Consider the following 57,671-nt stretch of genomic DNA (forward strand, 5'->3'; position numbering starts at 1 on the left):
CTTTTATGCTGGGGATCGATGCGACTCCAGAACAAGTAGATCAACTAAGGGATAAAATGGGATTGAATGAGCCACTGCATATACAACTTATCATCTGGCTTAAGCAGCTTGTTACGATGGATCTCGGAGATTCCATTTTTCTAAAACAACCCGTACTGCAAGTTATTTTAGAACATATGCCCACTACCATCCTTTTAACGATATTTTCTTTGATCGTCGCCATTATCATCGGTGTGGGTTCTGGCATCATATCTGCTGTATTCCGAAACAAACCTGTTGACCATATAGCCATGACCGGGGCGATGGTTGGCGTATCAATGCCTGAGTTTTGGTTCGGTCTGATGTTAATCCTTGTTTTTTCCGTAAAATTACAGTGGTTTCCTGTTGCCGGTTTTGTACCGCTGTCGGAAGGAGTATTCGCCTGCCTTCGATCTTTAACGCTCCCGGCTATGTCTCTCGGTTTGATTCAAGCAGCCTTTATTGCCAGAATTACCAGATCCAGCATGCTTGACGTCATCCATGAGGATTTCGTTCGAACTGCCAGAGCTAAAGGATTGTCACCCAGACTAATTGTTTTTAAACACGTTTTGCGGAACGCGTTAATTCCTATCATTACGGTTATTGGGATTACAACAGCGGTATTGATGGGCGGAGCCATAGCCATTGAGACGGTATTCACCTTGCCGGGAATCGGCAGAATGCTGATCAGTGCTGTATCGCGAAGGGATTACCCGCTTATACAAGGTATTGTTCTCTTCGTTTCTCTGATGTTCATCGTGATCAACCTTGTGGTTGATATTATTTATACATGGGTTGATCCCAGGATTAAATACCAGTAAGCAAGGAAGGAGTTACGCTAATGGAACAACCGCTGCTGCAAATAAAAAATTTAGATCTGGCGTTCTCGAAGTCCGATAGCAAGGTACAAGCCCTTTCCAATATTTCCTTCGACATATCGAAAGGGGAAATTGTGGGTCTGGTGGGCGAGTCAGGTTGCGGAAAAAGCATTACCTCCTTATCCATTATGGGACTATTGCCGGAAGAATCCGCACATATTACTAACGGTTTTATTAAATTTCAGGATTTGATTTTGACGGATTTGAACGAGAAGCAATTAAGAGCCATCCGTGGAAAAGAAATCTCTATGATATTTCAAGAGCCTATGACGTCGTTAAATCCGGTCTTCACAATAGGCGACCAATTGATTGAAGCAGTGAAAAAACATTTAAAAATGAGCAAAAAAGAAGCCATTGTACATGTTGAAAATATCCTGGAAAGGATTGGAATACCCCGTTCGCGTCGGATCATGAATGAATACCCCCATCAGCTTTCTGGTGGAATGCGGCAGCGAGTCATGATTGCAATGGCTTTGTCCTGCCGGCCGAAGCTGCTGATCGCCGATGAACCTACAACGGCACTGGACGTCACCATCCAAGCACAAATTCTCGATTTGTTAAAAAGCATGAATAAGGAATTAAATACGTCCATGCTGTTTATTACACATGATTTGGGAGTAGTGGCGGAAATATGCGACAGAGTGATTGTCATGTACGCAGGTCAAATTGTGGAAAGCGGACGGGTCGTTGATATCCTTAAAAATCCTAGGCATCCCTACACTATCGGCTTATTGAGGTCTATACCAAAGCTGAAAGAGACGAGAAGCAGATTGGACATCATTCCAGGAACAGTGCCGCAATTAGGAAAAATGCCTAAAGGATGCCGGTTTTCACCAAGATGCGGTTTAGCAACCCCCCAATGCAGCGAGGAACCTGACATGATCTCCGTCGGTTCGGGCCACTCTGTAAAATGCTGGTATGCAAACGAAACGGGGGAAGCGTTATGACTGGAACACCTTTACTCGAAGTTAAAGATTTGCAAAAGGTATTTACCGTAGGATCCATGATGAACAAAAAAAACGTACAGGCCATTCGCAATATCTCTTTTACCATTTATGAGGGAGAAACACTTGGATTGGTAGGAGAAAGCGGTTGTGGAAAATCGACGACCGGAAGAGCTGCGATTCGTCTAATAGAACCAACAAGCGGAACCGTGAAATTTATGGGGCAGGATATAACAAAGGTGAAAGAACAGCAGCTTAGAAAGATTCGCAGAGATATGCAAATGATTTTTCAGGATCCCTATGCTTCATTAAATCCGCGGATGACCATTGAAAAAATATTGATGGAACCGTATAAATTGCAAAATTTATATTCGTCCCAGGAACGGGAAGAACGAGTCATCTCGCTTATGCAGGAGGTTGGACTTCGGCCGGAGTATCGCAGGAGGTATCCACATGAGTTTTCCGGTGGTCAGCGACAGCGGATCGGGATAGCAAGGGCACTCGCCTTAAATCCTAAGCTTATTATTGCTGATGAACCTGTTTCTGCATTGGATGTATCCGTTCAAGCGCAGGTATTGAACCTCATGATGGATCTGCAGGATAAATACAAGCTATCCTATTTGTTTATATCCCATGATCTCAGTGTTGTTAAATATATTTGCCACCGCATTGGTGTGATGTATCTGGGCGAAATCGTGGAAATGGGCGGAAGGGATGATTTGTATAATAATCCGCTTCACCCCTACACACAATCTTTATTATCTTCCATTCCAACGGTCGATCAGGATGTGAGGCTTGAAAGAATTATTTTGAGTGGGGATGTTCCCAGTCCAGCTGCTCCACCAAGCGGTTGTTCGTTTCACCCACGTTGTCCAAGCTGCATGGAAATCTGTAAAACAGTTAAACCGGAAACTATACAAGTCGGACAACAAGTGGTTGCCTGCCATTTGTACCCTTAATAAGTGATATACACAGGAGGAATGAAAAAGTGAATGATCGATTACTCGTAACAGAATTAGAGACACCCGTCGTGCTTGTCGATCTTGGTGTGTTGGAGCGTAATCTCAAAGGTACAGCGGACCTGGCTCGTCAAGCTGGTGTGAAGCTACGTCCGCATTTTAAAACACATAAAAGTGTGTGGATCGCCAAAAAGCAGATCGAATATGGAGCCTACGGGATGACCGTCGCCAAATTGGGTGAAGCGGAGGTGCTGGCGGATGCGGGAATCCAAGATATCCTGGTCGCGTTCCCGCTTGTCGGGGAAGCCAAGCTTCGGCGGCTTGGCGCATTAATCGAACGGGGAGTCAAAGTGACTGTCAGCATCGATAATGTCACAGTGGCGCAGGGACTATCCAATTTGGGTGTATCCATGGGCATACTTATACCCATATATGTCGATGTGAATACAGGGTTAAACCGCTGCGGCTTGGAGCCTGGGGAAGAAACAGCTTCACTGGTTAAAGAGATCGTTGCCCTACCCGGTGTCGAAGTGCGGGGGCTGATGACCCATGGCGGCCACGCCTACGGGAAAAAGACGTTGGATGAGCTGCGCCAGGCAGCTGCAGACGAGGCAGAGGGCCTTGTTCAATCCAAGCTTTTACTTGAAAAATCGGGAATATCTATTACTGAAATCAGTGTCGGCTCCACTCCTACCTCCAAGTTTATCGGAGGACTGACCGGAGTTACGGAAATACGGCCGGGCGCTTACGTGTTCGGAGACATATCCCAGTTAGCAATTGGAGTCATCGAGATGAATGAGCTCGCAATGAGTATCATGGCAACCGTAGTCAGCATCCCTAGAAGCGGAACCGCGATCATAGATGCCGGTTCCAAAACTTTCAGCAGCGATGTGTGTTCGCATCGACCAGGTTATGGGTTCTTAAAAAGTAATCCGGATGTATATATCGAGCGTCTAAGTGAAGAACATGGCATTGTCAGGGTTCCGGAAGGTGTTACTTTATCAATTGGCGATCGACTTGAGTTTATACCGAATCACTGCTGCACGGTGTCCAATCTGCACAACAAGCTTCAGGGCGTACGCGACGATCAAGTAGATCATGAAATCATCGTCGATGCCCGCGGTAAAATCGTTTAATAACAATAGAGAGGAAGATTAATCATGTCAAAAGCTATTCATGTTCCAGAAGCTCCACAATTCTCTTTACCTTTTTCACACGCTGTACGCGCCGGAGATTTCGTTTATGTTTCGGGGCAAGTGGGGGTAGATCCAGTAACCTGCCAAATCGTCGGGCAGACGATAGAAGAACAGACACGCCAATGCTTGCGCAATCTTGAAATTATATTAGAAGCGGAAGGCCTTACCTTGGATCATGTCATTAAGTCCAATGCATTTGTAAGCCGCCCTGAGGACTTCCCCGGTTATAACAAAACGTATTCGGAAGTGTTTACAAAGCCTTACCCAGCGCGTACCACCGCTCCTGTCGCTATGGGTGCTTACCTTGTAGAAATCGATGTGATCGCTTACTCACAGGCGAAACGAACAATAGATTAACTTACGTGCTATGAAAGGGTGTATAAGATGAAAATCGCAGTGGCAGGTATTTTTCATGAAACGAATACATTTGCTCCCGGGTTAACGAACCTAGATGCTTTCCATTCCGAATGGGTGTATGGTAATGATGCCTTTCTTAATCGGTACTCCAAGACCCGAACCTCAATGGGCGGTGTAGTGGACGCCATGCATGAAGCGGGGGCGGAACTTTCATGCGGTTTATACACAGCAGCAACACCAAGCGGGATGGTGACAAGCGAAGCCGCGGCTGATTTGATTGCCGCAGCTGTCGAGTCGATTGACACATCGGCAGAGGGCGCGGTGGCCATCTTGCACGGAGCTATGGTAGCTCAGGGGATTCCGGACATGGAAGGGGAATTCCTGCGGCAAGCCCGGGTCAAATTGGGACCCTCCAAGCCGCTAGCCGTGTTGTTGGATCTCCATGCTAATATAAGCCAGGAGATGGTATTGCAAGCCGATATCATCATTGGATACGATACTTATCCACATATCGACGCCTATGAAAGAGCGGTTGAAGCCGTAATGCTGTTGGTTCGGACCATTCGTGGCGAAATCCGGCCGGTGCTTGCTTTGGCACAGCCGGGTATGCTGATCGTGCCTCAAGTGATGCTTACAGATGAAGAAGGGCCTATGAAGGAAATTATGAACCGTGCGTTTGCCATCGAACGCGAATCAAACGTGTTAAATGTTACAGTAGCAGGTGGATTTCCCTACAGTGATATACCCGATGCGGGTGTAGCCTTCGTTGTAATGACGAACAATGATCCGTCCTTAGCTGAGTGCTACGCTGAAGAGCTTAAGCAAATGGCCTGGGATTTCAGGGAACGATTGCAGTATGAGGGCTGCCCAGCGAAGGAAGCGGTTGCCAAAGCAATGGCAATGCCCGACGGTCCTGTAATTCTTGTAGAAGGATCAGATAATGTAGGTGCTGGAGCCCCTGCGGATGCAACGCATATTCTTATTCATCTGACCGATCCTCTGAAAAAAAGCTTAATCGTCATTCGGGATGAAGAAGCTGTTGCTATGGCGCAACGATTGGGTGTAGGTGAAGTTTTTGAAGGTGAGATCGGCGGCAAGAGTGATCATTTGCATGGCTCTCCGGTACGAGTAAAAGGAATAATAAGGACTTTGTTTGACGGCAAATATACGCATATCGGACCTTATATGACTGGAAATTGGGCCTATATGGGGAAAACTGCAGTGATCGAATCCGGTAGACTTACGGTGATTCTGACTGAAAATCGAACAGCTCCATGGGACATTGGACATGTAAGCTCCGTTGGCCTACGCCCGATAGATTTTCATATCATTGTTGTTAAGGCTGCGATTGCTTGGCGGACGGCATTTGGTCCGATTTGCCGTTCCATCATTTATGTAAACACTCCGGGCTGCTGCAGTTCTGATCTTACTCATTTTCATTATGAGCAGCTTAGGCGCCCTATTTATCCTTTGAACTAATCTAATTATTTATTTTATTCTAATCCAATCACAGACTAACCGATCGTTTGCTGCGATCTAATCATAAAACTTGATGAGGAGGCTGCACTTCATGTTAACGATTGAACATTCTAAGTCTAAATATGAGCAAGCAAAAAAACATCTTGCCGGAGGCGTAGCCAGCTCGCTTCGAGCTTCGATGAAACCAATGCCGTTATATGCTGAATCTGCCCAAGGAGCACGTCTCCGCGATGTTGACGGCAATGAATATATCGATTATTTATTAGGTTTTGGACCGTTGATACTAGGACATGCAAATGAGGAATTGACGAATTCGATTCTAGCTGCGATGCGTAAAGGCTACACGTATGGCCTGCAGCATGACGGGGAGATTGAGCTTGCCGACCTGTTAGTCGATATTCTACCTTGTGCCGACCGGGTTGCATTAAGCGGTTCCGGAACGGAAGCGGTGATGCTGGCACTGCGCCTTGCCCGGGCACATACGGGAAAACATAAAATTGTCCGTTTTACAGGGCATTACCATGGATGGTCGGATTCTATTTTTACCTCATTTCCAGGAGCAGGCCTAAGTGAATCCGTTACCAGCGAGGAAGCGTCCTCAGTCGTGCCACCTGGAACAATGGGGCAAAGTGTTAACAGCTTGAACGATATCATCCTTCTTCCGTGGAATGACCCCGATGTATTGGAATCTACTCTGCGATCCCATGCTTCGGAAATAGCTGCAGTCATCTCTGAGCCGGTGATGTGCAATTCGGGCTGCATCGTGCCAAAGCCAGGTTATTTGGAACTGATGCGCCAATTGACGGAAGAGCTGGGTATTGTGTTTATATTGGATGAAGTCATAACAGGGTTCCGACTCGCCCAGGGAGGCGCACACGAAAGATTCGGAATTAAGCCAGACCTTGTTACCATAGGTAAAGCCATGGGCGGAGGCATCGCCATCAGCGCTGTCGCAGGCAAGGCAGAACTCATGAAATATATTGACACCTCCGCTGTCAGCCATCTAGGAACATTGAACGGTAATGGGGTTGCTACAGCAGCAGCACTTGCAACCATTCGGGAGCTAGCCAAAAATAACGGATCTTCATATAGGCGTATGGAAGAATTGCTCGTATCGCTTTCTACAGGAATTCGTGTGCTTCTGCACAAACACAATATACCAGGAGTTGTCAATCAAATAGGTCCTGTATTTCATATGATGTTCATCAACGAGCATGAAGTGAACGATTTCGATACTTTCAATAAAAGAGACGCTGGAAAATATGCCAAATTCGCGGAATTGATGCTTAGCGAAGGTGTGTTGCTTCGCCCGAACGGATTATGGTATGTATCGACGGCTCACGAGCAAGCGGATATTGATGAAACTCTACTGGCTATCGATCGGGTTCTTGGGCAGCTTGATGAAGCCGTATATTGACACCGCTTATTGACAATACTCAGGAAACTGGGGAATATTCTGAATCGGCGAGGTAATTTCTTGAAAAAAGAGGAGAATTAAAGGAATTTATACATCTGGTGAAGAAGAAATTAGATAAGCCACCCTTTCTAAACCGGCACCCTCTATCTCACCTTCTCGTAGATCGCTATAAGGCCTTATTTAAAGACAAAGGATTTGCCGTATTTAGAGATTGGAGTGGATATATCCATGGAACACAAAAAACAAGAAAAAATTGATAACGAAAAGGATAAACAGGATCGTTACTCCATTCATTCTGTTGAGAAAGCGCTAGATGTCATTGAAGCACTCTCCATTCGCGATTCGCTAAGCCTAATAGAGCTTGTCGAGTTGGTGAAGCAGCCGAAGTCCTCCTTATACCGGATTATTCTAACATTGGAAAAAAGGGGATTCATCAACAGGAGTGACGAGGATGGAAAATACTGTCTCGGTTACAAACAGCTTGTCATTACGAAAAACCTGCTGGAGCGAAGCTCCTTGCGCGCAGCCGCACTAACGGAAATGAACAATCTGGTTCAAGCCTACGGGGATACTGTGAACCTTTGTGTGCTTTCGGAAGGTGAAATATTGTATATGGAGATTATAGAAGGAACCTACGCCCTGAGAATGACTGACAAGGTTGGCTCCAAGGCTCCGTTTCATGCAACCGCGACAGGCAAGATGATTGCGGCTCATCTCTCTGAGGAAGAAGTCATGCGCATGATAGCCAAACATGGACTACCTGCTTTTACGCCGTATACAATTCAGGATCCCTCACAATTATTAAGTGAATTGGCCCATATCAAGGAGTTGGGCTATGCTGTGGACCGGGAAGAAATCGTGCAAGGAGCACGCTGTATCGCCACTCCTGTATTCAATATGTTTGGACGGATTGAAGGGGCAGTCAGCCTTTCTGGTGCCCTACATCGTTTTCCGGATGAAAAGATACCGGGTATCGCGCACAACATAATGGCTGCTGCATGGAGTATTTCGCAAAAATTAGGGTATGTCCACAAAAGCGAGTTAGTCGAATAGTTGTGTTACCCTTATACGACAACAATGTATATACAACGATAAAAGGCTTCGCTGTCCAATCAGGACGGTGAAGCCTTTTGTTTCGTAAAACGATCTTTATCCACTTATCCCAGTAGTAGCCCCTCGACTAGCCAAGGGGCTATTTCTCGTTTTCAATTAGCTTTTAGTCTTCAAGCATGAGCCTCGCGTAAAGCTGGAAATTTTGTTATTCTTTACATGTAAGGAGGAAGATCATGGATAATATACGAATTTGGAAATTAATTATTGGGGTTGTAGCTGTGCCTGTGATCTTGATAGCTGGTTTTTATACTATGCTATTAAGTGCTTTCTCTGGGGGAGGTAAATTTTATACACCGCTTGTGATTGTCACTACGATTGCCTTAATCATTTTTATTGTGATGCGGCTGGGCAATTTCGTGAAGCCTAAGATCGTCTATCTCGTGTTCGGCTCGTTACTAAGCATCGGCTTATTGGTTGTAGGCGGATACGAAGCCAATAAAGCGTACGATAGAAGCTTCGCTACCTTAAATGATCAAGGCGTCGATTTAAAGACTTACGAGCCTTTTGCCGAGGCTACAAAGGCGGTCAAGCTAGCGGAGCCATCGACCTTACTTATAAAGGAGAATCCACCCAAGCTGGACGGGGCAACGGCGTTATATCCACTCTATGCAGCATTCGCGCAGGCTGTATATCCCCCCAACAGGGAGTATGACCTGTTCAATAGCCCAGTCATTTCCACTAATACAGCGAATGCTTATGAACGCCTGCTGCGTGGCGAGTCTGATATCATATTTGCTGCCCAGCCCTCGGAGCGGCAATTAAGCGAAGCGAAGAGGCTGGGAATGGAGCTGAAGCTCACACCGATAGGACGGGAGGCGTTTGTTTTTTTCGTGCAGGTGGGTAATCCAGTGACAGGCCTCTCTACGAAGCAAATACAAGGAATTTATTCCGGCGCCATTACGAATTGGCGAGAGCTTGGCGGAGGCAGCTCAGCAATCCGCGCTTTTCAACGTCCTGAGAACAGCGGCAGCCAGACGATGCTGCAACGGTTTATGATGGGCAATCCCTTGATGAAGCCGCCTACTCAGGATGTGGCGAGTGGAATGGGGGGGATGATTGCGAAAACAGCCGACTATCGCAACTATCCGAATGCTATCGGTTATTCCTTCCTATATTTTGCCACGGAAATGGTCAATAACGGTGAAATCCGTTTGCTGCAGGTTGATGGTATTGCGCCTGATCGCAACTCGGTGAAGAATGGGGCGTATCCGCTGGCGGCGGAGTTTTACGCTGTGACTACCGATTCCAGCCATCCCCAAGTACAGCCGTTTATCCAATGGATTTTATCCGAACAGGGTCAGTGGATTGTGGAGCAAACCGGTTATAGCGCTTTGGCGAAAGGCAGTTAACAGGCTATGATTCTAAGAAACCGCAGCGCAATGCGGTTTTTTTGTGTTTTTATAAAGTCTTTCCGCAAGCAGGACACAATAGGTTTGCCAGAGACACAGTAGGTTAAGTGAAGACATATTGCGCTTCTTCGGATGGAGAAGATAATTGAAGACAATAGACAGTACAATGGGGATGGATTATGATCCGAAGCATACCGAGCAAGTCATACCAAGCAAGTCCACCTAGGCAGAAGGGAGATTCAATATTGAACGCAAAAGAAACTTCTATAAAGCAAAGCAGCCCACCCGTGATCGTGTCCAGGCTGACTCGTACAATCAGGCAACTCGCGATGAATCGTTGGATGTACGCCATGATGGTTCCAGGAATTTTGTACTTTGTTATCTTTAAATATGTCCCGATGTGGGGCGTTGTCATTTCGTTTCAGGATTATCAGCCTTTTCTCGGGATCAGCGGTAGCCAGTGGGTGGGCATGAAGCATTTTGAAAGGCTCTTCTCGTCACCGGATTTTTGGCTACTGTTTAAAAATACGTTAATGCTTTTTATTTGGGATTTAACCTTTGCTTTTTCTATCCCGATTGTATTGGCGCTCATGTTGAACGAATTAAGGAGCCAGTTTTTCAAAAGAGCCGTACAAACGATGATATATATCCCGCATTTTATGTCATGGGTCATTGTCGTTTCATTGACGTACATTATGCTCACAACCGAAGGCGGCATCGTGAATGACCTGCTTGTGAAATGGGGTGGGGAGCCGGTCAATTTCATGCTGAGCCAAGGTTGGTTTCGCCCTTTGTACACGGTCCAAACGATTTGGAAAGAAGCAGGCTGGGGCACAATTATTTATTTGGCAGCGCTCTCAGGCGTCGATCAGCAGCTGTATGAAGCGGCGCGGATGGACGGGGCAAGTCGCTGGAAGCAAATGTGGCATGTCACGATTCCCGGAATTCGCAGCACGATTGTCGTTCTGCTCATCCTCAAGGTTGGCGACATGCTGGACCTCAGCTTCGACCATGTATTCCTGATGGTCAACTCGATGAACCGCGAGGTAGCCGACGTGTTCGACACATTCGTCTATTTGACTGGTATATCCCAAGGGCAATTCAGCTACTCAACCGCAATCGGATTGTTCAAGTCGGCGGTCGGACTGGTCATGGTCGTTGCCGCAAACAAACTTGCCAAAATGCTGGGCGAAGAGGGGATTTATTAGCAATCGGAGGATTATTCCGGCCACGTAGCCGCACTCCTACCATTTTTCTAAGGAGGTTAACTGACTATGCGCAAGCATACCCTAACTAGCCGTATATTTGATGGCTTTATCATTACTTTCATCACCTTGTATGCCGCAGTATGCATTCTGCCATTCATCCATATTGTTGCGGGCTCCTTCACCACAAGCGCAGAGCTGCTGCGTAAGGGCTTCGTGCTTATTCCTACCGAGTTTTCACTGGAGTCGTACCGGTATATTTTTTCAACAAATAGATTGATCAGGAGTATGGGCGTGACTGTATACGTGACAGTCATCGGTACTATCCTAAATGTAGTTTTTACGGCACTTCTTGCCTACCCCTTGGCGCGGAAGGATGTGGCGGGACGCAGCTTCGTGCTGAAGATGGTAGTATTCACGATGCTTTTCAGTGGGGGAATGATTCCTTCCTTCTTGCTAGTCAAGCAGCTGGGACTTCTCAATACACTCTGGTCGCTTATGCTGCCTGGACTGATTGGGGCATTCATCCTAATTATTTTGAAAACGTTTTTTCAGCAGCTGCCGGACAGCATAGAGGAATCGGCAAAAATAGACGGAGCCAATGACTTGCAAATCCTGTATAAAATTGTTCTTCCGCTTTCCATGCCTGCAGTTGCAACCATTTCGCTTTTTTATGCGGTGGCTCATTGGAACTCGTTTATGCAAGCTGTGCTTTACCTTAATAATTCCGAGCTCTGGCCGATTCAGGTATTGCTTCGCCAAATTATTCTAATGTCTAGCGGCAACTTCGGCGATTCCAGTGTGATGGACGATGGAGCGATGCCTCCAGCGCAAACGGTCAAGATGGCGGTAATCGTAGTTGCTACCGTTCCGATCCTGCTGGTGTATCCATTCCTGCAAAAGCATTTCACCAAAGGCGCTATGCTCGGCTCGGTTAAAGGATGATTTCATCTTTTATATATGATTACAAATTTATAGGAGGTCAATATGAAAACACTTACCAATCCCCGTTCTCTCAGTACCTTGACTTGCTTCACGTTGCTAACAGGTACTTTGCTTGCCGCTTGCTCTAGTAGTGCTACACAGCCAGGCGCCCAGCCTGCTGCTGGGGCAGATGCCGGCAGTAAAGCAGCTGAGCCGCTCAAAATTACGATGATGACAGCGCTCAATAAGCCGGAGCCGCCTAAAGCGGATAACCCGATGATCAAAAAGGTAGAAGAATTGACGAATACGAAGCTGACAATCAACTGGGTGCCTGCGAGTACGTATGCGGACAAATTGACCGCATCCATCGCTTCTTCGGATTTGCCAAATCTGCTGGTCGTCCTGTCTGCGAGTTTACGCAACCCGGTTATTTCTAATGCAGTGAGCTCAGGAGTTTTTTGGGATTTGACACCTTATTTGAACGATTATCCGAATTTGAAAACAATGAATCCGATTGTGGCCAATAACATCAAGTTTAACGGCAACATATACGGGATTTCCCGTGACCGTGATCTGTCCCGCAATGCGATCATCATTCGCAAGGACTGGTTGGACACCCTGGGGCTCAAGGAGCCGAAGACATTGGATGAGCTATATAATGTGGCCAAGGCATTTACGGAAAGTGATCCTGATAAGAACGGCAAAAAAGATACGTACGGCTTCACAGATTGGAAATCTATCACTACCTTCAGTAATGTGCTGGTCTGGATGGGCGGGCCCAACGGCTGGTCCGAGGAAAACGGCAAGTTGTCTGCCGACTATGTTGCGCCCGAATATTTGGAAGCGATGAAATATATGCGCCGCCTGTATCAGGAGCAGCTGGTCAATAAAGATTTCCTGCTCGTCGATAAGGTCCAGATGCAGGATAACTTTGCTAAGGGCAAGGCAGGCTTGTATATCGGGGCTGCTGATGATATCGAAAAAATGCAGGATAATTTGATACAGCTAAGTCCCAATGCGAAGGTATCCTTCACCAATCGGATCAATGGACCCAAGGGAGTGCGATCGGTGGGCGGCTCCGGGCATGAAGGCATCGTGATGGTTCCGAAGACTAGCGTAAAAACGGAAGCCGATTTGAAAAACATGCTCAAGTTCCTGGATTGGACCGCCGGTAAGGAAGGGGTAAATATATTGAAATGGGGCGTTGAGGGCGTTCAATATAAGCTGGAAAATGGAAAAGCGCAAGTTATCGACAGCAATAAATATATCGATGAATGGGAATCATACGGAGCTTCTTTAATGACACTTCGCACCTATGGTATTCCGATCATGACAACCGACCCAACTACGGAAAGAACAGAGTTTATGCGTGCTGATAGCTCTGCGATTGCCGTCAGTAATCCTTCACAAGCGCTTGAATCGAAAACAAATGCCGAGGTTGGGGGCTCGATCAAGCAAAAAATCGAGGATGTGCGTAACCAATTCATTCTTGGGGCTGCTGATGAAACTGCATGGAAAGCAGCGGTTGAGAGCTGGCGAAAAGATGGCGGCGATAAAATTACCGAGGAATATAACGCACAATATAGCGCAGCTAAGAAATAATAATAGCTTGCTCTAGTGCCACCCTATCCAACAATGGCGTTTATTGGTGGGGTGGAAGCGTTTTGCTTTTCCAGAAGTAGTGGTAAACTGGTGCTGACATTACTTTTTGGAGAAAGGATACTCATGCGAACATCTTTTTCGGGGTATTTTCTGAAGGTGACCAGCTTCGTCTTGTTACTCAGCACGATTCCAGTGCTATTGCTTGGAATGGCCGCTTACTGGAAGTCGTCCAGCATGATTCAGGAGCAGGTTGTGCAGAGCAATATGCAGGTGCTACTACAAACGCAAATGAGGATTGAAAAGGAATTAAAGCTGGTCGATGAGATGGCCAATAATCTGATCATCTCTAGTGTAGTCAACACTACGCTTAGGCAGCAGATTAACGAGCAGGATTTCATGGTTGTGCACCAAATTCAGCAAAGCCTGAATCTGTTCAATTCCTATGAGCTGGGCATCCGCGATGCTTCTCTGTACAGCTTGGAGAACGATTGGCTGATCAGCGCAAGCTCTGTATATATCGAGGGAAATGCAAGACCGGGGGAAGAGCAGCTTGCCGATTATTTGCAAATGCCCCTCAGTTCCTTCTGGTTCGTTGATAAGAAGGGCAGCCAGACTGACAAATATTCGAATGGCGTCATCAAGCTTGTGAAAAAGCTGCCGCTAAACGCCCCTAAGCCTCTGGGCATTATGGTGATATCGGTATCTGTACCTGATTTGCAAACGCTGCTTGCCGATAATAGGCTTGCGGGAACGACGCTTATTTGGGATGACCGCTACCAGCCAGTCGCGTTTAATGGCGGAAACTCCGCAGAAGAGGAAGAAATTAAGCAAACGCTTCCACTCGTACTAAGCACTTACAAGGAAACGGATGGCTCCTTTATACATTCTACGTCCAAAGGAAGCTTTGCCGTTATTTACCGCAAGGCATCCTATAACAATTGGATTTACGTGTCAGTAGTGCCGATTCGGGATATTACGAAGAAATCCAGGGATATTGGCTGGTATACCTTTTACGCATGTGGCGCCCTGATTCTATTAACTGTTGGTCTGTCCCTTCTGGGCTCCAACCGGATTTACCGCCCTGTCCGTAAGCTTTACGATACAGTACTTGGCCAGGCCGGTCCCAATGAACGGTATACCCGACGTGACGAGCTGGAGGTCATTGGCGAGCAATACCATTCTATATGGCATTTGCGCAACGAGCTGTCAGCTAAGCTGGAGCGGCAGCGCCCGCAGCTTAAGGAATTTTATTTGCTCAAGCTATTCTCAGGCGATGCGGGCGAGGCTGCGGAGAAATTATCGGAGCTTGGCCTCGATTTGCAGGCGTCGAGCTACCATGCGCTTGTGCTGCAGATTGATTCGCTGTCCGATACGCGCTTTGAGGAGCGGGATCGTGATTTGCTGCTGTTTGCAATCAATAATATGGTCGGAGAATTGATTGATACGCCATACAGGCTGGATCCTGTAGTTATTAACCAATCGCAGGTGACAATTATCGGAAGCATGAATGAATCAGCGAGCCAATGGAAGCAAGACGTATCTCATTGGGCGAAGCTGGTGCAGACGAAGGTGCGCGAGTTTTGGGGGCTTTCCGTCAGCCTGGGGATCAGCTCGCCGTTCTTCCAATTGCGGCATTCAGGCAAAGCTTACGCTGAATCGCTCGAGGCCTTGAAATATCGGCTGCGGCTAGGTAATGAAGCGATTCTATTTTATGCCGATGTTGCACCTTCAGAATCACAGACCGCAGTGTTTCCTCGCCAGCTTCTGGAGGAACTGGTTGATGCGATCAAGCTGGCAGACCGCAAAACGGCATTTGACAAGTTAAATACGTTCATTACCCATATCGTCAACGATGAGGTCAACCACCAGGTATACCGCATTTCCTTCATTAGGCTGCTTGCGGAGCTGCTTAATGTCGCACAGGAGACCGTTGGCGGCTTGCAGCACCTAGCGGGAGATCGGCTGCTGCTCTTCGAGCAATTATTCCAATTACAATCTGTGCAGGAGATCGAGGTCTGGTTTCAAGACAGCTTGATCGAGCCGCTGATTCAAATTCTTGAAGAGAAGCGAAAGGTTCGCTTTCAAAAAATATCGGATGAGGTTAAGCAGCTGATCGAGCTGCATTTCAATTCCGAGCTTACGCTGGAGATGTGTGCAGACCGGCTTAGCTATCATCCCGTTTATGTGAGCCGAATATTCCGTAAGGAAACCGGAATGAATTTCTCCGAATATTTATCCGGTCACAGGCACATGGTGGCCAAGCAGCTGCTTTCAGATACGCAGCTGTCTGTAGCGGAGATTGCGGGAAAGGTCGGTTTTCACAATGGTCCCAACTTTTCTCGCCATTTTAAAAAAGTTGAAGGGGTCACGCCAGGGCATTACCGTGAGCTGGCACAATCGTCAGAGCCGCCTGCCTTAGATGATACCCCTCTTCCCCATAGTCAAAGGAGCGAAACAGATGCTGGGAAAAAAATTTAACCCGGAATATCGGGAATATCAAGATAAGGTTTCAGGCCGCACCATTATGCAGCTAACCGACTTTTTTACACATAGCAACCATTTTTATTTTACGAACCATACCTTTTACCAAGGGGATATTATTTTCAAATCGCAGCGAGGCAACTCAAGCAACCTGTTCCGGCTTTATATGAACACGATGGAGATCGAGCAATTGACGGATTTGCCGAAAACGCCGCTGGACGACCGTTTTTATGACCGAATGCAGCATTCGTGTGTGCATGAGGGCAATGAGGAAGTGTACATGTTTTACTTAGGCAAAGTATTCGCTCTGCATATCCCTACTTTGAAGCTGCGGGTGCTGTATGAAACGCCTGACGGCTTCAAGCTCAGCTCAGGCTCGCCCAGCGCTGACGGGAAGTATGTGTTCGCCTCGATCAATGAGAACAAGGTGCACCGCGAGTTTGAGGACGGCTTCTATGAGACATGGGCGGCGTTCCCGGAGACACGGATTGTGCGTATCCATATTGAGACTGGGCAATCGGAAGTGGCTTATGCGGAAAACTACTGGATCAAGCATGTAAACATGTCACCGACGGTGCCGAACCTAATGACTTACTGCCATGAAGGTCCTTGGCATAAAATTGACCACCGTGTCTGGCTATTCGATACCAATACCGGAGAGTCCACCAAGGTGGTGCCCGATCAAAGCCCGAATAAAACCGTCGGGCACGAATATTGGCTTGCTGATGGGCTGCGGCTTGGCTATCATGGCAAAAAGACGGAGGCTGACGGCCAGTCGCATGGTTACTTCGGTTTTATCCACCCTGACAACACGGAACGGCTGGAGCTGGATTTCCCGTTCCACAGCCAGCATTTTCACAGCAATGATATGGACATCATCGTTGGGGATGGGCAAAAAATAACCAATCCGCATATTTTGCTGTGGCAGCGCGAGGGGAATGGCTATAGTGAGCCGCGTGTACTCGCCCACCATGGCGGAATCTCGATCCTTCAGGCCTCGCATGTCCACCCGCGTTTCACGCAGGATGACAAGCACGTGCTGTATACATCGGATCGCGGCGGGTATGCCAATCTGTATTTGGCAGAGGTTGGAGACATGGATAATTTGCCAAAGCTTGCTGATGTACAGGCGAAGTGAACTGCCGAAGCGGGCTGGTGTGCGAAATGGCGCGACGTGCAGGTGAAGCATTAACAATGAGGGAGTGATTATATGCAAGGCACTATTTATAGCTCGGAACACCGGGAATACCGGGATAAAATCTCGGGTCGTCGCATCCTGCAGCTGACCGATTATTTTGCCCATAGCAATCATCTTTATTTTACGAATCAAACGTTTTATAAAGGCGATGTTATATTCAAAGCACAGCGGGGCAACGCGAGCAATTTATTCCGCTTCCACATGGATACGATGAACATCGAGCAATTGACGGATTTGCCGCAGCCCGCGTATAATGACCGTTATTTTGACAGGCTGCTGCTTTCCTATGTGCATGAAGGCAATGAGGAAGTGTATATGTTTTATCTGGGCCAGGTGCTGGCGTTAAACCTGAAGACGCTGCAGCAGCGGGTATTGTTTGATACGCCTGCCGGTTTTTATCTTAGCTCTGGCTCTCCGAGCTCTGACGGCCGGTATGTGGTCGTATCGATTACTGAAAACAAGGTGCACCGCGAATTCGAGGGCGGCTTCTATGAGACATGGGCGGCGTTTCCAGAAACGAGGCTAATCCGTATTGACCTCGAAACCGGCAAGGCGGAAACTTTATATTCAGAAAATTACTGGATCAAGCATGTGAACATGTCGCCGACAGTGCCGAACCTGCTTACCTTCTGCCACGAAGGGCCATGGCATCATGTCGATCACCGTGTATGGATGCTGGATACCAACACTGGACAGGCGACTAAGCTCGTTTTGGACCAGAGCCCGCTGAAAACCGTCGGCCACGAATATTGGTTTGTTGATGGCATCCACCTCGGTTATCACGGCAAAAAGACAGAGCCGAACGGAGACGTTCATGGCTATTACGGCTCCATCAAGTACGACAACTCGGAGCAGCTGGAGCTGGATTTCCCGTTCCACAGCCAGCATTTCCACAGCAATGACCTTAACCTGATCGTCGGGGACGGTGAGCGGATGGTCAACCCGCATGTGCTGCTCTGGAAACGCACCGAAGCGGGCTTTGACCAGCCCCGTGTGCTTGCCTACCATGGCGGCATGGGCATTAATGCCGCTACCCATGTGCATCCGCGCTTTACAGCGGACGCAAGCCAAGTGCTGTTCACATCAGATCGGGGCGGCTACGCCAATTTGTATCTGGTCGAGGTCGGCAATGTTGACGAGCTTCCACGGCTTGAAGATGTACAGGCTGCAAGCCAGCCACGATAGTTTTCATCCACCGGCAGCTGCTTGTTAAAGCATAATAAATGGATCGCCTCATGGCCGCTAATCCTCAGGATGGCGGTCTTTGCTATGCAGCCCTAACCCTCCAGATGCTAAGCTCGCCCAAGCTCCTCCTTGGCTATTCATGATTGCGATGGAATCGGTTATAATTGGATATAAAGGTTATAACTGAATATAGCTCGCTAATCGAAGTCAATGAGGTGCTTGTCAGCCGTGGAAATTTTCCGAGACCTATATTCCTTGGTCACTGTCTTGAATGTGTTTTTTGCTATTGCCGTTATTTTTGTGGAGCGCCGTAATATTGGAGTCACTTGGGCCTGGCTGATGATCTTGTTCTTTTTGCCGGGTGTCGGGGCGTTCCTCTATATCTTTCTCGGGCAAAATCTGAGCAAACGTAAAATTTACCGAATCAGGGTCCAGCAGCAAAAGGTAGTGACAGCTCTAGCCGGTGTACAAAAAGAGGATTTTAAAAATGAGCTAATTGTCTTTAAGGACCCGGCTATGCATAAATACCAGGATATGATTTATATGAATCTGAACAATGCACAATCTTTTTTTACGCAGGATAATGAGGTGGAAATCTTTACGGATGGCAGCCATAAATTCGACTCGTTGCTTCAGGCGATTAAAGAAGCGCAGCACCATGTCCATCTGATGTATTATATTATTCGCAATGATGTGTTAGGCAGGAGGCTGGTGGAAGCGTTAACCGAAAAAGCCAAAGAAGGCGTAAGCGTAAGGTTTCTTTGTGATGCGATAGGCAGCACGGGGCTTCCGCGGCATTTTTTCCGAAGCTTGGTTGAGGCTGGTGGCGAAGCCGCATTTTTCTTCCCATCAAGGCTTCCCTATGTAAATTTCCGGCTAAATTACCGAAATCATAGAAAGCTTGCGATCATCGACGGAAAGTGTGGATACATAGGCGGATTTAATATCGGTGATGAATATTTGGGCTTGGACCAACGGTTTGGGTTTTGGCGGGATACGCATCTGAAAATTTACGGCGGTGCCGTTTTTCAGATTCAAGCGCAATTTATTTTGGATTGGAACCTCGCTTCTCCGTACGATTTGGAGATGCAGGACGCCTTCTTCCCCAGCGAAGTGCATATCGGCAAGATGGGGGTGCAAATTGTATCAAGCGGTCCCAACGATGACCGTGAACAGATCAAAATGGCTTATATGAAATTAATTAATGAAGCGAAGAGTAGCCTTTATATGCAAACGCCCTATTTTGTACCGGATGAAAGCTTTTTGAATGCCGTCAAAATGGCGGCCTTATCAGGTGTCGATGTAAGAATGATGATACCAAGCATCCCCGACCATAAAATCGTGTATTGGGCTACCTATTCCTATTTGGGCGACTTGCTTGAGGCGGGTGTGAAAATTTATTTGTACCATAAAGGATTTTTGCATGCCAAAACGATTGTTGTGGATGGACAAGCCTGCTCGGTCGGGACGACCAATATCGACATTCGAAGCTTTAAGCTGAATTTCGAGGTTAATGCTTTTATATACGACCAGATGACTGCGTCTAATCTTGCGTTGATTTTTGAAAAGGACATGCAAGACAGCTCGGAGCTGACGATGGACATGTACACTAATCGCTCGAGGACTAAAAAGTTCAAGGAGTCGTTAGCGCGATTGCTGTCGCCTATCTTGTAGTGCTGGAAATTTGCAAGGGCCAAACCTATCATCTGCCTGAATATAAGCGGTTCCTGTGGAGCCGGGCAAGGAGCTGTCGCATGAAAACATATTGGTTAACGCTCCTCGCTGGCGTTATATGCGTTACCCTGCTGCCACTGTATGGGGTTTTCCACAGTGTGAACAGCTTAAGAGATAACCCTAACGCGGTGGCAGGCTGGATCGATTTAAGAGATAGGCCGCTCGAAGGCAACGCTCCCATCCGTCTAAGCGGAGAATGGGAATTTTACCGCAACCAGCTGCTGACTCCGCAGGATTTTGCTGCAGCTACAGGACCTGTAATAGCAGCCACTGGAGGCTCTGTGCCGGATCGGGCGGAAATTGTGCAAATTCCCGGCCAATGGAACGGATACTTAAACGATATAGACAGCGCGCAAGCCCATGGTACGGGCACCTACAGGCTGCGGCTCCAGCTGCCCGACCTTGAGCAGGCGGTGTATGGCATCCGCACCGTGAATATCCGCATGGCTCATAAGCTGTTTCTGAACGGACGCGAGCTGGGCGCAAGCGGTATCCCCGGACTTACGGCTGGAGAGACGGTGCCGAACAATGTACCTTACGTCCGGTTTGCGGCTGTGTCGGGGGATACCGTTGAAATCGTAGTCCAGGTGGCCAATTTCAGCTATTCCTCGGGAGGCATGATCTTTCCGATTTTATTCGGGGACCAGGAGTCGATTCTCGCCAATCGAACCTCTAACGTATTTGGGTACTTGACAACCTCCGCCGGTTTTTTGATCCTTTCGCTCTATTTTTTACTGCTCATTCCGCTGCGGCGGCGTGAGGTTTCCTTGCTGTATCTGGGTGCGTTTTGTTTAGCATGCTTGGTCTTTGTGCTTACCCATGGAGAAAAGATGATCTTGTCTGCGCTGCCCTTTATTTCTTACGAGCTTGTTTTGAAAGTTCAGCTTTTTTCCTCAACGCTAGTTTACTACTTTCTGATCCGTTATGTATTCTGCTTATTTCCGAAATTTCACCATCGTGTGCTGCTGCTATGGCTGAAGGGCATCGTCCTTCTTTTCTGTATGGCCGCAGTTTTTCTGCCCGCAAGCGTGTTCTCCCGATTAGAGGACGTCTGTTTTCTATTTGCCTTTATCAGTATGCTTTGGGTTATGTATGTGCTGGTCAAAGAAACACAGCTGCGGTCGGACAATTCGCTTGCGCTTATCGTAAGTATCCAAAGCATAATGATTATGCTTCTGATTAATTTGCTTCACGCCTTTGGCTTACTGGAGGATCAGGTGCTTGTGCCTTATGAAATGCTCATTTTTATGTTAGCCCAGACCCTTGTTTTGTCCAAAAGGTTTTCAGCCTTGTTCATGGAAGTGGAGCTGCTTTCGCGCAAGCTGGTCAGGCTGGATGAAATGAAAGATGAATTCATGGCCAACACGTCCCATGAGCTGCGGACACCGCTGCATGGCATGATCAATATGGCGCAATCCTTGGTCGAAGGTGCTGCGGGAGGTCTGAATGAGAAACAGGCAAGGCATTTGTCCATGATCGTCTCTACAGGCAACCGCTTGACGTTCCTGATCAACGATATTCTTGATTTTAATAAGCTGAAAAACGGGCAAATTGAGCTGCAGCGGCGACAGGTTGACCTGCCGGCGGTTGTGCACTCCGTACTGGAAGTCATTGTGCACCTCGCCAATGAGCAGGACCTTCGCATCAGGCAGCAATGGCCTGAGCGTTTGCCGTTGCTTGATGCTGATGAAGACCGACTGAGGCAAATTTTGTATAATATACTTGGTAATGCCGTTAAATTTACCGAACAAGGAACGATTACCCTTTCCGCCGAAACGAGTGGCGACGAGGTCACCATATCCATCGAGGACACTGGGATCGGTATTGCCGAAGCACGGCTGCCGAACTTGTTCCAAGCCTATGAAGGACAGTCCGCAGGCTTCGACAGATCCTACACGGGTACAGGGCTTGGGCTCAGCATTACAAAGCAGCTAGTTGAGCTTAGCGGGGGCCGGGTTGGCGTGGAATCGGTGCTTGGCCGTGGCTCGCGGTTTTTCTTTACCTTGCCGGCCGTGCCCCACACCTCCGTGATGGCGGGTGAAGCAGAGCGACAGATTGCCGCTGCGGCTGCAACACAACCAGTAGGAGTGCTTGCTGAAGCAGGCGACGGTCAACCTATGAACAAGGGTGTTGTGCTGGTCGTCGACGACGATCCCGTCAACCTGCAGGTATTGATCAATCTGCTGACATTGGAGCATTATGAAGTGGTCGCGGTAAAAAGCGGGACAAGCGCGCTAGACAGGCTTAACAGCATGCCGCAGATTGACCTGGTCATCACCGATTGGATGATGCCTGAGATGTCGGGGCTGGAGCTTTGCCAGTTGATCCGAAGCCGATATATGCTCTCGGAGCTGCCTGTGCTTATGCTGACAGCGCGCAGCCGGCCGGAGGAAATTGTAGCCGGCTTCCGGGCAGGAGTTAATGACTTTTTGACCAAGCCGGTTGACGCTGGTGAGCTGAGGGCACGCGTCCGTACGCTTATTGAGCTACAGAGCTCGATTCGTACGCTGGTCCATACGGAAATGGCGTTTTTGCAGGCGCAGATCAAGCCGCATTTTTTATATAATGCGTTAAATACAATTATCGCAGTCTGTTATTACGACGCCGATAAGACTATACAGCTCCTGCTTGAGCTGAGCCACTTCTTGCGTAGCTCGTTTGAAGTAGGCAATCTCGACCGACTTGTGACGCTACAGAAGGAGCTGGAGCTGGTTCACTCCTATCTTTCATTGGAAAAGGCGAGATTCGACGAGCGGCTCCAGGTGGAATATGACATTACTGAGAATGGCTTTCTGATGGTTCCTCCCTTATCGATACAGCCGATTGTCGAGAATGCGGTCCGCCACGGCGTGATGCAACGGGAGGATGGGGGCACCATCCTAATTCGAGTTACGGAGCAGCAGGGTGTCGTACAGGTTACTGTATCCGACGATGGTGTCGGTATGCCTGAATCGAAGCTAAAGTCGATTTTAACGGAGCGAAGCTCAGACGGTGTCGGGCTGATGAATATTCATAAGCGGCTGCTGATGCAGTATGGCAAAGGGCTGCAGATCAACAGTGAATGGCAGCAAGGCACGACGGTCAGCTTTGAAGTGCCCATGCTTCAACCCGCTCGTGAGGCTGTAGTGAGAAAGGAGAGTGCACTGGATGAAGGCGATTTTGATTGATGATGAGAAGCCGGCGCTGCAGCATCTGGAGCGATTGCTGCAGCGTGAGCCAGATATCCAGATCACTGGTAAATTTAATACAGCCCGTGACGCATTGCAATACTTGGCTCACGAGAAGGTTGACGTGGTGTTTCTGGATATTGGCATGCCGGAAATTAACGGCTTGGTCGCGGCTGAATATATCCAGCAAATCGATAGCCATATCCGAATTGTTTACATTACGGCGTATGCCGAATATGCAGTAGACGCTTTTGAGCTGCACGCGCTTGATTATTTACTAAAGCCGGTCCATCCTATACGTTTTACCAAAACACTGGAACGTATTCGCCAAAGCCTTGCTTCTCCAGCAATAAGTGCTACCAGAGTCGTAAGCAAGCCTTTCCCGTCCATCCTCATGTTTATGAGGCTCTCGTTTTCGGATAGCTTGGACCCCGAGCGTAGAATCAAATGGCGTACGCTAAAAAGCAAGGAGCTATTCGCTTTTTTGTTACACCAGCAAGGAGAATGGGTCGCCAAGGATCTGCTTCTAGAAATGCTATGGCCGCATTTTACGTATGATAAAGCTATGGTTCATATGCATACATCGGTATACCAAATCCGCAAATTGATTAAGGAGTACAGTTTGCCCGCAGTCCTGGAGTTTTCCATGGAAAGCTACCGATTGACTGGTAAGGGTGCCGCTACGGATGCCGATCAATTTGAGCAAGCACTAGTTAGCTTTAGCGAGGCACGGGAGGTGGACGAAGGCAGCCGGCAGCGTGCCGACCTTGCCTTAAAGCTATACAAAGGTCATTATCTGGAAGAAAATGATTACCAGTGGGCTAAGCCTAAGCGTGATCATTTGCTTAGGCTGTATATCGATGCAAGCCTGCGCACCGCTGAATATGAGCTTAACACCGGACGTGAGCGGCAGGCGGTAGATCGGCTGAAGGAGGCTCTTGAAAAGGATCCGTATTCGGAGGAGCTAGTCCGTCTGCTCATGGTAGGGTTTACTAAACTTGGTGATTATAAAACGCTGCATAGCCACTACGCTGCGTTCGTCCAACTGCTTGCAACAGAGCTGGAAGTAGTTCCCCAGCAGGAAACTCAACAATGCTATGAGCAATTGACTAACCGATGATATAAAAGCCGGCTTCTTACCGTCTGTGTGTTTACGACGGAGAAAGCCGGCTTTTGCTTAGATTTAGATCGATCAGCCCTTATGCAAGCGCTGAGCTGAAGAAGGGTTAGGCCTTAGCCTCTGCGAGGCCGTGTTCTTCCTCTTTCTGAAGCGATGGCGAATGCGACTGTAAGCGTGAAACGGACCGGAAGCGGGAGAGCCCCAGCGAGACTATCGCTGTAATGGCAGCGATGGCAACGCCAACTGCGCCGATCCAGCTGATGGCTTGCATGGATGCTTGCTCCACGACGAGCCCGCCGATTCCCGCACCAAAGGCCATCGCAAGCTGTAGCACCGAGCTGTTCAAGCTAAGCATAATGCCCGAGGCTTCGGGGGCTAGAGAGATTAAATGGTACTGCTGTGTTGGACCGGAGGACCATGCTGAAAACGACCAAAGCATAAGCAACGGGAAAACAATAATCGGGGATGCCGCTGTTAGCGACAACAGGATTAGGACAGCGGCGTGCGCGGCCATGCCTCCGATTAGCGTGCGGGGAACGCCCCATCTATCTGTGCTGTAGCCACCGAACTTGGAGCCTACCAAGCTGGCAATACCAAAAGCGAACAGCCCTGCACTAACCCATTGCTCATTCATCCCTGTAACAGTAAGCAGAAAGGGAGAAATGTAGGTGTAAACTATGGAATAGCCGGCGATCCAGAAGAAGGTTACCATTAAGGCTACAGCGATTCTGGGCTCCTTGATCAGCATAATCTGCTTACGCAGGGGCACGGGCGCTTCACCATTTGATTGCGGGATGGTCCAATAAATAAGTAACAAAGCGAATAATCCAAGCCCGCCAATACCGCCAAAAATAATTTTCCAATCATAGGAAGCAGCTATGACCCGCCCAAGTGGAACGCCGATAATTAGCGCTGTACTAAAGCCCATAACGAGTGTCGCGATGGCGCTGCCCTGTTTATCAGGTGGAGCCAGCTTAGAGGCTACGGTCAATGCGGTTACGACAAATACCCCAGTGCTAAGAGCGAGGATAACCCGAGACCCGATTAAAAATTCATAGCCGGGCAACGCGAAGGTAATCGCGTTGCCGACGACGAATATGCCTAGCGAGTAAAGCAACAGCTTTCTCCGCTCCATGCGCGCGGTAAGAGCCATGAGGAAGGGGGTGCCAAAAGCATAAGCAAGTGCAAAAACAGTAACAAGCTGGCCAGCGGCGGCTACAGAAACCCCGATATCCGCAGAAACCTTATCCAAAATGCCTGCAATAATAAACTCCGACGTTCCAACCAGAAAGCTGACAGCGGCCAGCATATAAATTTTCCACGTACTTGACATTGTTCTAAATCCTTCTTTCTTAATAATATTTTTATATTTCTAAAAATATAGAAATAAAAAGCAAAAAAATTACTGGAGCAAATAGGGTGCGTACTTTTGCGCCAGTTCTCGGTTCACGCTGTAGTAGATGAACGTTCCATCCTTGCGAAGCTCCAGTAGGCCGCTATCTGTCAATTGCTTGAGATGATGCGATAGCGTCGATCCGGCAACGGACTCCAGCATACTACCGATGTCCGAGCAGCACAAGTTTCTTTCCTCAACGAGCAGCAGGGCAATTTTAAGCCGAGTGGGCTCCCCGAGTGCTTTGTATACTTTGACAGCTTGCTTTACATCTGCGTGTTTTTCAGTCATGGTTCTCCCACCCTCACAAGTGTGATTGTTGGTTACTTCGTCATTGAATAATTCGTTATTTCTACATCTATAGAAATAAAATATCACATAAGATTAGGTAAGTAAAGAGGAAATTCTTAGCAAAAGGGCCATTCACACTATAAGTTCAAGTGTTGAATGGCTTCTTTGCGTTATTGTAATCCTAATTGTGCTTTACCAAGCCGCTACAATGCCATCAGCACGGGAGTCCGTTCCCCCGCACAAAACGCCGGTTAACGGATCGCGCCAGATGATCTGTCCACGCCCGAATGAGGAGGCTTCCAAGGCAATCTGCACGTCATGCCCGATTCGTGCCAAGGCTTGTGCAGCCGCTAAAGGGAAACCGTGCTCAACCAAGACGGTTTTATCCCGAGTCCATTGCCATCGGGGTGCGTCAAGCGCCGCCTGCGGATGCAAGCCAAAATCCAGCGTGTTCATGATAGTCTGCAAATGCCCTTGCGGCTGCATGATGCCGCCCATCACACCAAAGGGACCGATGGCTTGCCCGCCGCGGGTCAAGAAGCCGGGAATGATCGTGTGGTAGGTGCGTTTGCCGGGCTCCAGCCGATTGGCGTGCTCCGGGTCAAGGGAGAAGTCCATTCCCCTGTTTTGCAAAGCAATGCCTGTTCCAGGCACGACGAGCCCAGAGCCAAATTGCATATAATTGCTTTGTATAAAGGAAACCATATTGCCTTCGCCATCGGCTGTGGCCAAGTATACAGTGCCTCCCGCAGCAGGCTTACCTGCCTCAGGCTGTCGTGCGCGTTCTCCGATCAGGCTTCTGCGAAGCTCGGCATATTCGGGGGAGAGCAGGCTTTGCACATCGACCTTCATCTTGGCTCGATCGGTAATATAGTGGTGGCCATCTGCAAATGCGAGCTTCATCGCCTCAATCTGTTTGTGGTAGGTATCGGCAGCGTTAATCTGCAAGCCCTCATAGCCGTTCATAATACTGAGGGCTTGCAGCGCGACTAACCCTTGGCCATTGGGTGGTATTTCCCATATATCATAACCGCGATAGGATGTGCTGATGGGCTGGACCCATTCTGGACGAAATGCCGATAGGTCCGAAGCGGTTAAATAGCCTCCAGCTTCAGCAATGAATTGGGCAATACGCTCAGCCAGCTCGCCCGAATAGAAGGAAGAGCCTTCGCTTGCGCCAATGAGCGCAAGCGTACGGGCGTGGTCGGTAGAACGCCAAATTTCTCCGGCTGCTGGCGGCCTTCCTCCAGGAGCAAAGGTATCAAACCATGGCTTGAAGGCGTCGCCCTTCAGCACCTTTTCATACAGCGCGAAGGATTTGCCCCAGTTATGGGCAACCACCGGGGAGACGGGAAAGCCTTCCTCGGCATACCGAATTGCAGGCTTCAAGGTATCGGCGAGCGACAGCCTTCCGAACTTGCTGGACAGCTCGGCCCATGCAGCCGGAGCGCCAGGTATCGTTACGGGCAAAGCCCCGTAAGAAGGCATGGCCTCATGCCCGGCAGCCCGCACGGCGTCGATCGAGATCGACTTTGGTGCGGGTCCGCTTGCGTTCAACCCGTGCAGCTTGCCCTTGGTCCACACGAGGGCGAACGCATCGCCCCCGATCCCGTTCGAGCAGGGCTCGACGACGGTTAAGGCTGCTGCGGCTGCGATCGCGGCATCAATGGCGTTACCGCCCTGCTTTAGGATGTCCAGCCCGGCCTGTGCGGCCAAGGGCTGGGAAGTCGCGACCATGCCTTTGTGGGCATAGGCGGGCGTGCGATAGGATGGATACGGATGGTACAGCGGATCATAGTTCAATGCCAGCGCCTCCTTGGATGGCTTACTTGGATGATTTACTTCGGATGGTTCACCTCTTATGCTTTATTACTTATGCTTATTTCTCATCCCTTATCACTTGCCTTATCGCTGAACAAATCGGAGCTTAAATATCGCTCGCCATTGTCGGGTGCGATACATAATACCCGCTTGCCCTTGCCAAGGCGGCGCGCTTCCTGCAACGAAGCCCAAACGGCGGCGCCCGAGGACGGTCCTACGAGCAAGCCTTCGAAGTAAGCCAGCTCCTTAGCCGTGCGAATAGCATCTTCATCGGATACTTGAACAATTTCGTCGTATATCGACTGGTTCAGCACACCGGGAATAAAGCCGGGGCCTGCACCAATCAGCTTATGTGCTCCGGCATCCCCGCCTGAAAGGACAGGAGAACCCTTCGGCTCGATCACAATAATGCGGATGCCTGGAAGTGCCTGGCGCAAAATCTCGCCAGTCCCCGTAATCGTTCCACCGGTTCCAGAGGTGGCAACGAATGCATCCAGCTTGCCCTCCATTTGCTCCAGTATTTCCGGCGCGGTGGAGAAGCGGTGGGCTGCCGGGTTAGCCGGGTTCTCGAACTGCTGCGGCACGAAGCTGCCGGGAATGTGGCGCTGCAGCTCCAACGCTTTGCGTATGGCACCAGGCATTCTGTCTGTAGCCGAAGTCAGCACGACCTCTGCCCCGTAAGCCTTAAGAATATTAATACGCTCCTTCGTCATATTCGCCGGCATCGTTATGATTAATTGATAGCCCTTGGCTGCGGCTGCCATTGCCAGGCCGATGCCTGTATTGCCACTTGTGGGCTCAATAATGGTTGCCCCCGGCTTCAAACGCCCGTCTTTTTCAGCTTCGGTGATTAAATTGAGGGCTGCCCGGTCTTTGACACTGCCACCTGGATTGAAATATTCCAGCTTTACATAAACCTCGGCGTCCTGTTCGTTGGATAAGCGGTTAAGCCGTACAACTGGCGTTTCGCCAATCAGGTCAGTAATGCTGTTTACTCTTTTAGATACCATTTGTAGGTCCTCTTCTCTTGTGCAATTTGCCTGGATTTAAGGAAACCGCCCACGGACGGTCCGTGGGCGGCTGATGCAGCAGTGAATACGCTGACAGTGCCAAGCGCCTTAGCCTGCTTTTCCGTAACATGATACCGCAGCATACTCATCGCCGCAGGTGAAGTGCTGTCACAGCGACAAGTCGGGCTGTTCCCTAATAATGGATTCATAATACGGCTGGAAATTCAGCCAGCCCATATCGGGCGAGAAGAGCTGGGAAATTTTTTCTGCACGCTCGGACGGGATATGCTCAGGCGTTCCAACGGCTTCGACCAGCAATTGAGCTTGGCAAGCTCGCTCGAGGGAGATAAACCAGTAGGCGGCTTCATCTACAGATTTGCCGAAAGTGACAATACCGTGGTTTTTCAGGATCAATGCTTTATTGGTTCCAACGGAATTAGCTAGAGCTTCCCCTTCACCATGCTTATAGCTGTCAAAAACCTCATGTGCCTTATAAAATACAGAGGATTCCGATGTAATCGGGTCTATTGTCCGATTCAGCGACGACCAGGTTTTGCCGTAGATGGAATGCGTGTGGGCAATCGCGTTAATATCCGGTCTTAGCTTCTGGATTGGCAAATGCAGCTGCAAGGCGCCTCCATGCACATAACCATGCCCGTGGACGATTTCGCCTTGATGGTTTTGCAAGACGAGATCGCTTGCTTTAATCAGCTTGAAGCTTAGACCTAGCGGATTGGTCCAATAATGGTCGGTTTTGATCGGGTCGCGGACAGAGATATGCCCCATCACCCCTTCATCGTATCCAAATTTAGCAAAAACACGGAAGGCGGCAGCGATCCGCTGCTTGCGATGCTCTCTTTCGTCCTCTAAATGCTCGTATACGGGGGGTGTAGGTCTCGTCCCTTTGGGGAAAGTGGCCACAGGTAACGCCTCCTGTCATTTTTTGATTGTTTATCCTCGGTAAGTATCCCGCCATCGGGTCGATTTGCGGTCTAATAATTTAACGAAAGAGTCGATCAGCTTGCCGATCACTGCAAAAATAATGATCCCCACAAATACGAGATCCGTCCTTGCGCTTTGGGAGGAAAACAGGATCAAATGGCCAACTCCCGAAGCCGCCCCAATCAATTCTGCTACCACAAGGCTAATCCACGAAATAGCGAGGGATAATCGGACACCCATCAGGATATGGGGAATCGAAGAGGGTAAAATCAGTAAAATAATTTGTTTAAACCGGCTAAATTGCAGCACCTTGGATACTTCAAACAACTTGTTGTCCACGCTTCGAATCCCAAGAAAGGTATTGATGTATATGGGAAAAAAAGAACCGACAGCAATAATAACGACCTTCGAGGTTTCACTGAATCCAAACCAAAGAATAATTAAAGGGGCGATCGCCAAATTCGGGATCATCCTGAACCATTGCACGGAAGGGTCAATAAAATCCTCGGATCGACGGGAAAAACCCGTCCATATACCAAGCAGGAAGGCGATAGAGCCACCAACCAAAAATCCGCTTGCGGCTCTGTGAACACTAATACCGATGTGCTCTAACAGCTCTCCACTGACCAGCAGTTCCCTGAACCCCAGCAATATTTGCCAAGGTGTGGGGAGGAAGAAGGTGCTGACCAAACCCGTGGAGCCCAAGGTCTGCCATAGCGCCACAATCAACACAGGCACCACAGCTGTAAGAAAAGTGCCAGCAGCCTTTCTTCTCCAGAATGAAGGTGTCTCGGCTTGTTCTGCGACTGCGACTGCAGCTACGGAAGGGGATGACGGCAAATTCGATTGTACACTCATGTTCTTATCCCCTCCTCATAGTCCTTGAAAGCTGTCACGCCATCTCAACATATACCGTTCTAAGCTTACTACGAGCAAATCAGAAGCTTTGCCCAACACGGCAAACAAGACAATGCCTACAAATACAGTGGAAGTCATGCTCATCGCTCTGGCATCCATCATCAGATAGCCGATTCCAGAGGTTGAGCCCATAATCTCGGCTACGACCAAGCCCAGCCATGAAATAGCAACGGAAAGCCGGATGCCCAGAAATAGATTGGGCATGATAGCGGGTATAATTAAACGTGTTAATTGCTTGGAACGGCTGAAGCCAAGCACCCTAGCTACGTCAAAATATTTGGTGTCAATATTGCGGATTCCCAAATATGCGTTGATATAAAGAGGGAAAAAGGAGCCTTTGGCAATCAACAGGATTTTGGCGGTTTCCCCGATTCCAAACCAGAGCACGAATAAGGTGGTCAGCGCTAGATGGGGCACCATCCGAATCATCTGGATCGTGGGATCAAGTGCTTTTTCCACATACCAAACGAGTCCAACGAGCAGTCCGATGAGCAGTCCGAGGCTGGCACCAAGCGCAAAGCCGGACAGCATACGAACCAAGCTGATTTTCAAATTATCAATCAATTCTCCAGTTAGGTACAGATTCCAGAACGCATCAAGAATAGTCGTAGGTGTCGGAAACAACAAAGTCGAAATATATTCTTTGTCTCCAAGCACTTGCCACAAAATCAAGACAACCACTGGAAGTGTAAGCCCGGACAGCAGCTTATATACCCTTCGCTTGTACAGGGGCTCTGTTCGCTTCAGTGGCAGCTGTAGCTCAGCCGCCTGATGGATGGGAGAGGACTGGATCAATTTGCTGTTCATGCTGGTTCACCCGCTCCTTCGTGTATCGGTTTACTGGATAAGGCAGCTCCAAATGCTCCCGCAAAGTCTCTCCCTCATATTCCGTCCTGAATAATCCACGCTCCTGAAGAATAGGGACAACCTGTTCTGCGAAATCCCGAAGCCCTTCTGGCTGCACATATCCGTAAACAATAAAGCCATCAACGGCTTCTGTCTCGAACAGATGCTGCATTTTGTCCGCAATTTGTACAGCCGTGCCGATAAAGTTTCCTTTCGGGGTTGCTGCTCTTAATGCCAATTGGCGAAGTGTCAGATTTTCTTCCTTGGCCATCCGCTTGAAGCCTTCCGCTGTTGATTTGAAGCTGTCCTTGCCCAAGTCTCCTAAATCCGGCAATGGCTCGTCCAAGGGATATTGTGTAAAGTCGTGGAAGCTGAAAAATCGGCTTAAATATTTGATAGCTAGGTCAATATCGACATAAGCACTCGTCTGCTCATATTTGCGTTGCGCCTCTTCCTCGGTTGCTCCAATGATCGGGGTAATAGCTGGGAATATCAGAATCTCCTCCGGCTTTCTTCCATAAGCTGCTGCTCTTTGTTTAACATCCTTGTAAAAGGCTCGGGCGATTTCCGGGTCGCTTGAATTGGAGAAAATCGCATCGGCTTCCTTGGCGGCTAGCTCCTTGCCTGCGTCGGAGGCACCAGCTTGAAACACAATCGGACGGCCTTGAGGCGAGGGCTCCATATTCAAAGGGCCTTTTACGGAGAAAAACTCCCCCTTGTGGTCAAGTGTATGCAGCTTGTCAAAATCGACATAGATGCCTTTTTCCTTGTCCCTTACGAAGGCATCGTCCTCCCAAGAATCCCATAGCCCCTTCAGTAGCTCGATATATTCGGCAGCAATTTTATAACGTACAGCGTGCTCGTGCAGCTTTTCTTGGCCGTAGTTTTTGGCAACGTCCTCCAGAGCCGAGGTAACGGCATTCCAGCCGGCACGGCCGCCGCTTAGCTTGTCTAGTGATGCCAGCTGGCGGGCAGTAGTGAAGGGCTCGCTGAAGGAGGTGGTGAAGGTGCCCACTAAGCCAAGCTTGCTAGTAACAGCCGCCAATGCGGATAAAATCGTTAAGGGCTCAAAGCGGCTTAGGAAATAAGGCGTCGAGCTTTTGGTAATATAGGCAGAATCTGCGATAAAAGCAAAATCGAATTTGGCTTGCTCTGCAATCTGTGCGAGCTCAATGTTCAGCTTCAGATTAACGGGACCGTCGGAAGGTGTATCCTTGTGCCTCCAAGCTGCTACATTGGAACCGGCGCCTGTCAGAAATGCGGCAAGATGAAGTTTTCTTGGTTTGGGTTGAGTCATGTCGAAAAGCCTCCTAATAGTAGTTGATATGGTGGGGAGTAGGTGCAGCTTTCGTGGCTGGGATATTCTTACGATTGCTGTTGTTCAAATGAACAAAGGCATCGCTCCGCTATCTCTAGAACACCCCAGCCACTCCGCTAGTTACTACTTTTAAAAGATGAAGTTATTTGAGTATCCATTCGTTTAAATTAAAGTCTTTGGCAGCGAGTTTTTCCTCAACGAGAAACTTTTTGGCTTCTTCGACACGTTTGACACCATCTTCGGATACGGCCGTTTCGGAAATAAGGTCGATGTTATACAAAATAGGTACGACATCCAGTGGGGCTTTGGTCGTTTCAGCAACGTAGGCATAATATTTATCCTTATTGGCCATTAGATCCTTCAGTGCCGCATTTCTTGCTGCAGCCCAAGCTTTAGGGAAATCGGGAAATTTGCTTAAATACGCTTCGGATGCAATAGCCGTTGAGGTCGCCAGCAAGATCGGATGGTCCTTGGCCCAATCAAGCACGGGATAACCTTCCTGCGTCAGTTTGTATGAAGTATAGTCATACGTTGCGCTTGCAAAGGCATCAATATCTCCGCGCGCCAAGGCTGCATAGGAATCTAGCCAGGACATATTGATAATTTTGGCATTAATCTTGTTTTCCTTGATCAAGCCAACCGCATAACGATGCATAAGCGAGCCTTTTACAACGGCGATTGTTTTGCCTTCTAGATCTTTTACGCTTTTGGGCCCATCTTTCTTTCCGATTAAATAGCTTTCGGTATTCGTGGAGGAGAACCCGATCAGCTTCGTCTTGCTCCCTGCCGCACGGCTGAGCAATGCAGGTGTATCACCCATGGATCCGACATCCACACGTCCGGCCAGAATGGCTTCATTAATATCGGGCCCCGTTCCGCCCCCAATGGCGTTTACTGTCTTGATGCCATATTCAGCAAGCACCTTCGGGATGATACCGGTATGGAAGCCCCAGCCTTCGGCGCCGGTTTGTTTGCCGGTTGTGCCTACGAAGCTATAGTTTAGGACTTCGGGAACTTTAACCGAGGCTGCAGGAGCAGGGGCTGCAGCTTTATCAGAAGAGCCTGCTGCTGGTGCAGCTGCCGATGTTGGCGCTGGGCTTGCTGCTGCAGGTGATGGGCTAGCCGATGGCGGAGCAGTTGTTTGCCCGCACGCTTGAACAACTAACATCATGGCGGCTAGGGCAGCGAAAGAAATCAGGCTCAGGGCAGAACGATGGCTTTTGTGTTTGTGCTTAGTAGTATACATAGGTGGATGATTTCTCCTTTCAAGATGGGAATGCGATTAGTAGTATTTTATAAATTTCTGAACATGAACGCGCCTAACCATTCCTTTCTTTTATGGAATCACATGGTTTATATGAAATGAAAAAGAGGCACCTCCAAAGCAGTCTCCAATCATTAAGATTAGTGGCTACGAGGTTGCCTCCGTTAGAACGGTCAGCTTATACTCTTAAATTAATTTCGACATAATACCAAGTTATCGGGTATGAATAATTAACTTTTCTTGAGTGTACTTTATCATCACACTTAGGTATTGTCAATTACTTTTATAAGGTTATTTCCAACCAGGATGCAGTTCTATAAACTTTGGGAGCAATAATCAGGAGGATTCCCCATTCTCATATAAAAACAATAAATCATAGTAAATAAGTCGGAATAATTGTTGAATATAATTTCAATCAAGTAATCAGTCCTAAAATAAATAAGGATAGTTAAAGGGTCTGTATCGTGCCCTTTACTTCTACATCCCTTACTTCCTGCATACAAATGGATTATTGTATAACTGGGTAAAACCTGTATAATTAAAAGCATACATGTATAGCAGAATGCCAAGCTATTTTAGTTGAAGGAAGGGTCTTCTTGGAAAACAAAGAAATCATCAGTCAGTTATCAAGCTACATAGGGAAATTGCTTCGTGAGCGTTTTGGTAAAGGTCCTGAATCGATTCATATTTCATTAGATTCTCGATGTGTTACCCTACAACTGCATAACTTTATCGGACCGGTTGAAAAGCTATTGCTGGAGCAGCAAAAAGTAGAAGCTTTCCGAGACACACGCGTTCTCGTTATGGAATCATTAATACCCGAGCTAAGCCGTTTTATTGAGCAGACGATTGGCCATGAAATAGAAGATATGTACTATGATTGGGACTTAGAAACGCATTCTGGCATCGTGGTTGGTTTATTCAAAAGCGCAGCGGGCCATGAAGAGGATGCGTATGCCAACAAACACGCTATCCATGAGCGCATCCGCAAAGTGACGAAGGATTGCGAGAAAATGCCGGATGATGTCCATTCGTTCTGGGCTAGCCCCAAAACCTTGGTGATCATTAGGGAAGGTCTGCTGGTTTTGATTGAAAAGCAGCTCGTGGAATTGGGCTATGAAAGCACGTTAAGAATTGCCAAACGCATATTAGAAAAGCTGCATTTTGCCAAAGATGTCCAGATTGAAGCGATATTGGATAGAACGATCAGCGGCATGTATCTGGATTGGAAGTTTGATAAGGATAAAAGTATTCTTGTGTATACCTTCAAAAATTAATTAGGAAACTATATGTTATAAACGAATATGCAGGTAAAATTGGCTGGATATACCTTATACGCCAGCTAGGAGCCAAAGACAAGTGGAGACACTTTCTTTGGTTTTTTCTATTGTTGGATTAAATGGTTAGTCTAGAACAAGAAGGTTAGGTGCGAAATTGAACAAACCTGTGAAGAAGGAACCTATATTTTACCGTGGCTTGGAAGAGGCGGCCGAGCAGATTCTAATCACGATCAGCCAATTAATCAACGCAAACACTTTTTTTGTAGCTAGTAACGAGACGGAACCGGCAACGATTATTAAAGCCAGGAACCAGAGCGAGCATCTTGTGGAGGCGGGAGCGGTATGGACCTATGTGCAATCCTGTTGCGCATTAGTCATCAATCAGCTTGCCCAGGGGCTTACGTTACATGAGGTTAACCTTGCTACGATGGAGATTGGCAATTCGCTGAGGAACGATGAAGATGGCTGCACCTTAATTGGAGTTCCGATCACCTTGAAAAGTGGCCATATTTATGGGGTTTTATGTGCGATGGACCGAAACCGCGGATGCTTTAAGGAAATGGATATGACGCTACTGACATCCATGGCCGGGTTTCTATCCCATGTAATCGAGCTGGAGCAAACGGTCGCACACAAGGCGCGGTTTCTCGATATGATCAGCCATGAGATTCGCACACCGCTCAACGGCATGCTAGGCATGACCACTTTATTGCAGGACACCGGCCTTACCGAAGAGCAAAAGGAATATGCGATGATCATCCAGACCAGCGGGCAGTCGCTGCTGGCGGTTCTTAATGACGTGCTGGATTTATCCAAAATAGAGGCAGGCAAAATGTCCTTGGACATCCAGCCCTTTGATATTCATGGATGTATTGAGGATGTGCTGGATTTATTCGCCTCCAAAATGGATACCTCCAAGATTGAATTGCTAAGCGATGTCGACTCGAACATCCCGGCTATGCTGGTAGGCGATTCCACAAGAATTCGCCAGGTGCTAGTGAACCTCGTCAGCAATGCGCTGAAATTTACGGAAGCTGGCGAAATTATTGTAACGGTGAAGCTTGCGGGCAGCAATGAAGGCGATAGCTATAGCAGCAATGAAGGCAATCCGCAGGAGGAGGAACTGACCCTGTTAGTATACGTCAAGGACACGGGCGCAGGCATTCCTCTAGAAAAGATGGATCTGTTGTTTCAATCCTTTTCGCAAATTCCGTCCTCCAAGCCGGGCATGCATAAAGAGGGTACAGGACTAGGGCTGATGATCTCCAAGCAGCTGGTGGAATTAATGCAGGGGCGGATCTGGGCAGAGAGTAGCCTGGGGCAAGGCAGCACGTTTTGCTTCACTCTGCAAGTGCAGGACGGCCAGATGGCTACGAACGATGAAGAGAAGCAGCGGCTGTATGATAAAAAAGTGCTAATCGTCGACGACCATGAGACGATGCTCACGACGCTAAAGCGCACCTTGGAGAAGTGGGGAATGTCCGTTGAAACCACTACCTCGGCGGCGGAGGCATTAGTGTGGCTGGAGCAGGGCGACACCTTCGATATGGCCATTATCGATCAAAATATGCCGGAAATGGATGGGCTGCTGCTGGCCAAAAGGATACGGGAAAGCTACGGCCTGTCCGACCTGCCAATCCTGATGCTGGCCGCATTCGGTAAGGATTTTTATACATCAGCGGATAGCGACCTGTACAATACGAAGCTGAAAAAACCGGTCAATACACGCAGGCTGCTAGCCGAAATCATCGCCTGCTTGCGTGGACGGCCATAAAGGGCAAAAAAAGCGGAATATCGGTTAACGGTATTCCTTTTTGGTTATGTTCAGGCCACGTCTGGCTCCTTTATAATAATAGAGCGCTTTCAAATGCTTGACCTTAAGCAATGCGATAAACGTTCCATTTACAACGAAAAGAGGACTCTTATGGCGAAGCAGCTTTTGAATATGGATGGAATAGTTACCGTACTTAACACTCCCTTTACGGATAAGGATACGATCGATATTCCATCCCTGCGCAAGCATGTCCATTACGCTTTAGATGCAGGCGTTGCCGGCTTTCTTGTTCCCGCGATGGCAAGCGAGGTGGGCAAGCTCAGCGACCTGGAACGGAAATTAATGGTGGAAACGGTCGTGAGCGAAGTGAAAGGCGAGGTGCCGGTCATTGGCGGTGCTTCTGCGCAAACGAGCGAGCAAAGAAGAGGTTATGCCAAGCAATTGATCGAATTGGGCTGTGAAGGTGTTCTGGTCAGCTTTAATTATGACAACGACCAGCAATATGAACAGGATGTAAGGGAAATTGCCGAGCTGAAGCCGGGCTTCCTGATGATTCAGGATTGGGACTTTCAAGGCTTTGGAGTACCTGTACCTTTAATTAGCAGGCTATTTAAAGAAATTGATGAGTTTCAAAGCTTGAAAATAGAAGTGGTTCCAGCAGGAGTGAAATATTCACAGGTGATTGACGCAACAAGCGGGCAATTGCATGTCGCCGGAGGCTGGGCGGTCAGCCAGCTGATCGAGGGGCTTGACCGCGGTGTAAATGCTTTTATGCCTACGGGGATGCACGAAATCTATGTAAGGATTTATTCGCTATACCGCCAGGGCGACCGAGCTGCGGCTAAGCGATTATTTAATCGGCTGCTGCCTGTCTTATCCTTCTCCAACCAACATCTGGATATTTCGATCCATTTTTTTAAGCGCTTGTTAGCTGCCCAGCATATCTATACAACAAAACGAGTACGCGAACCGATTTTACCATTTGATGCTTACCATGAAATTCTTTCGCAGGATTGGGTCGAGTATGTAATCCAACTTACAGAGGAAATAGCTAATTAAGGATATGTATATAGCTTCACCCCCCTGAACCTAACGGAGATAATTCCACTAGGTTTTTCTTTTTCTACCATGATGAAAGCTGGAGCTTTTGTTATATTGTAATTGGAGGCGACCTATACTACACTGGATGAAATCGATTACATTAACAAGGAAAAAGGGGATCACTATGCACCGAATCAAGCTGCCGATTACGATAAATAAGCTTTTTCTTAAGATCCTGCTTTATTTCCTTTCTCTATTGATTCCGATTGTCATTATCGGCATGATTGTATTTTTTAATGTAGAGCAGCTCATCAAGAAGGAAGTGTCCGAGAAGCTGCTTGTTAATTTGAAGTCATCGTCGCAAACAATTGAGGTTTATTTGGGCATGGCTCAATCCACTAACAATAATTTACTAATCAGCGATGTCGTGAACTCAACCTTAAAGCCCTATGCGGTGATGACCGACCAGGAAAAAGCGACTTTGCCTTTTATCATAAGGGCTATTGCCGCGAACCAAAATATGGTCAGCTCCTTCATAGACAATATATTTATGTATATCGATGATGAGAAGGTGTATACAAGCCAAGGTACGGTTAACTTCGAAACTTTTTTTGATAAATCCTACCTTCTGGATGCGTATGATAAGGAATATTGGAGGGAACGGATCAAGACGAGTGGTTTTTTTGAGCTGCTGCCGCCTACGAAGGTGACCCGATATGGCGAGGGAGCCAGCAAGACGGTTATTCCCAGCGTTTCTACGCAATACCTCAACGGCAAGCTGGCTGCGATGGTAACGACCATCTCGGTTCAGGCCGTCACGTCTACCTTGAATACGAATTCGATTTTCCCTGCTACCGCTTATGTGATTGTGGACAAAAACAACCATACCCTACTGAACAGCGGTTCGTGGCGTGCGGATGCTATCGAGCAGATCAGGGGTCTGTTTCAACAGGCTCCATCACAAACGGTATACGCCAAGATCGACCAAACGGAATCTATGATTGTGCGGATTTCATCAGACACCTATGGCTGGGACTATTACTCCATCACGCCGATCCACTCCTTTAACAATGAACCGTCGAGCATTCTCAGCTTAATTTTTTGGATATGCATCAGCTTGGTCGTCATAGGGATTTTATTTTCTTTCCGGTTTAGTGTCAACCTGTATAATCCGATCAAAAATATAAGAGATATTTTGCTGCAAAGTGAAAAAGGTACAGAAATCGGCGGCGGGCGCGATGAATTTCAACTGATCGGCAGCCGTATCCACCAATTGGTGCAGCAAAATTTTGACACTACCCAGAAGCTGGACATGTATTCGAATGAGCTATTGGACCAATTTTTCTCTAGCCTGATTAAAGGCAATCCATGGACGCAGAAAAAGCCGATGCAGCAAATGATGGAGGAGATCGGGTTTCAAAGCGGTACTTACTTGTGCTGCTGCTTTATGTTCCAATACAAGGAGCGGTTTTATCACGAGATTGCCGAAGCAGATCGTTTAATGATTATGGAAAAAATGAAAAAGGTGCTGTGGGGCATTATGCAGCAGTACGTAAATAGCTACCTGATGGAGCATGACCAGAACCTGTACGTATGCGTGGTCAATCTGAAGCATGAGGAGGAGCGGGCAGAGCTGAACCGCGCCTTGGATACGATCAAGCAAACGTTTGAATACGACATGATCTACTGCGAGCTTATTATTGGCCTGGGTAAGCCATACAGCAAGGTTAATGATGTGAAAAAATCGTACAGCGATGCTGTGACCGCTATGCAAAGATCAAGCCATTCGGACATGTCAATTATGGACGCGGCCGATTTGGCGATTGAGCAAAATTATTATTATTCGTTTTTGGATGAGAATAAAGTGGTGAATGCATTGAAATCAGGCGATATGGAGCTGCTTGTAACTGAGGTAAAGGGCTTAATCCGCTCCAATCAGGATCGGGGTGTCTCCTATACGTATTTGGGTGCTTTACTCGCGGAGCTGTTTAATACCGGCAATCGGTATTTGACCGAAAGGCAGGTTAGCACGCATGTGCTGCTGACAGAAGAAGAGTACGCGGCGCTGGCTGACCCCAATATGTCGCCCTATGAATCCGCAGACCGTACCCAGCGCTTGTTCGCCTTTTACGAGAAAATTATTACTGAAACGGTAGTGAAGCCCGAGCGCAAAGCAGCCACAGTCATTTCGCTTATTACCAGTTACATCGAGAACAATTACGCCAAGGACTTATATCTTGAAAGTATTGCCGATGAGATTGGGCTCTCGTCCAAATATATTTCCCGCATCTTCAAAGAAATAACAGGAACGAGCATTACCGATTATATCAGCTTGATTCGGATGTCCAAAGCGAAGGAGCTGCTGATGCACACGGATTTGAAGGTAGGCGATATTGCCCACCAGATTGGGATCGACAGCCGTACTACATTTCTGCGTATTTTCAAAAAGCATGAGGGCATTTCCCCGATTGATTACCGGAATGCCCACTTACGTAAGGATATTTAGCCCGAATGCGACCTTTTAGCTCATGGGGGAAAAATGGAGCAACGCCACCAAAGAGCGATAACGGCTTAGGTTATTCCCTTTTGGTTATAGGCAAATACAGTTAGCGGCGCTTATGCTAAAGGTGTCAGAAGCGAACGCTTACGAAGTCATTTTCCAAGAAAATTTTAGGGGGAACACACATGCAAAAGGGAACAAAGGGTTATGTAGGAGCAGGACTCACGTTCACATTATTAGGCGGCCTGCTTGCCGGCTGCGGAGGTACAGCAACTCCTGCCGAGGTGGCAAAGCCAGCAGATGCAGCCAAGCCAGCAGATGCAGCCAAGCCAGCCGACACGGCGAAGCCAGCGGAGAGTGCCAAACCGATTACTTTATCATGGATGCGATACGAGCATCCGTCCCAAGCGTTGGTATCTGATTCACAAACGGTACAGGAAATTTTGAAGAAAAAGAATGTGAAGCTGGAATTACAGAGCACCCCGCAAAGCAACTATGATGATAAAAAGAAAACCTTGATCGCAACGAACAGCATCCCGGATGTCATTATGGTCAAGCAGGATGATCTGTCCAACTTCTCGGATTCAGGTATTTTCCTCGACTTGACGCCTTATATTGATAAAATGCCGAACTTCAAAAAAATTCTTCAGGAGCATCCGGAGATTAATAAAAATAAATTCGATGGCAAGCTGTTTGGCTTTCCTTTTGTACAAAAATGGGCGATTCAGGCCGGCCAGGTCCCTATGATCCGCGTTGACTTATTGACAAAGCTGAACCTGAAGGCACCTACCACCTATGACGAGCTTTATCAGGTATTGAAGAAATTTAAAGAAGCTTACCCGGACACTTTCCCATTCACAAGCCGTGCGGCTAATGGTTTAACGGGGACAGAAAATGTGGTCAATCCGATTGCTTTTGGGTTTGGAAGCGGATACACCAATATCAATGGAACGAAGGTTTATTACGATCCCAAGCTGAAGCAATACAAATTTGGACCTGCGATGCCGGAATTTAAAGAGGCCATCACATTCCTCAATAAATTGTACAAGGAAAAGCTGCTTGACCCTGATTATGCTACAGCTACCTCCCAAATTTGGCAGGAGAAGCTAAGCTCTGGTAAGTCCTTGTTCTTCCAGGATAATAATGGCTTTGCAACGAACTTCAACCTTGCGTTGCAGAAAAAGGAGCCGGATGCCAAGTTCGACCTGCTGCCTACAATGGATAGCGGTCAGGGCGTTAAACGGAATGCGCTGTACCAATTGGATCATCTGGGTGAGTCTTATGCGATTAGCGCCAAAGTGAAAAATCCTGACCAAGTGATTCAATTTGTCGATTGGTTATATAGCGAGGAAGGCATGAAGCTGACTAGCTGGGGTATTGAAAATACCGATTATACTTTTGCTAATAACGTGTACAAAATTTCTGATGCAACGCTGGCTAAATATAAAGATAAACCCGATCCTTACCGCGCGATGTCCTCTGCACTTGGCTTAGGATATCTGGGATTGGCCTTATATGCCGACGACAACCCAAGTGTCGCCTCCCAGCCTAAAGAGTTTCTGGAGTGGGGAGATAAGAACCTGAAGGCTCTTACCGATGGCCTTGCTTTTAGACAGTCCTTTGATCCTCCCTTTAACAAGGATGAGCGCGAAAAGCTGAAACAATTGCGGACACAATTGGATGCCTTTATGACACAAAATATGGATAAATATATTATGACCGATGGCGCCTTAAGCGATTGGGATAACTTTATTAAGCAATGTAAGGATAAAGGGGCAACCGAAATCGAAAAGATCTATAATGATGCGCTTGCCAGAGTGAAGTAATCAGCGAACCTGAAAGTGCTGTGAATAAGTCTAGCTACGTGACCAGAGTATGTCTCCGATTGCTATTGTTCGCTGATTTCTTGATTGGATAAGACATTTAGCGGTAGAAATCTGCGAACAAAGGCACCGTTTCACTATCTCCAACATACTCCGGTCACTTCGCTAGTTATTCACCGCACTTATAGAGGAGCCAAGTCTCACACTACGGGCTGTGGCTCCCTTACTTTTTATTAGAGGATTAAAGGAGTGGATTGTTATATCAACTGTGATGGGTCACCAGAAGCTGCCGCCCCAGCAGGCTGCCGTCCGCAGAAGCAAATGGACGAGCACCCGCAAGAAGCTGAGCAAAAGCAAATTCCTCTATACGATGTTTGCGCTCCCGTTTATTTATTTTCTCATTTTCCATTATGCACCGATGGTGGGCAATTTAATGGCCTTCCAGGAGTATTCCATTATGAAGGGGTTTTTCGCAAGCCCGTGGGCGGGAACCAAATATTTTCAGCAATTTCTCACAGATCCCTATTTTTGGAAGGTAGTCCGCAACACGTTAATGATCAATTTGTATTCGCTAATCTTTTATTTCCCGGCACCGATTATATTCGCCATCCTCATGAACGAGCTAAGAGGGCAGCTATTCAAAAGAGCCATCCAAACGGTCACTTATGTGCCGCATTTTTTATCTACGGTTGTTGTAGCGGGCATGCTCGTTAACTTTTTGTCCACTACCGGATTGGTTAACCAAATTACCCATATGTTCGGCTTTGAGGCGAAAACCTTTATGTCCTTGCCGGAATGGTTCCGGACGATTTTTGTGGGCTCCGAAATATGGCAGGGCATGGGCTGGAATTCGATTATTTATTTGGCTGCTTTAGCTTCTATTGATCCGCAGCTTTATGAGGCGGCAACGATAGACGGTGCTAATAGGTGGCATAAAATTCGGCATATTACGCTTCCGGGCATTACGACCGTGGCTACGATTTTATTCCTGCTAACCATTGGGCATATGTTATCCGTAGGCTTTGAAAAAATTATTTTGCTATATAGCGGACCTACCTATGAAACTGCAGATGTGATCCAATCCTTCGTTTATCGAAGAGGGCTCATTGATGCCGACTTTAGCTTTGCGGCAGCTGTAGGTATTTTTCAATCGGTCTTATCGCTGGTGCTGATCCTGTCGGCCAATAGCATTTCCAAAAAAATCAATGGAACCCGTTTATTTTAGGAGGTACAGCCCATGAGCTTGAATAAATATAGCCTGTTTGATGTTGTGAATATGATCCTCATGCTGTTGATTATTGTAGTTACGGTATACCCATTATATTATATGGGAATTGTTTCCATTAGCTCGGGATTGTCTGTACAAAGGGGAGATGTTTTCCTTTATCCAATTGAGGTTACTTTAAAGGCGTATAGTATTGTGCTGGATGACCCCTCGATTCTGCGCGCCTATGGGAATACATTGCTGTATACATGCTTGGGGGTAACCGTTAATTTGATCATGACGACGCTTTGTGCGTACCCCTTGTCGAGAAATTATTTGTATGGCAAAGCGCTGCTATCCTTTTTTGTTGTGTTTACGATGTTTTTCGACGGGGGGCTTATTCCGAAGTATATGGTGGTGCATTCCTTGGGGATGGTCAACTCGATCTGGGCGATTTTGATCCCGACAGCAATTAATGTGTTTAATATGATTCTGATGCGGACGTTTTTCGCTGAAATTCCCGATGCCCTCCATGAATCGGCAACCGTTGATGGAGCCAGCGAATGGCGGATTCTGCTGCAAATCGTGCTGCCGCTGTCGATGCCGGTGATGGCGACGATGTTCATCTTTTATGCGGTGGCGCATTGGAACAGCTTCTTCCCCGCTTTAATTTATTTGAACGAGAAGCAGCTCTATCCGCTGCAAATTATTGTGCGAAATATTGTTATCCAAGGCGATATGTCCTCGCAAACTGCCGAAATGGGCGCGGGCGAGAACAGCTCCGTTATGGCGCAAAATGTGAAATATGCGGTCGTCTTTATCGCGATCCTGCCGATTCTGGTCATTTACCCGTTCGTGCAAAAATATTTTATCCAAGGCGCTATGCTGGGTGCGGTTAAGGGGTAATTTATATCGCTTTCGCTCCTTGCTTTAGCCCGTATGTAACAGGTGTTTTAACCTTACATTGTAAGGTGGGTTAAGCATACGTTATAATACGGGATATGAGTAGGCAAAGTGGGGGTTTGAATGGAAACGGCACTTATCGGCAGCTTTATATCAGCTATGGCAACAGTTCTCGGTGCAGTTCCTTTGATGTTTGTGAAAACCCTATCAGAGAGATGGAAGGATATTCTGATCGCGTTTACAGCGGGGATTATGATATCGGCTTCGACATTTGGTTTGATACCTCAAGCCATTAAGGAATCAGGTATAGTAGGGTTAACCATCGGGTTACTGCTGGGTATTGTAATGCTAGATCTGATTGAAAAAAATATTCCGCACATTGACGTAGAGAACGATTCGGGGATCAGCCAGTTTGATTCCAAATCGTTATTGGTCATTATTGCGCTGATCATTCATAATATCCCTGAGGGCTTAAGTACGGGATTTAGTTACGCTAGCCAAAATGAAGGATTGGGAACCATGGTAGCCATTTCGATTGGAGCCCAGAATATGCCGGAGGGGCTAGTTCTCGGAGTTTTTCTTTTAAATTCTAAAGTAAGTAAACTAAACTCCTTTCTGATCGTTTCCCTGACCGGATTCATAGAAGTAGTTTTTGCGGTTGCTGGATATTTTACTGCCTCGTATATTGAGGCTATAGTCGGGTACGGGCTAGCCTTCGCAGCAGGTGCCATGATGTTCATCGTATATAAGGAGCTAATTCCAGAGAGCCATGGGCACGGCTATGAAAGAAGCTCCACCTATTCATTTATATTGGGGTTATTAGTCATGATTTACATTAGCCAAATATTTGGATAAATAAAGCAGCTGCTTAGGGAGACAAGGCGGACTGATCCTATAGGATGCCTTCAAATAATGAATTAAAAGTCCGGATGCAGCATTTCTAGCTGTTGAGGGCTTTTTTTTATCGCAACCGGCAAGGCTGGTTGTAAGCACTGCTCCATTTTTTGGTTATAATGAAGGTATGGAGTTACAGCTAAAGTTAAAAGCCGAAAGCGTATACATATGAGGATTCCAGCAGAAAGGAGATGAATAGATGGGAACCGATCCTTTGCAAAAGATGAACCCCATTCTTGCCGAGTGGTTCTGGGAAACCTTTCGCGAGCCTACAGATGTACAGGTTCAAGCATGGGCTTCGATTGAGCAGAATCGACATACCTTGATCGCCGCGCCTACAGGCTCAGGCAAAACCTTGGCTGCTATATTGCCGAGCTTAAATCGGATCATTGAAGCGAAGCTGGAGGGTGCGGGTGTAAGTGGTCGCGACACGAAAGTAAGCAGGAGCAGTGACAGCGCTGATGGAGTAAGTATAGCTGATGAAGTAAATGTAGCTGATGGAGTAAATTTAAGCGAAAATGGCAGCAGTGGCTATAACGAAAAGCCAGCTAACAAGGCTGGAGTGAAATTGTTATATATAACGCCGCTGAAGGCGTTGAATAATGATATCCACCACCATGTGGTATCCTTCTCTGCGGAGCTGGACAAGCTGGCGGCCAGAACGGAGCTGGACTGGCTCAGCCTTAAAGTAGCGGTTCGCAGCGGAGATACCCCGCAGAAGGTGCGGGCATCGATCCTGCGCAAGCCGCCGGATATTCTGGTGACAACGCCGGAAACGTTGTATTTGATGCTGACCTCGCTGAAAGCTCGCGAGATTTTGCGCTCTGTGGAGCAGGTCGTTGTCGACGAGATCCACTATATCGCCGGGGACAAGCGTGGCGCCCATTTGTCGCTTTCACTGGAGCGGCTGGAGGCATTATGCGACCGGCCTTTCCTGCGTATCGGTGTATCCGCGACACAGAAGCCATTGGAGCGGGTGGCGGCTTTTCTCGGGGGCTGGGAGGGCGGTTGGCTTAGGCCTGTCAGTATTATTGAAAGCCATGGGAACAAAAAATTCGATCTTCGCGTCGCCGTATTGGACCATGAGTCTGCTCAAGGCAAAGATAAAGATAAGGTATGGATCGCGATGATGGATCGTATCCTCAAAGAGATGGAGGGCTGTCGCTCGACCTTGATTTTTGTCAATAATCGCAGGTTGTGCGAACGGCTGGCGCAGCAGTTAAACGATTACTGCGGCGGCGACTTCGCCAGCTCCCACCATGGCAGCATCTCCAAGGAGAAACGGCTGGAGGTGGAAAGCCGGCTTAAATCAGGCGAGCTGAAATGCTTGATCGCCACCTCTTCGCTGGAGCTGGGCATCGATGTGGGGCAGATCGATTTGGTGATCCAAGTCGATTCTCCGCTGCAAGCGACCACAGGCATCCAGCGTATCGGGCGTGCCGGGCATAGCGTTGGCGAGGTCAGCCGCGGCGTTATTATTATCCGCTCGCGCAGCTCGCTGCCTGAGGTGGCAGTGCTTAGCAAGATGATCCGCGAGCGGGAAATCGAGCCGATCGTCATTCGGCGCAACCGGATCGATGTGCTGAACCAGCAGATTGTCGCGATGGTTGCGGCTGATGATTGGACGGTTGGCGGGCTATTCGAGCTGATTAACGGCAGCGATTGCTACCATACGCTCACGCTTGACAAGTTCGAAGGCTTGCTGCAGGTGCTGTCGGGCTTTTACCCTTTTGTCCGTCCATTAATTGACTGGGATCGAGATACCGGCCGACTAAGCGGCCGAAGCAGCAGCCGGATGGCTGCCATTATGGGGACCGGTACAATACCCGGCAGCGCCAACTATCCAGTTTACCATATCGATAGCCAGACCCAATTGGGTGAGCTGGATGAGGAATATGTGCATGAGAGCCGAGTAGGCGAGCTGTTCCAGCTGGGCGCCCATTCGTGGACGATCCGTGAGATTCGTAATGATCGTGTAATCGTTAGCGAAGCGACGAACCGGATTAGCGAAATTCCGTTTTGGCGGAGCGAGGGGGTTGGGCGGTCCTTTCAATTAGGGGAGCAGGTTGGAGCGTTCTTGGCTGAGCTGAGTATGAGGTTGGAGGACAAGCAAGGCGACGTGGAAACCGTCGATTGGCTTGATGAGCTATATGGCTTTGATGCGTTGGCAGCGGACAGCCTGATGCAATTAGTGAGAAAGCAGCAGGTGGTTAGTGCGGTTCCAACGGACCGATCGATTGTAATCGAGCAATACCAGGATGTCATGAACCAAACCCATGTGGTTCTTCATAATGTGTGGGGACGTAGGTTAAACCGGACCTGGCAGATTTTGCTGGAGCACCATATTGAGCAAAAGCTCCAGTACCGCCCGTACATGTGCGCGAAGGATAATGGGATCGAGATGATTTTTCGCGAGTGGGATGGCCAGTGGCTGCAATCGATTTGGCAGGTGGCATCGGCAGGGGTGGACTCCATACTGATGGAATCGTTGGGGCGCTCACCGATGTTTGCGATCACATTTCGCCGGATGGCGGAGGTGGGGCTGCTGCTGTCGCGGCAGTTCACAAGGACACCGATGTGGCAAAAGCGCCTGCGCAGTGAGGAGCTGCTAAAGGAGGTGCTGCCTTACGCGGAGCAGTTTCCTTTTTTTGGAGCCGCCATTACGGAATGCTTCGAGGAGCATTTGGATGCAGAGGGGCTTAAATATGTGCTGGGCGGAATCGAAGCGGGCAGCATCCAGGTGCAAATCACACAGAGTGCATTCCCTTCTGCATGGGCGACCCAGTTTATGTGGGATTACGTAAATACGCAAATTTATGAATCGGACATGCTGAGCAGCGAATTGCAAATGCAGGTGATGAATATTAATCGTGAGCTGGCGGGAGCTGTTTTTGGCGCCTCGGCCGTTGGGGTTGCTTTCGAGCCGGAGGTGCTGGGAGCCGAAAAGCAACGGTTGGTCGGAGCACCGGGCAGCTCTGATGAGCTGGCAGTGCTGCTCAAGCGGCGCGGGGATTTAACGGGAGCCGAGCTGGAGGAGGCGGGTGGCTTGCAAGCGCTGGATTGGATTCGGCAGCTGGAGAAGCAAGGCATCGCAGCTCGCTTGCAGCTAGGCGGCGAGCAACGTTGGATTAGCCGCGATGAGCAAGCGACGTATAAGCAGTTCCCACACGATCCGGTGGCGGTGACTTTCGTGCTGAATCGTTATATCGATGGAAGGCTAACCTTCTCAGAGGCGGAGCTTCTGGCTAGGTATCCGCAGCTAAGCCGGGAGCAAGCTGCGGGACTGATAGCGAAATGGCAGCAGGAGCGGCGCATTGAGCCAGCGCCTTGGGCGGCGGAGCCTATTGCAGAGCCGGATGCTGCGGATCCAGCGGCTCCGCTCACAGCGCAGCCATCAGCGAAGTCGGCTGCTAAGCCAGCTGGCCCACCGGCAGGGCCGCTATGGTCGGCCAGCAAAGTATGCGATCGCATCACACGGCTCTCGCTGCAGCACTTCCGCAACGCGGGCGAGCCCGTTGACCCCGCAAGGCTTGGCTTGCTGCTACTGCAGCGGCACCATCTGCTGCCCGGCGGGCACCGTGCCAAAGGCATCGATAGCCTGCGGCATATTATGCAGCTGCTGCAGGGGATTTTCTTGCCTTATTCGCAATGGGAGAAGCTCATTTTCCCATCACGGATCGAAGGCTACCAAAAAGCCGATCTTGATGTTTTATGCGCCTCCGGCGAGGTGCTGTGGATCGGCCGTAAGGAGACTGCTGCTGAAAAAGAAGGCAAAATAGCCTTCTTCCTTGCCGAATCCGTGGCACTATACCACCCGTTCCTGCCGACCTTGTCTACAGCTGAGGAAACGCAACACCCGGAACTGCTGGCCTTGCTTCGAGCTAAGGGAGCGAGCTTTCTGACCCGGCTATCCGCGGATACGGGTCTTATTCCGTCCGAGCTCTTATCCAAGCTTTTCGATCTTGTATGGGAGGGTCATATCTCCAATGACCAGTGGACACCGCTGCGTAACTATAGCGCGGCGAAAGGTAAGCTGAACCCCAAGATGGGCTCCGGTCTTGGCCGCTGGTACCCGATTGAATCGTTGGGCGTGCCAGCGGTTTCGCTTGAAGAATCAGCGGTCGCTTGGGTCAGGCATTTGCTGCAAAACCATGGGATTATTACCAAGGAGGTTGTGTCTCAATACGCTCCCTTTTTATGGGAAACGATGGTAAAGGTGCTGAAACGGTTGGAGGAGCTGGGCACGCTCACCCGCGGGCTATTCGTGCGGGGGATCACCTCCATGCAATTTATGGAGCGTGATGTAGTTGATATGATCCGTAAGGTCGATCCCTTGCCAGCGCCAGTCGTCGGAGAAGCTGGACAAAGCAAACAGACCCAGCAGGCCGAACAGGCCGTAGCCATCCATGCCGCCGATCCAGCTGATTTGTTTGGCACCGTCTTGCCGTGGCCGGAAGTGGAAGGAATCCATTTTACGCGTAAGCAGGGTAATTTTTTGGTCTATGACCGTGGTATGTGGGTATGCTGGATTGAAAATTACGGCAGGAAAATCGTTTTCCTCAAGGACGATTATAATAAGGACCCGGACATGCTCATCCCTATTTTTCGGCAAATGCTGGACTATGGAAAATCGCGGAAAATTGTGATTGATTCTTGGAACGGCCAGCAGGCAGCGGATACGGCAGAAGGACAAATGCTGTTGAAGCGAGGAGCGGAGCGTGATCGGAATTCGCTGATCTTTTGGCCAAGCACGCTGGGATGATTGATTTGCACTCAAAGTAAGCCATTTAATGCGGCAGATGATACTTTGGGTGCTTTTTTGTTTAAGTAATGCTATAGACCTGAATTTCAGCAAACATTCAGCAAATACTCATACATATTCAGCTAAGGTAGGCATAATAAATTTAAATCAATGCAATCGAGTATCATGGAGGATTTTCCGATGAAAACCCATATTTTCAAAACGGTAATGATAGCAATGTCACTGAGCTTCGTAATAAGTGCCTGTGCAAACCCTAAAGAAATCTCACCCACTCAAAAAACGCCTATTGAACCCGTGAACGCAGTTGCAATAGCGACGTTACATACTACGCTGTAAAATATGTAAACTTCCACGCTTCCTCATCTACGTTCATCCAATCCAATCGCCTGGCGGATTTTCAGATTATATCTACTACTCGTAGTGTCAGGTAGTTCGCAATACGCTGCTGCTGGCAATAACGGAATAGGCCCTACCATGAATATCGAATATTAGAATTCGATGAGGTATAAGCTAATACAATCCTTATAAAGGAGTGATAGGATATGAAAATCATCAGACTGACAGAAGTCGTTCAGCCCTCCCAGAAAGCCCAGTGGGAAGAGGCGTTACATGCATTATATACCCAATTTCAAAGCTACAGCCAAAAGGTGCTTAAGCGCTTCGATGAGGAGGATATCCACCAAGCGAGGGTCAACAGCCGCAAGCTGCTGACGTTGCTCCGAATTCTCGACCGGGATGACCAATCCGGCTTGTTTGTGATATTTAAGCAGGCGCAAAAGCACCTCGGCAAGGTGAGGGACGCCGATGTGCTGATCGAAGCTTTCCAAGAGCGGCGCAAGAACATGAAGAAAGAGGCAAAAAACGATGAGAGGAAAGGTGGAAGGAAAAAGGAAGCGGCCTTGCTGAAATCCGTTATCCGCATCCAGAAAAAGAAACGGCGGCGCAGCCGTGGCAAGCTTGCCGACCAATTGCCCAAGCTGCTCCAGCAATCGTTGGACAGCAAGTGGAAGGAATATCTTGCCAAGCAGCTGGAAGCACAGCTGGCTGTGACGGACGCCAACCAGGCCATGCGCGAGCTTGAGGTTGCTTACGAGCAGAAGAAGCAAGCCTATCGGCAGACCGGACGGGAGCATGGGGTGGAATCGGGCGAGGCATTCGAGGCGCTTCATGATCTGCGGATTGCGGCGAAGGAGCTTCGGTATACAGCATCCGCAGCGGCCTTTGCGCTGGACCAAAAGTTTCACACGCATGAGAAGCTCTATAAGGAAGTGCAGGAGCAGCTGGGCCGGATCAACGACAGGCGGGTATGGCTGGAGACGGTTGAAGCGATCGGAAGGAAGCGGCTGGATGTAGGCCGATCAACATGGACAGCCTTCATAGACGGCTTAAAAGCAGAGCTACATGAGGAGCTGCAGCTGAGCAAAGCAGTTGGCCATGGCTAATGGCTGTTTGAACTAGATTGGAACACAGGAAATAAGGGCTATGAAATTGGACGAGGTCGATGTGGCGTAAACCTATCGATCTTTTTTACATGGGCAACATAGCTACTTCAGCCTATTGGGCGTGAATAGCCAGGTGAGCCTATTCAAGTAGGCTTGTGTTAGAATAAAGTCGCAAATGATCCCATATATGTCCATATAGGCTGGAAACATGAAAAAGTCTTTATTTGGTGTACATCCTTATGGTATTCTTACTCGGAAAGAAAAAGCAGAAGGAAATCCGTCAAAGGATGAGCCTGCACTATTTTTTTTTGCGAATGTATGTGGTTTACGGAGGCGAATAGTTACATGACCAACACCAAGAAACTGGCGCTATTTGCCATAACCTGGCCGTTATTTGTCGAATCGGCCTTGCAGATGTCCATGCGGACTGCAGATACGTTTATGGTAAGTAATGTGTCGGATGCCGCGGTGGCCGCCGTTGGCGTGTCTAATCAGCTTATGATCTTCGTGTTTCTATTGCTTCAAGTTATATCCGCAGGTTCTGCGATTACCATTTCACAATATCTGGGTGCTAACAGGCTGGATGCTGTGAGAAGGTTTGCTGCCTGTGCGCTTTTGCTGAATTTTATATTTGGACTGGTTCTAAGCGCGGTCATGGTTGTATTCAGCAAGCCTCTATTAAGCTTGTTCGGATTGCAGCAGGATCTGCTCGGAATCGCCCAAATGTTCCTCTCCATTGTCGGAGCGGCGATATTCATCCAAGCTTTAAATTTGACGATGTCAGCGATTGTCCAGGTCCACGGATTTACCCGCTATACGATGATGGTGGCTATAGGAATGAATCTGGTGAATTTAATAGGCAATTATTTGGTTATTTTTGAACCTTGGGGATTCCCGAAGTATGGCGTTATGGGTGTTGCCGTATCGGCCATTATTAGCCAATGCCTTGGGCTTATCGTGTATATTGTGATTATGTACAAGGTCGTGCGGCTCAATATTGGCGTGAAAGAGATTCTAAGAAGCAAGCTTGAGGATATGAAAAAAATATTATCGATCGGCATCCCCACTGGCGGGAACCAATTAGCTTATTCGGCGTCCCAGCTCTTGACCACTTATTTCATTACATCACTTGGAACGGAAATGCTGTCAACCCGGATTTACACGCAAAATATTATGTATCTGATCATGGCGCTGGCCATATCTTTAGGTCGGGGCACCCAAATCATTATCGGCCGCCTCGTAGGTGCAGGGGAAAAGGAAGCCGCCTATAAACAAATGTTTCGCAGCCTGAGGCTGAGTCTGATGCTTTCATTAGTAAGCGTTACCATGATTGTTGTGTTTAGGCATCAGCTCATTGGTTTATTTACAAGTGACGTCCAAATTATTGCTTTAGGGGCCGCGTTGCTTGCGATGGGATTTATTTTGGAGCCTGGCCGGTGTTTGAACATCATCATTGGCGAAGCCTTGCGAGCGACGGGGGATGCCCGATTTATTCTTATTACGGGTGTGGTCGTGATTTGGGGGTTGATCATCCCTTTAACTTATTTCCTGGGAATTTATTTGGGTTATGGGCTTGTGGGCATCTGGATCGCCTTTATTATCGACGAATGGCTGCGAGGGATTGTTCTATTTATTCGTTGGAGAAGCCGCGCTTGGGAGAAAAAGGTACTCGTTCAGCCGGAAGCAAAAGGAGGAAATTGAGATGGACTTGGGACTTGCAGGAAAAATAGCGATTGTCACAGGAGCTAGCGCCGGAATCGGCTTTGCCTGTTCGAAGGCGCTGTTCGAGGAGGGGGCATCCGTCGTAATGGTGGCGCGGGACCCTGAACGTATGCAGCAGGCTGCTGCCGCGATTCTTCAAGAAAGTGCCGTGGGCAGCGCTGCCGCTATGGCTGACGAGGCACCACGTATTGTGACCGTGATTGGCGATATGGCACAGCCGGGTACGGTGAAGGAAGCCGTAGCGACAGCCTTGGAGCGATTTGGTCGTATTGATATTGTGATTAACAATGCGGGATCAGCTAAAGCGGGCTCTTTTTTTGAATTGCCGGAGGAAGCCTTTCTCGAGGCCTGGAATTTGAAGCTGCTTGGCTATATCCGCATGGTGAAGGAAGCGGCGCCCCACATGATCAAGCAGGGGGATGGGCGTATTGTGAATATTATCGGCAGCGCCGCGCGGACGCCTAACGCTGCCTTCTTGGCTGGCAGTACCGCCAACGCAGCGCTCTTGAACTTCACAAGGGGCATTTCCAAGGAATTGGCACAATCCAATGTGCGCATTAATGCCATTTCACCGGGTGTGACAGCTACGGAGCGGGCGCAGCGGCTTGCGGAGCAGCATGCCCAGGCCAAAGGCATTGATGTGGACACGCAAAAAGCCGAGACGAACGCATCCATACCACTGGGGCATATGGTAGATCCTGCGGAGATCGCCGCGATGGCGCTGCTGCTTGTGTCTGACCGTGTCCCTTCGATAACGGGGACGGAAATTGTGATCGACGGCGGACAGCAGCCAGGGGTGTAGAAAAAAGTCAGGCAGCTGAAAACAGATTATTATTCTATGATTTTAAAGAAAATATAAAATAAATTCAGCTCTCTATAAGCGTAGTCAGAGGCCAGTTGTGCCTCGGCTAGGCTTATTTTTCATGGATATCACTTAAACTGTATAAACGCTACAAATAAATATAAGCTTGGCTCAGGATAATGTGCGTAAATCATGCTCATTTTTGTAAGCGCTGACATATAAATAAAAGGTAACCACAATTATTAAGAAATTAACTTTCTTGGAGGTGCCATTGTGAGAACAAGAAATCTGATAGCCTCAGCTTTTGGCATATGGTTTATTTTTGCACCTTGGGTACTTGGTTTATCTAATGATTCTGCGATTGTCTTCACAAGTGCCCTATTCGGAGTTGTCCAGTCAGTTGCCTCATGCTTGGCTCTTAAAAAATCAAGCTTCAATGTGTTGGAAAATTGGGTATCGCTGTTAACGGGCATATGGTTCGCCATATTTTCAATAAGCTTCTCTTTAAGCTTTAGTGCAACTTGGACGATAGGGGTACTGGGGATATGTACCGTTTGCCTTAATTTATGGAATATGGATAGTACCTTGCAATCCTAAATCCCAATCTGGTCTTGACGACAAAAAAAGAAAAGAGGACGCAGCAATCACGCCTCGTCTCTCTCTGGTTCCTTGGGTAGAGGCGAAGTTAGTTGAGGCCAGATAGGTAGTTGAGACCGTGAACTCCAAAGAGGCGTGTTCTCCTGTAGGTATTTTTTCGGAAGATAAAGAATACATATGGATAAAGCAGGAGACATGTCCGAGTTTCAGCAAGTAGTTTAAATAGTCCGTTTCTTGCCAAAGGCTTTAGGTAATGTGCGAACCCTGCACGAGGGGATGGAGGTAACTAAATGGAACAAACAGATCCACTTATTGCGATCCTAGGTATAGGCACAGCTGTGCCTGCTTATCGGATCAACCAAGCGGATACCGCACAAAGATTGGCGGAAGCGTTGGGGGACAGCTCGAATTCCGCACGCTGGGCGAAGCGGATTTTCAAGCAATGCGGCGTCGAAACCCGTTATACCTGTGAGCCTAATTTGCTGGAGGCCGCTGGTCAATGCCGTTATTTTCCACATACCACTCACGAGGCTGCTCCTTCAAGTGCTCCTTCCACAGCCGAGCGTATGAGAACGTATAAAAGGGAAGTTGTTCCATTAGGGCTAGCCGCAGCTAGCAAAGCTTTGAAAGACTGTGAAGCAGTTGCTTCAGAGATCACCCATCTTGTCACGGTCAGCTGTACAGGGCAATTTCTTCCGGGACTTGATGCCGTCTTGACGGAACAACTTGGACTGGCTGCCACGGTGAATCGGATTCCCCTTAACTTTTTGGGTTGTGCTGCCGGACTAAAGGCGATTATATTATCCCGGCAAATCGTAGCGGCCAGGCCGTCAGCCAAGGTATTAATCGTATGCGTGGAGCTGTGTACGCTACATATTCAGCCCTCCAGCAAGCGGGAGGCGCTATTTGCTACTTCTTTTTTTGGAGATGGGGCTTCTGCATGTGTCGTTGGAGCCGCTGAACCTCACCATAAGCATATGTTTCAGCTGGGCAATGACCACTCTGTGCTGCTCCCTTGCTCAAGCTCAGAGATGGTGTGGGAAGTAGGGGATTATGGCTTTGACCTGTATCTTTCTCCGAATATTCCCAAGCTGCTTGGCAGCTTTATTCCGGCAGAGGTAGGTCGCTTATTGAGCGGGGCGGCGAAGCCGGAGCTGTGGGCGATTCATCCTGGAGGCAAGGGGATTATTGATACCCTGCAAGAGGTGTTTGGGCTTGAGGATGCACAGACCCAGCCTAGCCGAACTGTGCTTCGCGACTATGGCAATGTTTCGTCGGCCACGTTACTCTTCGTGCTGGACGAAATGAGGAGCGGGCTGACCGGGTCTGCTCGGGTGAGTCCGCCAGTGAGCCTGGATAGCTCAGCCCCACTATCTGAACGGGCTGATCAGGCTCAGCCGGTGGAGGGCATAGCCTTGGCATTTGGCCCCGGCCTTACTGCCGAGATGATCCAGCTCACTTATCTCCCGTCCATTAAGGCACTGGTTGGTAAGGCTCTGGAACAGCACTCAGGTGCCGCCCTTGTTTAAACCACTGAGGCAGAGGGCGGCTGAGCCTGAGTTGATGGACGATAGGTCAGCAGGCGGGGCGGAGCTTCGAGAAGCGCTGCAGAAGCTTCGCCTGCTGAACCGGGTTTTTGCCGCTGCTGCACCAACGCTTTATGGAGTAAAGCGGTTATGGAAGGAAGCGGACAAGCCCCGCCGCTTCACGGTTCTAGATATCGGCTCCGGCTCCGGCGATGTGAATCGGCAGCTCCTGCGCTGGGCGGATGCGAACGGGATCGATTTGTTGATCACGTTGGTCGACATTACAGAAGAAGCCTGCGAGGAGGCGAGACTGTTTTTCCATAACGAACCGCGGGTTCGGGTGGTTAGGCAGGACTTGTTTTTACTGCCTGAGGCGTGTGCGGATGTAGTTACCGGAACGCAATTTATTCATCATTTTGCGGATGGTGAGCTACCGAGGGTAGTCACGAGCATGCTAAACGCGTCCCGCGCAGGCGTTGTAGTCAATGATATCCATCGGCATTGGATGGCTTGGGCTGCGGTGTGGCTGGTGGCGCGAGTGGTCTCCGCTAACCGCTATATCGTGCATGATGGGCCGCTGTCTGTGGCAAAAGGCTTTCGCGCAGCCGATTGGAACCAGCTTAGAAAAGCATTGGATATGCCTACTATGTACTATGCTTGGAGGCCGCTATTTCGATACGTAGTTGTCATCCGTAAAAAAAGTATCTAAAAACGAGCCATGCTAGCGCAGAAACGGCATAAGCCTGTTATCGGCAAGGTCATGTAGGCAACTAACCGGGTGGAGTTGACAAGGGCTATGACGAATCTTATCCAAGGTATAGCCAATGTGGATGTAGCGGTGCTGGGCGCAGGGGTTGCTGGCAGCAGCCTGGCCAAGGCTTTGGCGGATGGAGGCTGGGATACGGTGCTGATTGACCAGCACCAGTTCCCGCGGCATAAGGTTTGCGGAGAATTTCTTTCTCCGGAATCACAAAGCACACTAGGTAAGCTTGGTTTGCTTGGGGCTGTCGAATCGCTTCATCCGCAGATGATCAGCGGCGTCCGTGTGATTTTCAGTGATGGGGGAACTATAGAAATCCCCTTGCCTGGTGACGCTTACGGAGTAAGCCGATATGTGCTGGATAGTGCTTTCCATAACGTGGCGCTAAAGTCAGGTGTCCAATTGCAGACGGCGACAACGGTCACATCTGTGTATCCGAAGGATGGGGGCTACACGATTGAGGCGAAGTATGGCGGGGAGCAAAAGCTGATTAGAGCTCAGGCTGTCATAGC

At 48.5% G+C, this 57,671-nt stretch carries 44 protein-coding genes (2 of these 44 running past the window's edge); 34 read left to right on the forward strand and 10 right to left on the reverse strand.

What is annotated here, in order from left to right; genetic code table 11:
* From G9U52_RS18135 to G9U52_RS18220, 18 genes are all read left to right on the forward strand, one after another.
* A protein-coding gene (locus G9U52_RS18135) for an ABC transporter permease (RefSeq protein WP_166152047.1) crosses the window boundary here: on the forward strand, positions 1–839 show its 3' portion. The gene continues 106 nt to the left of window position 1, outside the view; only the last 839 of its 945 coding nucleotides appear in the window; its start codon lies beyond the left edge, outside the window; its stop codon occupies positions 837–839.
* 20 nt (positions 840–859) lie between these two features.
* Positions 860–1,843 carry an ABC transporter ATP-binding protein gene (locus G9U52_RS18140; protein ID WP_166152048.1) on the forward strand — a complete coding sequence of 328 codons (984 nt, stop codon included), beginning with the start codon at positions 860–862 and terminating at the stop codon, positions 1,841–1,843.
* On the forward strand, positions 1,840–2,799 hold the full coding sequence (locus G9U52_RS18145; protein ID WP_166152049.1) for an ABC transporter ATP-binding protein: 960 nt from the start codon (positions 1,840–1,842) through the stop codon (positions 2,797–2,799). Before G9U52_RS18140 ends, G9U52_RS18145 begins: the two co-directional genes overlap by 4 nt.
* Positions 2,800–2,828: 29 nt before the next feature.
* Complete coding sequence (locus tag G9U52_RS18150; RefSeq protein WP_166152050.1) at positions 2,829–3,935, forward strand: alanine racemase; 1,107 nt, start codon at positions 2,829–2,831, stop codon at positions 3,933–3,935.
* A gap of 24 nt (positions 3,936–3,959) precedes the next feature.
* Complete coding sequence (locus G9U52_RS18155; RefSeq protein WP_166152051.1) at positions 3,960–4,352, forward strand: RidA family protein; 393 nt, start codon at positions 3,960–3,962, stop codon at positions 4,350–4,352.
* A gap of 27 nt (positions 4,353–4,379) precedes the next feature.
* Positions 4,380–5,831 carry a M81 family metallopeptidase gene (locus tag G9U52_RS18160; RefSeq protein WP_166152052.1) on the forward strand — a complete coding sequence of 484 codons (1,452 nt, stop codon included), beginning with the start codon at positions 4,380–4,382 and terminating at the stop codon, positions 5,829–5,831.
* 91 nt (positions 5,832–5,922) lie between these two features.
* Positions 5,923–7,248, forward strand: coding sequence for an aspartate aminotransferase family protein (locus tag G9U52_RS18165; RefSeq protein ID WP_166152053.1), 1,326 nt, complete (start codon positions 5,923–5,925; stop codon positions 7,246–7,248).
* A gap of 228 nt (positions 7,249–7,476) precedes the next feature.
* Positions 7,477–8,301 carry an IclR family transcriptional regulator gene (locus G9U52_RS18170; protein ID WP_166152054.1) on the forward strand — a complete coding sequence of 275 codons (825 nt, stop codon included), beginning with the start codon at positions 7,477–7,479 and terminating at the stop codon, positions 8,299–8,301.
* A 233-nt stretch (positions 8,302–8,534) separates the two neighbouring features.
* Positions 8,535–9,710: a PstS family phosphate ABC transporter substrate-binding protein gene (locus tag G9U52_RS18175; RefSeq protein WP_166152055.1), complete on the forward strand. Its 1,176-nt coding sequence runs from the start codon at positions 8,535–8,537 to the stop codon at positions 9,708–9,710.
* A gap of 329 nt (positions 9,711–10,039) precedes the next feature.
* Positions 10,040–10,918, forward strand: coding sequence for an ABC transporter permease (locus tag G9U52_RS18180; RefSeq protein ID WP_166152250.1), 879 nt, complete (start codon positions 10,040–10,042; stop codon positions 10,916–10,918).
* Positions 10,919–10,984: 66 nt separating this feature from the next.
* Complete coding sequence (locus G9U52_RS18185) at positions 10,985–11,860, forward strand: carbohydrate ABC transporter permease (protein WP_166152056.1); 876 nt, start codon at positions 10,985–10,987, stop codon at positions 11,858–11,860.
* Positions 11,861–11,902: 42 nt separating this feature from the next.
* Positions 11,903–13,441 carry an extracellular solute-binding protein gene (locus G9U52_RS18190; RefSeq protein ID WP_166152057.1) on the forward strand — a complete coding sequence of 513 codons (1,539 nt, stop codon included), beginning with the start codon at positions 11,903–11,905 and terminating at the stop codon, positions 13,439–13,441.
* 123 nt (positions 13,442–13,564) lie between these two features.
* Complete coding sequence (locus G9U52_RS18195) at positions 13,565–15,919, forward strand: helix-turn-helix domain-containing protein (RefSeq protein WP_166152058.1); 2,355 nt, start codon at positions 13,565–13,567, stop codon at positions 15,917–15,919.
* Positions 15,900–17,060 carry an oligogalacturonate lyase family protein gene (locus G9U52_RS18200; RefSeq protein WP_166152059.1) on the forward strand — a complete coding sequence of 387 codons (1,161 nt, stop codon included), beginning with the start codon at positions 15,900–15,902 and terminating at the stop codon, positions 17,058–17,060. The genes G9U52_RS18195 and G9U52_RS18200 overlap by 20 nt, the downstream gene beginning before the upstream one ends.
* Positions 17,061–17,132: 72 nt before the next feature.
* Positions 17,133–18,305, forward strand: a complete 1,173-nt coding sequence (locus G9U52_RS18205) for an oligogalacturonate lyase family protein (RefSeq protein ID WP_166152060.1) — start codon at positions 17,133–17,135, stop codon at positions 18,303–18,305.
* 228 nt (positions 18,306–18,533) lie between these two features.
* The gene (gene cls, locus G9U52_RS18210; RefSeq protein ID WP_166152061.1) at positions 18,534–19,979 is read left to right on the forward strand and encodes a cardiolipin synthase; all 1,446 of its coding nucleotides are present in this window, start codon (positions 18,534–18,536) and stop codon (positions 19,977–19,979) included.
* Positions 19,980–20,059: 80 nt separating this feature from the next.
* On the forward strand, positions 20,060–23,206 hold the full coding sequence (locus tag G9U52_RS18215) for a hybrid sensor histidine kinase/response regulator (protein ID WP_166152062.1): 3,147 nt from the start codon (positions 20,060–20,062) through the stop codon (positions 23,204–23,206).
* Positions 23,187–24,326, forward strand: a complete 1,140-nt coding sequence (locus G9U52_RS18220) for a response regulator (RefSeq protein ID WP_166152063.1) — start codon at positions 23,187–23,189, stop codon at positions 24,324–24,326. The genes G9U52_RS18215 and G9U52_RS18220 overlap by 20 nt, the downstream gene beginning before the upstream one ends.
* A gap of 106 nt (positions 24,327–24,432) precedes the next feature.
* On the opposite strand, the gene G9U52_RS18225 is transcribed toward G9U52_RS18220, so the two are convergent.
* From G9U52_RS18225 to G9U52_RS18265, 10 genes are all read right to left on the reverse strand, one after another.
* Positions 24,433–25,659 carry an MFS transporter gene (locus tag G9U52_RS18225; protein ID WP_166152064.1) on the reverse strand — a complete coding sequence of 409 codons (1,227 nt, stop codon included), beginning with the start codon at positions 25,657–25,659 and terminating at the stop codon, positions 24,433–24,435.
* A 69-nt stretch (positions 25,660–25,728) separates the two neighbouring features.
* Positions 25,729–26,010, reverse strand: a complete 282-nt coding sequence (locus G9U52_RS18230; RefSeq protein ID WP_166152065.1) for an ArsR/SmtB family transcription factor — start codon at positions 26,008–26,010, stop codon at positions 25,729–25,731.
* A gap of 192 nt (positions 26,011–26,202) precedes the next feature.
* Positions 26,203–27,813: a gamma-glutamyltransferase family protein gene (locus tag G9U52_RS18235; protein WP_166152066.1), complete on the reverse strand. Its 1,611-nt coding sequence runs from the start codon at positions 27,811–27,813 to the stop codon at positions 26,203–26,205.
* A gap of 83 nt (positions 27,814–27,896) precedes the next feature.
* A complete protein-coding gene (gene cysK / locus G9U52_RS18240) occupies positions 27,897–28,841 on the reverse strand; it encodes a cysteine synthase A (RefSeq protein ID WP_166152067.1) in 945 nt (314 codons plus the stop codon).
* Complete coding sequence (locus G9U52_RS39285; protein ID WP_207953053.1) at positions 28,823–29,050, reverse strand: hypothetical protein; 228 nt, start codon at positions 29,048–29,050, stop codon at positions 28,823–28,825. Before G9U52_RS39285 ends, cysK begins: the two co-directional genes overlap by 19 nt.
* Complete coding sequence (locus G9U52_RS18245) at positions 29,010–29,762, reverse strand: class II aldolase/adducin family protein (RefSeq protein WP_166152068.1); 753 nt, start codon at positions 29,760–29,762, stop codon at positions 29,010–29,012. Before G9U52_RS18245 ends, G9U52_RS39285 begins: the two co-directional genes overlap by 41 nt.
* Positions 29,763–29,792: 30 nt before the next feature.
* The gene (locus tag G9U52_RS18250; RefSeq protein WP_166152069.1) at positions 29,793–30,641 is read right to left on the reverse strand and encodes an ABC transporter permease; all 849 of its coding nucleotides are present in this window, start codon (positions 30,639–30,641) and stop codon (positions 29,793–29,795) included.
* 15 nt (positions 30,642–30,656) lie between these two features.
* Positions 30,657–31,508 carry an ABC transporter permease gene (locus G9U52_RS18255; RefSeq protein ID WP_166152070.1) on the reverse strand — a complete coding sequence of 284 codons (852 nt, stop codon included), beginning with the start codon at positions 31,506–31,508 and terminating at the stop codon, positions 30,657–30,659.
* Complete coding sequence (locus tag G9U52_RS18260; protein ID WP_166152071.1) at positions 31,462–32,844, reverse strand: LLM class flavin-dependent oxidoreductase; 1,383 nt, start codon at positions 32,842–32,844, stop codon at positions 31,462–31,464. The genes G9U52_RS18255 and G9U52_RS18260 overlap by 47 nt, the downstream gene beginning before the upstream one ends.
* Positions 32,845–33,007: 163 nt before the next feature.
* Positions 33,008–34,111: an ABC transporter substrate-binding protein gene (locus G9U52_RS18265; RefSeq protein ID WP_166152072.1), complete on the reverse strand. Its 1,104-nt coding sequence runs from the start codon at positions 34,109–34,111 to the stop codon at positions 33,008–33,010.
* A 614-nt stretch (positions 34,112–34,725) separates the two neighbouring features.
* Between G9U52_RS18265 and G9U52_RS18270 the strand changes: the two genes are divergently transcribed.
* From G9U52_RS18270 to G9U52_RS18345, 16 genes are all read left to right on the forward strand, one after another.
* Entirely contained in the window at positions 34,726–35,406 is a 681-nt protein-coding gene (locus tag G9U52_RS18270) for a Na-translocating system protein MpsC family protein (protein ID WP_166152073.1), read from the forward strand.
* Positions 35,407–35,575: 169 nt separating this feature from the next.
* On the forward strand, positions 35,576–37,183 hold the full coding sequence (locus G9U52_RS18275; RefSeq protein WP_207953054.1) for an ATP-binding protein: 1,608 nt from the start codon (positions 35,576–35,578) through the stop codon (positions 37,181–37,183).
* A gap of 150 nt (positions 37,184–37,333) precedes the next feature.
* Positions 37,334–38,242, forward strand: a complete 909-nt coding sequence (locus tag G9U52_RS18280; protein ID WP_166152075.1) for a dihydrodipicolinate synthase family protein — start codon at positions 37,334–37,336, stop codon at positions 38,240–38,242.
* Positions 38,243–38,408: 166 nt separating this feature from the next.
* Positions 38,409–40,730 (forward strand): helix-turn-helix transcriptional regulator, encoded by a 2,322-nt coding sequence (locus tag G9U52_RS18285; protein WP_166152076.1) that lies wholly within the window; start codon positions 38,409–38,411, stop codon positions 40,728–40,730.
* Between the two features lie 179 nt (positions 40,731–40,909).
* Positions 40,910–42,550 (forward strand): extracellular solute-binding protein, encoded by a 1,641-nt coding sequence (locus tag G9U52_RS18290; protein WP_166152077.1) that lies wholly within the window; start codon positions 40,910–40,912, stop codon positions 42,548–42,550.
* Positions 42,551–42,818: 268 nt separating this feature from the next.
* Positions 42,819–43,772 (forward strand): ABC transporter permease, encoded by a 954-nt coding sequence (locus G9U52_RS18295; RefSeq protein WP_166152251.1) that lies wholly within the window; start codon positions 42,819–42,821, stop codon positions 43,770–43,772.
* 12 nt (positions 43,773–43,784) lie between these two features.
* Positions 43,785–44,657 (forward strand): carbohydrate ABC transporter permease, encoded by an 873-nt coding sequence (locus G9U52_RS18300; protein ID WP_166152078.1) that lies wholly within the window; start codon positions 43,785–43,787, stop codon positions 44,655–44,657.
* Positions 44,658–44,777: 120 nt separating this feature from the next.
* Complete coding sequence (locus tag G9U52_RS18305; RefSeq protein WP_166152079.1) at positions 44,778–45,509, forward strand: ZIP family metal transporter; 732 nt, start codon at positions 44,778–44,780, stop codon at positions 45,507–45,509.
* A gap of 238 nt (positions 45,510–45,747) precedes the next feature.
* Positions 45,748–50,310: a DEAD/DEAH box helicase gene (locus G9U52_RS18310; protein WP_166152080.1), complete on the forward strand. Its 4,563-nt coding sequence runs from the start codon at positions 45,748–45,750 to the stop codon at positions 50,308–50,310.
* A gap of 542 nt (positions 50,311–50,852) precedes the next feature.
* Entirely contained in the window at positions 50,853–51,752 is a 900-nt protein-coding gene (locus G9U52_RS18315) for a CHAD domain-containing protein (RefSeq protein ID WP_166152081.1), read from the forward strand.
* A gap of 345 nt (positions 51,753–52,097) precedes the next feature.
* Positions 52,098–53,453 carry an MATE family efflux transporter gene (locus tag G9U52_RS18320; RefSeq protein ID WP_166152082.1) on the forward strand — a complete coding sequence of 452 codons (1,356 nt, stop codon included), beginning with the start codon at positions 52,098–52,100 and terminating at the stop codon, positions 53,451–53,453.
* A gap of 1 nt (position 53,454) precedes the next feature.
* Positions 53,455–54,276: an SDR family oxidoreductase gene (locus G9U52_RS18325; protein WP_207953055.1), complete on the forward strand. Its 822-nt coding sequence runs from the start codon at positions 53,455–53,457 to the stop codon at positions 54,274–54,276.
* A 273-nt stretch (positions 54,277–54,549) separates the two neighbouring features.
* Positions 54,550–54,873 carry an SPW repeat domain-containing protein gene (locus G9U52_RS18330; protein WP_166152083.1) on the forward strand — a complete coding sequence of 108 codons (324 nt, stop codon included), beginning with the start codon at positions 54,550–54,552 and terminating at the stop codon, positions 54,871–54,873.
* A 290-nt stretch (positions 54,874–55,163) separates the two neighbouring features.
* Positions 55,164–56,402: a type III polyketide synthase gene (locus G9U52_RS18335; protein ID WP_166152084.1), complete on the forward strand. Its 1,239-nt coding sequence runs from the start codon at positions 55,164–55,166 to the stop codon at positions 56,400–56,402.
* 34 nt (positions 56,403–56,436) lie between these two features.
* Positions 56,437–57,108, forward strand: a complete 672-nt coding sequence (locus G9U52_RS18340; RefSeq protein WP_207953073.1) for a methyltransferase domain-containing protein — start codon at positions 56,437–56,439, stop codon at positions 57,106–57,108.
* A gap of 87 nt (positions 57,109–57,195) precedes the next feature.
* Positions 57,196–57,671 carry the 5' portion of an NAD(P)/FAD-dependent oxidoreductase gene (locus tag G9U52_RS18345; RefSeq protein WP_166152086.1) on the forward strand. The gene runs 691 nt beyond the window's last position, so 476 of the gene's 1,167 nt are visible here — the first part of the coding sequence; it begins with the start codon at positions 57,196–57,198; its stop codon lies off the right edge, out of view.

This window comes from Paenibacillus agricola (genome assembly GCF_011440305.1).
GTDB classification, from domain to species: Bacteria; Bacillota; Bacilli; order Paenibacillales; family NBRC-103111; genus Paenibacillus_S; species Paenibacillus_S agricola.

Excerpts from the sequence above, each read along its gene's own strand:
- G9U52_RS18140 (WP_166152048.1), top strand. The coding sequence starts at position 860 with ATGGAACAACCGCTGCTGCAAATAAAAAATTTAGATCTGGCGTTCTCG.
- G9U52_RS18145 (WP_166152049.1), top strand. The coding sequence starts at position 1,840 with ATGACTGGAACACCTTTACTCGAAGTTAAAGATTTGCAAAAGGTATTT.
- G9U52_RS18155 (WP_166152051.1), top strand. The coding sequence starts at position 3,960 with ATGTCAAAAGCTATTCATGTTCCAGAAGCTCCACAATTCTCTTTACCT.
- G9U52_RS18160 (WP_166152052.1), top strand. The coding sequence starts at position 4,380 with ATGAAAATCGCAGTGGCAGGTATTTTTCATGAAACGAATACATTTGCT.
- G9U52_RS18165 (WP_166152053.1), top strand. The coding sequence starts at position 5,923 with ATGTTAACGATTGAACATTCTAAGTCTAAATATGAGCAAGCAAAAAAA.
- G9U52_RS18170 (WP_166152054.1), top strand. The coding sequence starts at position 7,477 with ATGGAACACAAAAAACAAGAAAAAATTGATAACGAAAAGGATAAACAG.
- G9U52_RS18175 (WP_166152055.1), top strand. The coding sequence starts at position 8,535 with ATGGATAATATACGAATTTGGAAATTAATTATTGGGGTTGTAGCTGTG.
- G9U52_RS18180 (WP_166152250.1), top strand. The coding sequence starts at position 10,040 with ATGAATCGTTGGATGTACGCCATGATGGTTCCAGGAATTTTGTACTTT.
- G9U52_RS18185 (WP_166152056.1), top strand. The coding sequence starts at position 10,985 with ATGCGCAAGCATACCCTAACTAGCCGTATATTTGATGGCTTTATCATT.
- G9U52_RS18190 (WP_166152057.1), top strand. The coding sequence starts at position 11,903 with ATGAAAACACTTACCAATCCCCGTTCTCTCAGTACCTTGACTTGCTTC.
- G9U52_RS18195 (WP_166152058.1), top strand. The coding sequence starts at position 13,565 with ATGCGAACATCTTTTTCGGGGTATTTTCTGAAGGTGACCAGCTTCGTC.
- G9U52_RS18200 (WP_166152059.1), top strand. The coding sequence starts at position 15,900 with ATGCTGGGAAAAAAATTTAACCCGGAATATCGGGAATATCAAGATAAG.
- G9U52_RS18205 (WP_166152060.1), top strand. The coding sequence starts at position 17,133 with ATGCAAGGCACTATTTATAGCTCGGAACACCGGGAATACCGGGATAAA.
- G9U52_RS18215 (WP_166152062.1), top strand. The coding sequence starts at position 20,060 with ATGAAAACATATTGGTTAACGCTCCTCGCTGGCGTTATATGCGTTACC.
- G9U52_RS18220 (WP_166152063.1), top strand. The coding sequence starts at position 23,187 with ATGAAGGCGATTTTGATTGATGATGAGAAGCCGGCGCTGCAGCATCTG.
- G9U52_RS18225 (WP_166152064.1), bottom strand. The coding sequence starts at position 25,659 with ATGTCAAGTACGTGGAAAATTTATATGCTGGCCGCTGTCAGCTTTCTG.
- G9U52_RS18230 (WP_166152065.1), bottom strand. The coding sequence starts at position 26,010 with ATGACTGAAAAACACGCAGATGTAAAGCAAGCTGTCAAAGTATACAAA.
- cysK (WP_166152067.1), bottom strand. The coding sequence starts at position 28,841 with ATGGTATCTAAAAGAGTAAACAGCATTACTGACCTGATTGGCGAAACG.
- G9U52_RS39285 (WP_207953053.1), bottom strand. The coding sequence starts at position 29,050 with ATGAATCCATTATTAGGGAACAGCCCGACTTGTCGCTGTGACAGCACT.
- G9U52_RS18250 (WP_166152069.1), bottom strand. The coding sequence starts at position 30,641 with ATGAGTGTACAATCGAATTTGCCGTCATCCCCTTCCGTAGCTGCAGTC.
- G9U52_RS18255 (WP_166152070.1), bottom strand. The coding sequence starts at position 31,508 with ATGAACAGCAAATTGATCCAGTCCTCTCCCATCCATCAGGCGGCTGAG.
- G9U52_RS18260 (WP_166152071.1), bottom strand. The coding sequence starts at position 32,844 with ATGACTCAACCCAAACCAAGAAAACTTCATCTTGCCGCATTTCTGACA.
- G9U52_RS18265 (WP_166152072.1), bottom strand. The coding sequence starts at position 34,111 with ATGTATACTACTAAGCACAAACACAAAAGCCATCGTTCTGCCCTGAGC.
- G9U52_RS18280 (WP_166152075.1), top strand. The coding sequence starts at position 37,334 with ATGGCGAAGCAGCTTTTGAATATGGATGGAATAGTTACCGTACTTAAC.
- G9U52_RS18285 (WP_166152076.1), top strand. The coding sequence starts at position 38,409 with ATGCACCGAATCAAGCTGCCGATTACGATAAATAAGCTTTTTCTTAAG.
- G9U52_RS18290 (WP_166152077.1), top strand. The coding sequence starts at position 40,910 with ATGCAAAAGGGAACAAAGGGTTATGTAGGAGCAGGACTCACGTTCACA.
- G9U52_RS18295 (WP_166152251.1), top strand. The coding sequence starts at position 42,819 with ATGGGTCACCAGAAGCTGCCGCCCCAGCAGGCTGCCGTCCGCAGAAGC.
- G9U52_RS18300 (WP_166152078.1), top strand. The coding sequence starts at position 43,785 with ATGAGCTTGAATAAATATAGCCTGTTTGATGTTGTGAATATGATCCTC.
- G9U52_RS18305 (WP_166152079.1), top strand. The coding sequence starts at position 44,778 with ATGGAAACGGCACTTATCGGCAGCTTTATATCAGCTATGGCAACAGTT.
- G9U52_RS18310 (WP_166152080.1), top strand. The coding sequence starts at position 45,748 with ATGGGAACCGATCCTTTGCAAAAGATGAACCCCATTCTTGCCGAGTGG.
- G9U52_RS18315 (WP_166152081.1), top strand. The coding sequence starts at position 50,853 with ATGAAAATCATCAGACTGACAGAAGTCGTTCAGCCCTCCCAGAAAGCC.
- G9U52_RS18320 (WP_166152082.1), top strand. The coding sequence starts at position 52,098 with ATGACCAACACCAAGAAACTGGCGCTATTTGCCATAACCTGGCCGTTA.
- G9U52_RS18325 (WP_207953055.1), top strand. The coding sequence starts at position 53,455 with ATGGACTTGGGACTTGCAGGAAAAATAGCGATTGTCACAGGAGCTAGC.
- G9U52_RS18335 (WP_166152084.1), top strand. The coding sequence starts at position 55,164 with ATGGAACAAACAGATCCACTTATTGCGATCCTAGGTATAGGCACAGCT.
- G9U52_RS18340 (WP_207953073.1), top strand. The coding sequence starts at position 56,437 with ATGGACGATAGGTCAGCAGGCGGGGCGGAGCTTCGAGAAGCGCTGCAG.